The sequence below is a fragment of the Paenibacillus wynnii genome (genome assembly GCF_000757885.1).
GTDB classification, from domain to species: domain Bacteria; phylum Bacillota; class Bacilli; order Paenibacillales; family Paenibacillaceae; genus Paenibacillus_AQ; species Paenibacillus_AQ wynnii.
On record NZ_JQCR01000002.1, the window covers coordinates 1,440,216 to 1,497,753 of the forward strand.

General features: G+C 45.8%; 62 protein-coding genes (2 of these 62 only partly in view). 13 read left to right on the forward strand and 49 right to left on the reverse strand.

The window, feature by feature from the left end; translation table 11 throughout:
- Together PWYN_RS08985 and PWYN_RS08990 are read right to left on the reverse strand one after the other, a co-directional pair.
- On the reverse strand, positions 1-769 hold the 5' portion of the coding sequence (locus PWYN_RS08985) for a Ger(x)C family spore germination protein (RefSeq protein WP_036650516.1). 389 nt of this gene lie to the left of the window's left edge; 769 of the gene's 1,158 nt are visible here — the first part of the coding sequence; the start codon lies at positions 767-769; the stop codon falls past the left edge of the window.
- Positions 766-2,307: a spore germination protein gene (locus PWYN_RS08990; protein WP_036650517.1), complete on the reverse strand. Its 1,542-nt coding sequence runs from the start codon at positions 2,305-2,307 to the stop codon at positions 766-768. The genes PWYN_RS08985 and PWYN_RS08990 overlap by 4 nt, the downstream gene beginning before the upstream one ends.
- A 252-nt stretch (positions 2,308-2,559) precedes the next feature.
- Between PWYN_RS08990 and PWYN_RS08995 the strand changes: the two genes are divergently transcribed.
- Complete coding sequence (locus tag PWYN_RS08995; protein ID WP_036650518.1) at positions 2,560-2,877, forward strand: MGMT family protein; 318 nt, start codon at positions 2,560-2,562, stop codon at positions 2,875-2,877.
- Here PWYN_RS08995 and PWYN_RS09000 read toward each other — a convergent pair.
- From PWYN_RS09000 to PWYN_RS09035, 8 genes are all read right to left on the reverse strand, one after another.
- Positions 2,874-3,545, reverse strand: a complete 672-nt coding sequence (locus PWYN_RS09000) for a DUF1361 domain-containing protein (protein ID WP_036650520.1) — start codon at positions 3,543-3,545, stop codon at positions 2,874-2,876. The genes PWYN_RS08995 and PWYN_RS09000 overlap by 4 nt on opposite strands.
- Before the next feature lie 122 nt (positions 3,546-3,667).
- A complete protein-coding gene (locus PWYN_RS09005; protein WP_036650521.1) occupies positions 3,668-5,446 on the reverse strand; it encodes a SulP family inorganic anion transporter in 1,779 nt (592 codons plus the stop codon).
- 106 nt (positions 5,447-5,552) lie between these two features.
- A complete protein-coding gene (locus PWYN_RS09010) occupies positions 5,553-5,879 on the reverse strand; it encodes an ArsR/SmtB family transcription factor (protein ID WP_036650522.1) in 327 nt (108 codons plus the stop codon).
- Between the two features lie 12 nt (positions 5,880-5,891).
- A complete protein-coding gene (locus PWYN_RS09015; protein ID WP_157261118.1) occupies positions 5,892-6,293 on the reverse strand; it encodes a hypothetical protein in 402 nt (133 codons plus the stop codon).
- Between the two features lie 32 nt (positions 6,294-6,325).
- A complete protein-coding gene (locus tag PWYN_RS09020; RefSeq protein WP_157261119.1) occupies positions 6,326-6,541 on the reverse strand; it encodes a hypothetical protein in 216 nt (71 codons plus the stop codon).
- Between the two features lie 381 nt (positions 6,542-6,922).
- Positions 6,923-7,213, reverse strand: coding sequence for a putative quinol monooxygenase (locus tag PWYN_RS09025; protein WP_036650525.1), 291 nt, complete (start codon positions 7,211-7,213; stop codon positions 6,923-6,925).
- 18 nt (positions 7,214-7,231) lie between these two features.
- Positions 7,232-7,867: a nitroreductase family protein gene (locus PWYN_RS09030; protein ID WP_036650527.1), complete on the reverse strand. Its 636-nt coding sequence runs from the start codon at positions 7,865-7,867 to the stop codon at positions 7,232-7,234.
- Between the two features lie 45 nt (positions 7,868-7,912).
- Positions 7,913-8,341, reverse strand: a complete 429-nt coding sequence (locus tag PWYN_RS09035) for a MarR family winged helix-turn-helix transcriptional regulator (RefSeq protein ID WP_036650529.1) — start codon at positions 8,339-8,341, stop codon at positions 7,913-7,915.
- A 172-nt stretch (positions 8,342-8,513) separates the two neighbouring features.
- Between PWYN_RS09035 and PWYN_RS09040 the strand changes: the two genes are divergently transcribed.
- Entirely contained in the window at positions 8,514-9,293 is a 780-nt protein-coding gene (locus tag PWYN_RS09040; RefSeq protein WP_084146661.1) for a carbon-nitrogen family hydrolase, read from the forward strand.
- 533 nt (positions 9,294-9,826) lie between these two features.
- Here PWYN_RS09040 and PWYN_RS27960 read toward each other — a convergent pair.
- Both PWYN_RS27960 and PWYN_RS27965 read right to left on the reverse strand, forming a co-directional pair.
- The gene (locus PWYN_RS27960) at positions 9,827-10,756 is read right to left on the reverse strand and encodes a lipoate--protein ligase family protein (RefSeq protein WP_052087854.1); all 930 of its coding nucleotides are present in this window, start codon (positions 10,754-10,756) and stop codon (positions 9,827-9,829) included.
- A complete protein-coding gene (locus PWYN_RS27965) occupies positions 10,737-11,741 on the reverse strand; it encodes a copper amine oxidase N-terminal domain-containing protein (RefSeq protein WP_052087855.1) in 1,005 nt (334 codons plus the stop codon). The genes PWYN_RS27960 and PWYN_RS27965 overlap by 20 nt, the downstream gene beginning before the upstream one ends.
- Before the next feature lie 139 nt (positions 11,742-11,880).
- On the opposite strand from PWYN_RS27965, the gene PWYN_RS09055 reads away from it, so the two are divergent.
- Positions 11,881-12,768, forward strand: coding sequence for a CHAD domain-containing protein (locus PWYN_RS09055; protein WP_036650531.1), 888 nt, complete (start codon positions 11,881-11,883; stop codon positions 12,766-12,768).
- 60 nt (positions 12,769-12,828) lie between these two features.
- Here the strand turns inward: PWYN_RS09055 and trxA are convergent, their stop codons facing one another.
- The 7 genes from trxA to PWYN_RS09090 all read right to left on the reverse strand — a co-directional run bounded on the left by trxA (position 12,829) and on the right by PWYN_RS09090 (position 19,243).
- Positions 12,829-13,164, reverse strand: a complete 336-nt coding sequence (gene trxA / locus PWYN_RS09060) for a thioredoxin (protein WP_157261120.1) — start codon at positions 13,162-13,164, stop codon at positions 12,829-12,831.
- Complete coding sequence (locus tag PWYN_RS09065) at positions 13,161-13,526, reverse strand: MerR family transcriptional regulator (RefSeq protein WP_036650533.1); 366 nt, start codon at positions 13,524-13,526, stop codon at positions 13,161-13,163. Before PWYN_RS09065 ends, trxA begins: the two co-directional genes overlap by 4 nt.
- A 93-nt stretch (positions 13,527-13,619) precedes the next feature.
- Positions 13,620-14,816 carry a Ger(x)C family spore germination protein gene (locus tag PWYN_RS09070; protein WP_036650535.1) on the reverse strand — a complete coding sequence of 399 codons (1,197 nt, stop codon included), beginning with the start codon at positions 14,814-14,816 and terminating at the stop codon, positions 13,620-13,622.
- Complete coding sequence (locus tag PWYN_RS09075; RefSeq protein ID WP_036650537.1) at positions 14,813-15,904, reverse strand: GerAB/ArcD/ProY family transporter; 1,092 nt, start codon at positions 15,902-15,904, stop codon at positions 14,813-14,815. The genes PWYN_RS09070 and PWYN_RS09075 overlap by 4 nt, the downstream gene beginning before the upstream one ends.
- A gap of 29 nt (positions 15,905-15,933) precedes the next feature.
- The gene (locus tag PWYN_RS09080; RefSeq protein ID WP_036650539.1) at positions 15,934-17,697 is read right to left on the reverse strand and encodes a spore germination protein; all 1,764 of its coding nucleotides are present in this window, start codon (positions 17,695-17,697) and stop codon (positions 15,934-15,936) included.
- Between the two features lie 151 nt (positions 17,698-17,848).
- A complete protein-coding gene (locus PWYN_RS09085; protein ID WP_036650541.1) occupies positions 17,849-18,484 on the reverse strand; it encodes a ThuA domain-containing protein in 636 nt (211 codons plus the stop codon).
- A 36-nt stretch (positions 18,485-18,520) separates the two neighbouring features.
- Positions 18,521-19,243 carry an SDR family NAD(P)-dependent oxidoreductase gene (locus tag PWYN_RS09090; protein ID WP_036650543.1) on the reverse strand — a complete coding sequence of 241 codons (723 nt, stop codon included), beginning with the start codon at positions 19,241-19,243 and terminating at the stop codon, positions 18,521-18,523.
- A gap of 445 nt (positions 19,244-19,688) precedes the next feature.
- On the opposite strand from PWYN_RS09090, the gene PWYN_RS09095 reads away from it, so the two are divergent.
- On the forward strand, positions 19,689-20,147 hold the full coding sequence (locus tag PWYN_RS09095) for a sigma-70 RNA polymerase sigma factor region 4 domain-containing protein (RefSeq protein WP_036650545.1): 459 nt from the start codon (positions 19,689-19,691) through the stop codon (positions 20,145-20,147).
- Here PWYN_RS09095 and PWYN_RS09100 read toward each other — a convergent pair.
- Complete coding sequence (locus tag PWYN_RS09100; RefSeq protein WP_036650546.1) at positions 20,122-20,946, reverse strand: AraC family transcriptional regulator; 825 nt, start codon at positions 20,944-20,946, stop codon at positions 20,122-20,124. The genes PWYN_RS09095 and PWYN_RS09100 overlap by 26 nt on opposite strands.
- 116 nt (positions 20,947-21,062) lie before the next feature.
- On the opposite strand from PWYN_RS09100, the gene lacZ reads away from it, so the two are divergent.
- On the forward strand, positions 21,063-24,191 hold the full coding sequence (gene lacZ, locus PWYN_RS09105; protein ID WP_036650547.1) for a beta-galactosidase, LacZ type: 3,129 nt from the start codon (positions 21,063-21,065) through the stop codon (positions 24,189-24,191).
- Positions 24,192-24,312: 121 nt separating this feature from the next.
- Here lacZ and PWYN_RS28640 read toward each other — a convergent pair whose 3' ends face one another.
- The 3 genes from PWYN_RS28640 to PWYN_RS09115 form a co-directional block, all read right to left on the reverse strand.
- The gene (locus PWYN_RS28640; protein ID WP_084146663.1) at positions 24,313-24,480 is read right to left on the reverse strand and encodes an S-layer homology domain-containing protein; all 168 of its coding nucleotides are present in this window, start codon (positions 24,478-24,480) and stop codon (positions 24,313-24,315) included.
- A 54-nt stretch (positions 24,481-24,534) separates the two neighbouring features.
- Entirely contained in the window at positions 24,535-24,822 is a 288-nt protein-coding gene (locus PWYN_RS09110; RefSeq protein ID WP_036650548.1) for a hypothetical protein, read from the reverse strand.
- 302 nt (positions 24,823-25,124) lie between these two features.
- Positions 25,125-25,310, reverse strand: coding sequence for a hypothetical protein (locus PWYN_RS09115; protein ID WP_036650549.1), 186 nt, complete (start codon positions 25,308-25,310; stop codon positions 25,125-25,127).
- A gap of 773 nt (positions 25,311-26,083) precedes the next feature.
- Between PWYN_RS09115 and PWYN_RS09120 the strand changes: the two genes are divergently transcribed.
- Complete coding sequence (locus PWYN_RS09120) at positions 26,084-27,484, forward strand: N-acetylmuramoyl-L-alanine amidase family protein (protein WP_036650552.1); 1,401 nt, start codon at positions 26,084-26,086, stop codon at positions 27,482-27,484.
- Positions 27,485-27,516: 32 nt separating this feature from the next.
- Positions 27,517-28,017, forward strand: coding sequence for a GerMN domain-containing protein (locus PWYN_RS09125; RefSeq protein WP_036650554.1), 501 nt, complete (start codon positions 27,517-27,519; stop codon positions 28,015-28,017).
- Positions 28,018-28,497: 480 nt separating this feature from the next.
- Here PWYN_RS09125 and PWYN_RS09135 read toward each other — a convergent pair whose 3' ends face one another.
- From PWYN_RS09135 to PWYN_RS30290, 14 genes are all read right to left on the reverse strand, one after another.
- Positions 28,498-28,692 carry a hypothetical protein gene (locus PWYN_RS09135; RefSeq protein ID WP_036650557.1) on the reverse strand — a complete coding sequence of 65 codons (195 nt, stop codon included), beginning with the start codon at positions 28,690-28,692 and terminating at the stop codon, positions 28,498-28,500.
- Positions 28,693-28,728: 36 nt separating this feature from the next.
- Complete coding sequence (locus PWYN_RS09140; protein ID WP_036650559.1) at positions 28,729-30,018, reverse strand: ABC transporter permease; 1,290 nt, start codon at positions 30,016-30,018, stop codon at positions 28,729-28,731.
- Positions 30,011-30,916, reverse strand: coding sequence for an ABC transporter ATP-binding protein (locus PWYN_RS09145; protein ID WP_036650561.1), 906 nt, complete (start codon positions 30,914-30,916; stop codon positions 30,011-30,013). The genes PWYN_RS09140 and PWYN_RS09145 overlap by 8 nt, the downstream gene beginning before the upstream one ends.
- A gap of 3 nt (positions 30,917-30,919) precedes the next feature.
- Positions 30,920-31,849 (reverse strand): ABC transporter ATP-binding protein, encoded by a 930-nt coding sequence (locus PWYN_RS09150; RefSeq protein ID WP_036650563.1) that lies wholly within the window; start codon positions 31,847-31,849, stop codon positions 30,920-30,922.
- A gap of 16 nt (positions 31,850-31,865) precedes the next feature.
- On the reverse strand, positions 31,866-32,261 hold the full coding sequence (locus PWYN_RS09155) for a GntR family transcriptional regulator (RefSeq protein WP_036650567.1): 396 nt from the start codon (positions 32,259-32,261) through the stop codon (positions 31,866-31,868).
- A 58-nt stretch (positions 32,262-32,319) separates the two neighbouring features.
- Entirely contained in the window at positions 32,320-33,048 is a 729-nt protein-coding gene (locus PWYN_RS09160; protein ID WP_157261121.1) for a hypothetical protein, read from the reverse strand.
- 895 nt (positions 33,049-33,943) lie between these two features.
- Complete coding sequence (locus PWYN_RS09165) at positions 33,944-34,408, reverse strand: DUF420 domain-containing protein (protein ID WP_036650569.1); 465 nt, start codon at positions 34,406-34,408, stop codon at positions 33,944-33,946.
- A gap of 24 nt (positions 34,409-34,432) precedes the next feature.
- The gene (gene ctaG, locus PWYN_RS09170) at positions 34,433-35,353 is read right to left on the reverse strand and encodes a cytochrome c oxidase assembly factor CtaG (RefSeq protein ID WP_036650571.1); all 921 of its coding nucleotides are present in this window, start codon (positions 35,351-35,353) and stop codon (positions 34,433-34,435) included.
- Positions 35,354-35,488: 135 nt separating this feature from the next.
- Complete coding sequence (locus tag PWYN_RS09175; RefSeq protein WP_036650573.1) at positions 35,489-35,812, reverse strand: cytochrome C oxidase subunit IV family protein; 324 nt, start codon at positions 35,810-35,812, stop codon at positions 35,489-35,491.
- A 4-nt stretch (positions 35,813-35,816) separates the two neighbouring features.
- Positions 35,817-36,443, reverse strand: coding sequence for a cytochrome c oxidase subunit 3 (locus PWYN_RS09180; RefSeq protein WP_036650575.1), 627 nt, complete (start codon positions 36,441-36,443; stop codon positions 35,817-35,819).
- A 6-nt stretch (positions 36,444-36,449) separates the two neighbouring features.
- Complete coding sequence (ctaD, locus tag PWYN_RS09185; protein ID WP_036653600.1) at positions 36,450-38,288, reverse strand: cytochrome c oxidase subunit I; 1,839 nt, start codon at positions 38,286-38,288, stop codon at positions 36,450-36,452.
- A gap of 122 nt (positions 38,289-38,410) precedes the next feature.
- Complete coding sequence (coxB, locus tag PWYN_RS09190; RefSeq protein ID WP_036650577.1) at positions 38,411-39,454, reverse strand: cytochrome c oxidase subunit II; 1,044 nt, start codon at positions 39,452-39,454, stop codon at positions 38,411-38,413.
- Positions 39,455-39,861: 407 nt separating this feature from the next.
- Positions 39,862-40,050: a hypothetical protein gene (locus PWYN_RS09195; protein ID WP_019913840.1), complete on the reverse strand. Its 189-nt coding sequence runs from the start codon at positions 40,048-40,050 to the stop codon at positions 39,862-39,864.
- A gap of 1,363 nt (positions 40,051-41,413) precedes the next feature.
- Positions 41,414-41,542 carry a hypothetical protein gene (locus PWYN_RS30290; protein WP_276203408.1) on the reverse strand — a complete coding sequence of 43 codons (129 nt, stop codon included), beginning with the start codon at positions 41,540-41,542 and terminating at the stop codon, positions 41,414-41,416.
- 44 nt (positions 41,543-41,586) lie between these two features.
- Between PWYN_RS30290 and PWYN_RS09205 the strand changes: the two genes are divergently transcribed.
- Positions 41,587-41,925 carry a DUF4870 domain-containing protein gene (locus PWYN_RS09205; RefSeq protein ID WP_036650581.1) on the forward strand — a complete coding sequence of 113 codons (339 nt, stop codon included), beginning with the start codon at positions 41,587-41,589 and terminating at the stop codon, positions 41,923-41,925.
- 99 nt (positions 41,926-42,024) lie between these two features.
- Complete coding sequence (locus PWYN_RS09210; RefSeq protein ID WP_052087858.1) at positions 42,025-42,984, forward strand: diacylglycerol/lipid kinase family protein; 960 nt, start codon at positions 42,025-42,027, stop codon at positions 42,982-42,984.
- A gap of 110 nt (positions 42,985-43,094) precedes the next feature.
- Here PWYN_RS09210 and PWYN_RS09215 read toward each other — a convergent pair whose 3' ends face one another.
- From PWYN_RS09215 to PWYN_RS09230, 4 genes are read right to left on the reverse strand one after another with little or no spacing between them, the layout of a single operon-like run.
- Positions 43,095-43,691: a xanthine phosphoribosyltransferase gene (locus PWYN_RS09215; protein ID WP_036650583.1), complete on the reverse strand. Its 597-nt coding sequence runs from the start codon at positions 43,689-43,691 to the stop codon at positions 43,095-43,097.
- 41 nt (positions 43,692-43,732) lie between these two features.
- Entirely contained in the window at positions 43,733-44,038 is a 306-nt protein-coding gene (locus tag PWYN_RS09220) for a hypothetical protein (RefSeq protein WP_036650585.1), read from the reverse strand.
- A 40-nt stretch (positions 44,039-44,078) separates the two neighbouring features.
- The gene (locus tag PWYN_RS09225; RefSeq protein ID WP_036650587.1) at positions 44,079-44,897 is read right to left on the reverse strand and encodes a TrmB family transcriptional regulator; all 819 of its coding nucleotides are present in this window, start codon (positions 44,895-44,897) and stop codon (positions 44,079-44,081) included.
- Positions 44,898-44,930: 33 nt separating this feature from the next.
- On the reverse strand, positions 44,931-45,710 hold the full coding sequence (locus PWYN_RS09230; protein ID WP_036650589.1) for a zinc ribbon domain-containing protein: 780 nt from the start codon (positions 45,708-45,710) through the stop codon (positions 44,931-44,933).
- Positions 45,711-45,908: 198 nt separating this feature from the next.
- Here PWYN_RS09230 and PWYN_RS09235 point away from each other — a divergent pair, with 198 nt between their 5' ends.
- Positions 45,909-46,286, forward strand: a complete 378-nt coding sequence (locus PWYN_RS09235; protein WP_036650591.1) for a hypothetical protein — start codon at positions 45,909-45,911, stop codon at positions 46,284-46,286.
- A gap of 283 nt (positions 46,287-46,569) precedes the next feature.
- Positions 46,570-47,190: a GTP pyrophosphokinase gene (locus tag PWYN_RS09240; RefSeq protein WP_240479761.1), complete on the forward strand. Its 621-nt coding sequence runs from the start codon at positions 46,570-46,572 to the stop codon at positions 47,188-47,190.
- Positions 47,191-47,266: 76 nt separating this feature from the next.
- Here the strand turns inward: PWYN_RS09240 and PWYN_RS27970 are convergent, their stop codons facing one another.
- Together PWYN_RS27970 and PWYN_RS09250 are read right to left on the reverse strand one after the other, a co-directional pair.
- Positions 47,267-47,995, reverse strand: a complete 729-nt coding sequence (locus PWYN_RS27970; protein WP_052087859.1) for a hypothetical protein — start codon at positions 47,993-47,995, stop codon at positions 47,267-47,269.
- A gap of 41 nt (positions 47,996-48,036) precedes the next feature.
- On the reverse strand, positions 48,037-51,123 hold the full coding sequence (locus PWYN_RS09250; RefSeq protein WP_036650593.1) for a DEAD/DEAH box helicase: 3,087 nt from the start codon (positions 51,121-51,123) through the stop codon (positions 48,037-48,039).
- A gap of 478 nt (positions 51,124-51,601) precedes the next feature.
- Between PWYN_RS09250 and PWYN_RS09255 the strand changes: the two genes are divergently transcribed.
- Positions 51,602-52,369, forward strand: coding sequence for a tryptophan-rich sensory protein (locus tag PWYN_RS09255; RefSeq protein ID WP_036650594.1), 768 nt, complete (start codon positions 51,602-51,604; stop codon positions 52,367-52,369).
- An 85-nt stretch (positions 52,370-52,454) separates the two neighbouring features.
- Here the strand turns inward: PWYN_RS09255 and PWYN_RS09260 are convergent, their stop codons facing one another.
- The 6 genes from PWYN_RS09260 to PWYN_RS09280 form a co-directional block, all read right to left on the reverse strand.
- Positions 52,455-52,835: a RidA family protein gene (locus tag PWYN_RS09260; protein WP_036650595.1), complete on the reverse strand. Its 381-nt coding sequence runs from the start codon at positions 52,833-52,835 to the stop codon at positions 52,455-52,457.
- Between the two features lie 65 nt (positions 52,836-52,900).
- Positions 52,901-53,569, reverse strand: coding sequence for an NAD(P)H-binding protein (locus PWYN_RS09265; protein ID WP_036650597.1), 669 nt, complete (start codon positions 53,567-53,569; stop codon positions 52,901-52,903).
- Between the two features lie 28 nt (positions 53,570-53,597).
- Complete coding sequence (locus PWYN_RS09270; RefSeq protein WP_084146664.1) at positions 53,598-54,872, reverse strand: MFS transporter; 1,275 nt, start codon at positions 54,870-54,872, stop codon at positions 53,598-53,600.
- A 93-nt stretch (positions 54,873-54,965) separates the two neighbouring features.
- Entirely contained in the window at positions 54,966-55,982 is a 1,017-nt protein-coding gene (locus PWYN_RS09275) for a sensor histidine kinase (protein WP_338049180.1), read from the reverse strand.
- 140 nt (positions 55,983-56,122) lie between these two features.
- Positions 56,123-56,377, reverse strand: coding sequence for a hypothetical protein (locus PWYN_RS30430; protein ID WP_338049181.1), 255 nt, complete (start codon positions 56,375-56,377; stop codon positions 56,123-56,125).
- A 153-nt stretch (positions 56,378-56,530) separates the two neighbouring features.
- Positions 56,531-56,797 (reverse strand): hypothetical protein, encoded by a 267-nt coding sequence (locus tag PWYN_RS09280; RefSeq protein WP_036650599.1) that lies wholly within the window; start codon positions 56,795-56,797, stop codon positions 56,531-56,533.
- A 499-nt stretch (positions 56,798-57,296) separates the two neighbouring features.
- Here PWYN_RS09280 and PWYN_RS09285 point away from each other — a divergent pair, with 499 nt between their 5' ends.
- A protein-coding gene (locus tag PWYN_RS09285; RefSeq protein WP_036650601.1) for a hypothetical protein crosses the window boundary here: on the forward strand, positions 57,297-57,538 show its beginning. The gene runs 658 nt beyond the window's last position; only the first 242 of its 900 coding nucleotides appear in the window; it begins with the start codon at positions 57,297-57,299; its stop codon lies beyond the right edge, outside the window.

A 57,538-nucleotide genomic window follows, 5' to 3' on the forward strand; every position in this document is an offset into this window, starting at 1 on the left:
GGGAATAGGCAGGTTTTCCTTTCTTGTCGTTAACCGGCAGTATCCCCCCTTTGATCTTATTATTAACGAAAAGCATATATTTAGTTTCTTCCCCAGTCAGAGTCCCAACCATTTTATCTTTTGAAAAAACAGCAGACCCGCTGATTCGCTCCGTTTTTTTATTATCTCTCTCATTGATATAGACTAGCGGTGCTATCGCATGCTGCCCCGAAGATTCCAGCTTGTCAAAAAAATCCCAAATGTCCGAAACAGGAGCTGTACTCACATGCCTCTCATGTTGCATCATGTCACCAAGCTCAAAGGAAAGAATCGTATTCTTTGTTTTATTCAGATTAAGGATATCCCTGGCGTTCTTCTCTTTAGCAATAAATATATATACATCCGATCGTGTCTCCGTATCTCTGCTGTACCAATCAATAACTCTTAATACCCCTTCCTTGGCCATCTCCTCACTGATAATAATCGCCTTGGCATGGCTCCAGAACAGCTTGTTTCCTGTCATAGTAATCATGCTCCGGACAATATCAAACATCGTATCCCCCGCAAGAGAGCTAATGGTGGAGCTAGCCTGATTCTCCGGCCCTCCCCCCCCTGACGTATCAATCGTTTCCGCGGTCAACAATATTTTGCCAGTGGCTTTTTCCTTATCGATGGCTACACCGGCCACAATAGAGATCTCCTCAACCTCCGTGTAATTCCAGCAGCCTGAAATGCTGAGCAGAAGCAACAGAAAGAGCATTGCGGACAGTAATCTTTTCACTGGAGTCATGGCTTGTTCCCAGACTTTCTCTTTCGATTGCGTGCCCCGACGATTACCGGATGAACATACAAATACCACCACGGTGCTCTGAACACGGAATCCTTGATATCTTTAGGTTTGGTCGAGCCCACTTTGAGCATGTATGAAACTCCAAAGGAACGAAGGCCCATTAAGTGTATAACTAAAGCGAGCAAACCTAAAAAGTACCCATATAAACCCATAAAAAAAGCGGATAGAAGCAAAAACAATCGGATCACCAACAACGGCCCCGTAAGTCGAGGGTTAAGCAGTGATGTTATGCCTGTCACACCCACAACGATAACCATGGGAGCGCTGACGATGCGGGCATCTACCGCAGCCTGTCCTAGTACCAGCGCTCCCACGACGCTTACGGCCTGCCCAATGGCTGCTGGTATCCGTGCCCCCGCTTCACGGAGAATCTCAAATACGGTTAGCATAAGTATCGCCTCAACAATGGTGGGGAAAGGGACCGCCTTTCTCGCATTGGCAATACTGAGCAGCAGCATGGTAGGCAGCATTTCCTGGCTAAAGGATACCAATGCTAAGTAAAGAGCAGGTATACTAATGGACAGAAAAGCTCCTATTACCCTTAGCATTCGGTTAACGGAAGCAAAATAAAAATTAAGGTAATAATCCTCACTGGTCTGAAAATTCTCTACAAATACATACGGTAAGGTCAACGCAAAAGGACTGCCTTCTACTAGCAAGGCTATTCTTCCCTCCATCATTTTACCAACCACAGAATCAGGGCGTTCCGTGCTCCCTATCATCTCGAATGGCGAATAACGCTCATCCCTAAGTAACTCCGCAAGATAACCCGTATCCGAAATATGGTCCACCTTGACTTGTTCAAGCCGCTTCTGCAAGTCCTGCAGAATATCTGGGGAAGCCAGGTTTTCCATATATACCAGGCATGTTTGTGTTTTGGAGCGAATTCCTATCTCCGTAAAAATAATTTTTAAGTCGGAACTCTGTATTCTTCTCCTAATGAGTGACAAATTAACGGGCAAAGACTCTGTAAAACCCTCACGGGGTCCCCTGATACCTTTTTCTGTGGAGGGCTCTGAAATGGCTCGAGTCTCCCAGCCCTGCACATTAAGACTAAGACCTTCGGAACTTCCATCTACGAATAAGACGGATTGCCCAGCTACAATGGCACTAACTAAATCATCTGGCTGCTTAAAAAGTGTCACTTCACTAATATTTACAATTTGGGTCTGTATTTTGTCTATTAGCCCTTCAGCTGGCAAGTCCTCAATATCACCGAAGTCAAAGCTCATAAGCGGCCTTATAATAGCTTCCTGAATTAGATTCCGATCCGCCATACCGTCAATATAGATCAGGCCACAACGAATTTCCTTACTGTACGCATTGTTAATCATTCTTGTTCTGAGCGTTCCATCATTTGCAAATATTCGGCGAAATAAGGCTAGATTCTCATCCAATGAGGCACTAAGCGATAGAGACGATAATGTCTTACTTGAAGGAGACTTTTCTTGATTATTGTCTGTTTCTTGCACCGACATAGGGTCTCACTCCTGCCGCAATAGATTTTGTTAAATTATCCCCCCATATATTCACTCTTATGCATCTTTTGTTATCTCAAGAAGAAACGGCTTTGCCGTCCTTAATGGGACGGTATCCGTTTCTCGTAGAAATATAAGCAAAGTGTACTGAAAACTTATACTTTCTTATATTTCAAAAAAAAGAAGCCGCTGCCTGCGGCCTCTATCCACTCTGTTATAATTGGGTTACTACTAGGTAAAGGAGTTCTCGCAGTGACACCGTTCACGGAAAAAGTTGTCCGCATTATTCAATCTATTCCAGAAGGAAAGGTTATGACCTACGGAAGCATCGCTTTTGCTGCAGGCAGTCCGCGTGGAGCCCGACAAGTCGTTCGAATCCTTCACTCTATGAGCCGGAAGTATAATTTGCCGTGGCACCGGGTGGTTAACGCTAAGGGTATGATCTCCCTCACGGAAGATGAGTCCAACTCCATGCAGAAGCTTCAGCTGATCGGAGAGGGCGTTATTTTTGATCAGAAAAATGCGATTGACCTTAAGAGGTTTCAATTCTTTCCTGATCTGACAGACTAGCTTTTCTTACCACGCGCATTTAGGAAACTGTAGAGGGTAGCGTAGATAACAAGCAGAACAAAAGTGATGAACAGGCTGAAAAATACGGACTGCCGATTTAGACTGTCGACCATAAGCTTGTAGAGCTGATGCCGATCCGTTAATATATCCCAGCTATTAAGACGGTATACCCTGCCGAGTAGAACGCCATAGCCTCCCAGGCCACAGGCTGCAAGAACAAATATCCAGGATAAGAGCAGGTTGCTCTTGCGGTAGATAACCGACTGAATCTGATAAAGCGAGAAGAAACCGGTCATCCAAGCGCTCCAGGTAAATAACAACAGCATGGTTAGGTCATACCAGTAGCGGCTTAGTACTTCGCCCTCGACTATGTACCTTTTGTTCCTTATCGTTAAATGCAGAAGATCGGTCATGATATACGGGGCGTTCGGAAAAAACAGCAGCCATGCAGCACAAAGAGGAAGCAGGAGAAACCCTCCAATTTTCCATTTGTCCAATTGGTAAACAGTCATCGAGAACATAAAAGGAATCCAGGCTAGAAACAGATTCCAGATCAGAAAAGCATAATACGTATCTGTACGCAACGAGATTACACGGTACACGGCAAGTGTTGCTAACGACAGAGCGGCCAAAAGCATAAATACTTTGGGGTAATTTAATTCCTTCATCAGTTTAAGTTCTCCTCCGCAACAAGATTACATGTATTACCTCCAATTGTACAAATAGCCAGGGCAGACGTCTAGTTGAATTATAAAAGCCCGGACACTGAGAGTGCCCGGGCTTGTTGATTCTAAATTCCGCCGCGAAGCTCAGGTATTACCCCGGCCTTTGCGCGTCCTTTGAAGGAGTGTTGACTTAAACCTTCATCCAGGCCTGAGAGAGCACTACATTCTCTGAAAGCCGAATGTCTGCAGCCTGCACACTTACTCTTATCGATAGCGCGCAGCGCATCATTAATCGCTTCCCCGGTATGCTCGTAGAAATGTTCTGCACCGATGCTATCATACAATCCCGTCTTTCTCAGCATACTGAGCGGTTGAGGTTGAATACTCGATATCATCAGCTTACCCCCGTTGGCCTGCAACTGCTTCACTAGTCCAGCCAAATTAGCCTCTCCGGTGGTATCCATGAATGGAACCTTTGCCATCCGCAATAATATAACAGTAGACTCATCCGTACCTGAACCAGGCATCGTATGATCGAATTTATAAGCAGCCCCGAAAAATAGCGGTCCCTCTACGTTGTAAATCCCGATCTGCGGGCAGTCATGATTGTCTGTAACCATGTGTGCCGCTACCTTAACAGATGACGGATCAGGAAGTACCTTGGAGACTCCATGAACCTCGCCCATCCGTTTTACAAATAGAACTACGGCAAGAACAAGCCCCACCTCTACCGCAAGTGTCAGGTCTGCAAACACCGTCAATAGAAAAGTGATGAGCAATACCAGCGAATCACCGGTTTTGGTCTTGAGCAGGTGAAGGAACTCCTTGCGCTCGCTCATATTCCAGGCGACTACCATCAGGATAGGTGCCATAGCAGCGAGCGGTATAGCTGAAGCATATGGAGCAAACAGCAGTAGAATAAGAAAAACAACGACTCCGTGAATGACCCCGGAGATAGGCGAGGTTGCCCCGTTCTTAATATTAGTAGCTGTTCTTGCAATAGCCCCGGTCGCCGGAATCCCTCCGAACAGCGGAGCGATAATATTGGCAATCCCCTGACCGATCAGCTCGCGGTTGCTGTTATGACGTTCCCCCGTCATGCCGTCTGCCACAACGGCGGACAACAGCGATTCAATCGCACCCAGTATGGCGATTAGGAATGCCGGGCGGATTAGAGAAACCATACGGTCCCAGGTGATCACTGGAAAGTGAAAGCTTGGAAGTGTATTAGGAATAGCCCCATAGGCAGAACCAATGGTAGACACCTTGCCGCTGAAGAACAGTGCTGCAAGCACCGTAGCGAATAAAAGACCAATAAGTGATCCCGGCACCCTTGGTGCAAATCGAATAGTCAGCATCACCACAACGAGGCAAAGCGCAGCCGTTAGAATGCTGTAAACGTTAATTGTAGATATATGGACACCGATCTCCCTCATATTATCCAGGAATTTCTCGTGCCGCGTCATATCGCGCAAACCCAAGAAATTAGCAATCTGTCCGCTAAATATAATAACGGCTATGCCTGCTGTAAAACCTATCGTCACCGGCTTCGGGATAAATTTGATCAGAACTCCGAGCTTCAACAATCCCATGATGACGAGAAACACTCCTGCCATCATCCCCGCAATCAGCAGGTTCTCATATCCATACTGCATGCCTATAGCGAATAAAATGGGGATAAATGCACCTGTAGGTCCGCCAATTTGAAATTTCGATCCACCGAACAGTGAAATTAGAATACCCGCAATAATGGTTGTATAAATTCCGTACTCCGGCTTCACGCCTGAAGCAATAGCAAATGCCATCCCTAACGGGATGGCAATAATACCGACGATTGTCCCTGATATTATATCCTTACGTAAAGAAGAAAGAGTATAGCCTTGAAACCGGCCCCAGCCTGTCATGATCTAACCTTCTTTTCTCTAAATATCTGATTATTTGAATATAAGGTAAACACTACTCCTGAACGCCAAAATTGTCAACGTCCAAATAACGCTTAATATCCAAATTTCACTCGCTGCGGATGCCTTCCAGCAAGGAAATAGTATTCACAAGATGATTATCGAATATTTGCTTGGTGACAGCCAAAAGGTCTTTGATTAGGGGATCTCGAAGGGAGTAGATGACTGAGGTTCCATCCTTGACGCTGGCTACCACATTTTTGGCCCGCAACACAGCTAGTTGTTGAGACACAGCAGAGCCCTCCGAGCCTAAAATAGCCTGAAGTTCATTTACATTCTTTTCACCCTCGCTTAGCAGCTCCAATATACGAATTCGCATAGGATGCGCCAACGCCTTGAAAAACTCTGTCTTAAATTGCTGAATATCGCTGTTCATGACTTGAGCTCCTTATGGCTTTACTTCTGAATCGACTACTATCATATCATATATCCGGAGGTCAGCCGTCTTGACCTCTACAAAAGTACCCAGAGCCATAGGTTCACCCAGACACTCGAACATAATCAAGCTGTCACCCATCTGAAGAAATGCCGATCCATCCTCCTCGATGTTCTCCAGCCTGCCGGTAAAAGTAACTTGATCCTTATCCAGCGTTAGGCTGTATTCAGCTGCTGCCGCCGGCAATATATCAATCCATCTCATTAGAAGCTGGTTAATCTCGAACTCCACCTCATAGTTATGGCCCAGTGAAATCGCTGCTCCGCACCATATGCCTTTACCCTCCCCGTAGGGTGAGGTGAAGAGAATCTCGTCTTTTCTTAATCCGCGTCCGGTAATTGTTATTATCATCATAAGCTCCATCTGTAATGTTGTAGTTGAATTAATTATACATGAGGATTCTCATAGCCGTTCAAGTATAATTCCGTGTGGCGGCGTTCAAATAGGTGCTTCTCGTCTACCATCATCTCCAGACACTGGGGGCCGTTTACATAGGGAGTCACCTCATTATTCCAGGTCTTCTGGGGTGCCATAGCCTTCAGCTTAACCTGATCCAGACGAGCGGCCACAGTGGCTAGCTCTCCCAGCACTGTGTCAGTCATTCCCGGAAATTCACAAGCTGCTCAAAGCTCGCAATTACTCCTCCCAGCTCTTGCCGATACCTACGGGTCTCCCCCCATATAAACCTGCTTTTATTATAGGAGGGATATCATTATAATCCTCGGCTACGATTTGCAGAGATCCGCCTGAGAGGTGGATATTCATTACGTCTATCATGCGTCGTTGAAGGGATTCCTCATTGTAACTAGATGCTGCAGGCTTCATTTGGTCCAACAGCCGTGAGGGCTGCCGATGAACAGCTATAGATAGATACCCTATAATTTGGATGTGTAAACGTTCGGAGCTTCTCACTTGTAAATAACAAAGCGCTCGGGCAATTGGATGCCTGAGCGCTTGTTATTTAAGTTCATTTAAGTTGTTTATTATAATACATTGCCGTTATAGACCTTAACATCCAGCGGTGCAGACAGGAAGGTTCCAGCTTTTGCAGCAAATGCAGTAAAGTGTCCACTCGCATTATGTTCAGAGACGGCCTCTGAATCACGCCAGGTCTCCACCATTATAAAGTCATTTTCATTCTCTGTATGTCTGTACAATTCATAGGATTGATTGCCTTCTTCAGCAACCGAAGCAGCAATCAACGGCTTAACTTCTTCCAGAAATTGAGCCCGACGCTCTGGAAGCACATGAAAAACAGCATGAGTAATAATCATTGTCTCTTCAACCTCCTCTTATTTCCAATCCGTGATTTTGTCAATCGGAAGGCGTACCGATGCGTAGCCCTCTTCCGCTGCTTTGCCGATGGAAATAAGCATCACAGGGATGTAACGTTCCTTGTCCAAGCCATAAGCCTCGGCAATTCGATCCTTTTCATATCCGCCAATCGGGTTGGTGTCATAACCGTGAGCACGGGCTGCCAGCATAAGCTGCATAGAAACGAGGCCAGCATCAATTAGAACGGTATCCTTATTCACATCGGCAGGCAGTGTGGAGAAATGACCAGCCAATGCGGTAAGCTGTCTTTCCTTCACATCAGCAGGCATTAGTCCACGCTCAACAGCAGCGCCATAGATTTCTTCAGCATAATCGAAGTTGTTCAAATCTCCAAATACAGCAATGACAGCAGATGACGTTTCTACCTGAATCTGATTGAACTTGGCCAATGGAGCCAGCTTTGATTTTCCTTCTGCACTTTCAATAACAATAAAACGCCACGGTTGCATGTTCACCGATGAAGGGGCGAGTGTAGCTTCCGTAAGAATTTCAGTCATCTCTTCCTTACTGATTTTAACGGATGAATCATATTTACGAATGGAGCGGCGACCTGTAATTATGCTGGTAAAGTCATTGGTTTGTGTAGCGTTCATAAATTGTTTATCTCCTTTTTGTTATTAAAATATTAAAATATTGCCTTACAGCGATCCGATATTATGTTGTATGCGTGTTAGTAAATCAATCAGCGCAATGCGGTCCTGTTCGTCAAAATCAGTAAGCAACCCGTTAATAAATTGATTCTTTTCTTTGCGATAGGAAACGATTTTTTCCCGGCCTTTTTGGGTAAGAGACACAAGCGTAACCCTATTGTCAGCCGGATTATTACGACGGGTAATCACCCCGTCTTCTTCGAGGCCCTTTAAATGTCGGGTGATTGCCGCCGCATCAATATCAATGGCCTTTTGCAATGAAATCTGGCTAATCTCGTCGACTTGGAACAGCTCTTGCAGAAGACGGAGACGGGAAGGACTTATACCGGCACATCGTTCGAATTTAGGACCGATACCCTTATTTAAAGACTGCAGCAGCTCAAATATGTGATCTTCCTGGGGACGATGCTCAGTCATAATTACCCCCTCTATCCTATTATTAGTTGTGTAAAATTGTTTTGCTTAATGTTATATTACACATTATTGGTTGACCCGTCAACTAAATGGCATTCTAATGCAGATTGAAAGGTTGCTTTAGAGTTGGAGAACAGATAATCTTAATCTATCAGTCCATAGAGGAGGTTAACTGTTGAGAATATCCTTGATCCAGATGGATATAGCATTCGGCAATCCTGAGGCTAATTATTCCGCTGCGGAATTGAAAATTAGGGAAGCTGCCGCTGAAGCCCCCGACTGCCTTATTCTTCCTGAGCTGTGGACCACGGGTTATGATTTAACCCGGTTGACAGACATTGCCGACACTGATGGGGGAATCACCAAGAACTTCATCTCGTCTCTCGCAAAGGAATATGGCATTAACATTGTAGCGGGCTCTATCGCCAAAATGAATTCTGACGGTATAACTAACACTATGCTCGTATTTAACCGCAAAGGTGAACTCATTGGGGAATACAGCAAGCTGCATCTGTTCGGATTGATGGAAGAACACCTGTATTTACAGCCTGGCGAAAGCAAAGGATTATTCACATTGGATGGTGTATCGAGCGCCGGTGTAATCTGCTACGATATCCGATTCCCGGAGTGGATTCGGGCCCACATGACTCAGGGTGCTGAAGTGTTGTTCGTCAGTGCCGAGTGGCCGCTGCCAAGGCTGTCTCACTGGCGTGCGCTGTTAATTAGCCGAGCCATCGAAAATCAGTGCTATGTTGTAGCTTGCAACCGTACAGGAACGGATCCTGCCAACACCTTCGCCGGCCACTCCATGATCATTGATCCATGGGGAGAAATCGTTTGCGAAGCCTCTGAAAGTGAAGCCATCGTTAGTGGTGAGCTTGATTTGGACAAAGTGCGCTCGATTCGGCAGCAAATCCCCATTTTCCTAGACAGACGTCCGCATCTTTATATGTAGTTTAGTTGCACTTTATACACCTATTTGCCGCAAAAATCGCCTCTGTTTGACTTTAGTTGCACTTTATACATCTAAAAACCAACAAAACACGTTTCACAGCCCTAAACCGGTGAAATAACTGCATAAAGTACAATTAAACATTGGCTTATAGAAGATGGAGCAACTTTAGTTGTACTAAGTGCAGTTATTCGGATAGGTAGCGGTTGCGGGCGTTAGATAGTTAGTTAAGTACATAGATGGTGGTTTGCGGACGTGGAGTAGTTAGAGTATATTGGTCGAGGTTTGCGGACGTTAGATAGTTAGTTAAATACATAGATAGTGGTTTGTTGACGTGGAGTAGTTAGGTACATAGGTGGTGTTAGCAGACGTTGGATTTTTGCTGGTTAGTTAGTAAGTACGTGTTTGTATCAAACGCTTAGTGGAGAGTATATCCTCGTCCTTTCTGCGGAGAATCACGCAAAAGGCGCTGCAGGCTCGGTAATTTCCTCCGATCCTTGCAGCGCCTATTCAGTACGTTCAACCTTCTGCTCATGCTATGCGTAACGTTCCCGCAGGACCCGAGCGGCTTCCAGCACACGTATGTCTTCATAGTCCAAAGTATAGCCTGTCTCCTCCTCCAGGACAGCAGCCGGCTTAACTTGAATCCCGCGGTTAGCTAGCACCTGAAGTATAGCCGCAGTAAATACCTCCGTTGTTGCCGGGCCGCCAAGCTCCCCCAATCCGGCAAGGGTTTCCGGTCGTACATCAGGATAGGACAGTCCTTCTTGCCCGCAGGCAGCCTCTTCATAGAAGCGGCGAATAAGCTCCCCTCGCTCCTGTCCGGACCCGGATATAACCACAAAAGCGTGTACAAAATAGGCGTGACTCTGCCGCCGCTGGGCAATTCCGCAGAATTTACGGCCGCCAATCGCCAGATCAAAGTCACCTGGGCAATAGGAGTGAGTAATCTCTCCCGCCTCAACATTAGCCGCCGCCAACGGGTGAGAGACGGCGACAGCTTCCGTTATCAAGGAAGCCAATAGTCGGAAATCATCATGAAAGTCCAGCTTGCCGCGGCTTTTCGGCAGAATCAGGGAGATGTTAATCACCCCTTCATCAAGCGGTACAGCAGCACCTCCTGAATGTCGAACGGCTGTGCGGATACCCTGTTCCTCAAGCCTTAACATAGCTACTCCTGCACAGGGAAGTTTGCTATCCCGGAGTCCCAGTGCCACTCCCCCTTGGTGACTCCAAAGGTGTATCGACGGGAGCACCAAGCCCGCCCCAACGTCACGGCACAGCGTTTCTTCAAACGCGAACGGGATCAGCATGTCACCGGATGCAGCAGGCTTATCTGTCTCCCCAACCCGTTCACTGTTATTGTGCTCTGCAGCCTTCCGATGTACATGCTCAAACAGTCCCATCTGCTGCGGAAGCTGGCTCATCTCTGTATATTTTCCTGGATTAGATCGTCCATTGATCATGAATAATGCCCACGAGTACCCACTGACTACCCTCTTCCTCGAATACTAGCCGCAAGCTCTGCCAATCCATACCGGCATATTGCGGATCAAATCCGGCGTAATGATATTCGACTACAATAGCATTTGGATAAATATTATGCGCGTTATTAATCGTATTACCCGTACCAATAGACATATTGTAACCGATTTGCGGGGCTGCTGCGAAGTCAGAGCTGTATATAAATCGATCATAATAACCGGCAAAGTTCAACAATATAGGATCGCCAGTGCCATCAAAGGAACCCCAGAGATAGGCAGTATTGTCTAAAGGCGCAGTAGTTAAGGAGCTATGACTCAGTACACGATCACTTGCTGTGTTCACATAACCGTAAGGGGAGAAACGAACTCCCTGCTGGGAACTCAAAGCTGCCAATGCGCTCCAATCTTCATTCTTAAGTGCCGCCACTGCCGCATCTGCCGTGGTTTGAATAATCAACTTAGCTGCGGATGGGATAAGCGGCATCGCTATGGAGGCTGTCCATGTTGAAGCATTCCAGGATACCGTCCCACCCATGCTTTCAGCGGAGAAGCGCAGAGGAATATAGATTCGGCCGTTCCGAAGTTCTGCAGGGACGTCAAGAGTTACGGGATTGCCGTCTTTAAAAGCTGCAGTACTACCGGCTGTCATCCGAGCCTTATGCACGCCTCGAGCAACCGTTGCGGTCAGGGTTGCCTTATTCCAAGTCACTGCTGCACCCATACCCTCTGCCACTCCTCTAAGAGGCACCATTACTCTACCCTGCTTTAGATAAGGAGTATCAGTAAGGGATAGCTTTATGCCGTTAACTTTAACTATAGGAGTCTTAACTGTGACAGAAACAGCTGCGGCACTTATTGGGGCAGATGCAGCCTGAGCCAGAACCGGATGTTCACCCGCGTATAAACCCCCACATGAGATCAGAACGCCCAAGCCCAATACCCCTGCAAACTTACTCTTAATCGTCATCCTTAACCCTCCTGTCAAAGTTGGTTTGTAATCCGTGTTTGATAATGATAACGTTGTCTTATAGTATAAGACGCAACTCTTTTTCAAAAGGTTACGCTGCAATTTGGTATATAGCCAACAAACTTTTGGAGGGATGCACATGAATGTGGAAGAACTGTCAAGAACTGGACAGGTTAGTAAGGCGGAGCAATGGGAACAGGCACTTCATTTACTTTATATCAACTTTCAGGACTATAGTAAGGCTGCGCTTAAAAAGTTTGATGAAGAAGACATTCATCAGGCACGGGTGAACAGCCGTAAGCTTCTTACTCTGTTAGCCATTCTGGATCCAAGTCACTCTTCAGGGTTATACCCATACTTCAAAAAAGCGCAAAAGCTGCTGGGTAAGGTTAGGGACGATGACGTACTCATTGATTCTTTTAAAAAAAGACGGAAACACTCCAAAGAAGCCGAGGACACAAAAAGCGCCGAGCTTCTAAAAGCTGTAATCAACTACCAGAAGGAAAAACGCAAAAAACATCGTCAAAGGCTCGCTGATGAGCTGCCTAAGCTATTAGGAAAAAAGCTGGATGAACAATGGAACACCTTCCTAACAGCGCTATTGAAACCCCTGGTAGCGAAGAGAGATGCCAATGTTGTTATGCGAGAGCTTGAGGTTGCTTTTGAACAAAAGAAACAATCATGCAGAGCTTTATTTCGGAGACCTGAAGGAGACTCAGAGGAAGCGTATGAAGCACTGCATCAATTGCGAATTGGGGCCAAAGAGCTTCGGTACACAGCCAATGCTGCTGCCTTTGCGCTGAATCAGAAATTCCATACTCATGAGCAAATTTATTCGGAGATACAAGGACAGCTCGGACAGATTAATGATAAGCGGGTATGGCTCCAGACTTTGAACCGTATTGGACGCGAGGAGTTGGATATCAGCAAAAAAACTTGGGAAGTCTTCACTGACACTCTTAAAGCAGAGGTTCTGGATGCTTTACATCAGGAGGATATAGCTAATCTCATAGGCAAGTCCAAATAATATGGAATTAATAAACAGGCAGGGGTCCTTCATAGATACCCTACCTGTTTTTTATATTTATTAAATCGCTTTCCGATCAAGCAGTTGCTTATTCAACAGGCTTTGATAGACCGACTTTGGGCGTAAGCCTACCAGCTTCTCCATGGGTTGGCCGTCCTTGTACACTATGACTGTAGGCATGCTCATCACACCTGCTTCCGCTGCCAGTTCGGGCAATTCGTCACAGTCCACCTTAACAACAGTCACCTCGTCACCATATTCCTGATGAAGCTCCTCCAACAAAGGCAGCAGCACCTTGCAGGGAGGACACCACGCCGCACCATAGTCCACTAAGACTATTCCGCCCCGCTGTAACTCTGTATGCAGCCATTCGGCACTATTCGCTTGTATTGTCAATTCGATTCCCTCCTTTGTTCTAGCATAATTGAAGCCATACGCTCCTCCAAATTATGCTTGATCTGATTCAACTCCAATAGCTGGCGTTCAATATCTGCAAGCTTGCTCTCGTATAGAGGCATCACTTCTGCGCAGAAGGCCTCTTTGTTCCTGAGCACACAGTGCAGAAATCCAGCGATTTGTTCCGTTGACAGACCCAAATTCAAATATAGCTTAATCGTTTCAACTGTCTCCACAGCAAGTGGTGAATACTCCCTATATCCGTTGGCCTGACGGACCGGTGTAATCAATCCCTGACTTTCATAATATCGCAATGACCGAACGCTAACGCCAGTCAGTGTTGCAAGCTCACCTATTTTCATGGCAGTCTCCCCGGGTTCATGAGAAATGGTCTAAACATAGTATAAACCCTGACACCAGTGTTAAGGTCAACACTTTTCCATATCATTTTCCAACTATTCAATCATTGTTCCGGAAGCCCCATAATCCTTGATGTCGATTTTCACCTCATACGTAATCGGAGTGTGGCTAAAAGTATCATCCCAATTCTCCTTCACCTTGTTCCATACGTCCGGGTGTTGGATATGCAGGATTCTTCCAAATTCAGCAGCATCTACATGGAATTCTCCTTGCATTTTAGCCACTGTTTTTTGAATCATCTCTTTCACATGCTTCTCCAGCACTCTCTCATCTTTCTTTATACGAGACTCGTCTAATGGCTCTCCGCCGGGAACGAACATCTCAATATATCTTCCTGTTGATTCTACCTTTACCTGAAAAGAGATATCGTCACCCTTTACCTTTGCCTTGATTTTACTACCTATAGTCTTAATCTCATACGTAATAAGTTTATCATCCTCTGCATCATGCATCTTAAGCACTCCACCCTTACCCCTACCCGTAAGCCAAATCAGGCCCTCCACCCCAGACTCATCGAGAAAACCGACTAGCTTTCCTGTTTCTCCTTTAATTACGCCGGCTCCAGCAAACTTGGGCTCTTTGCCTGAACTGATAACGTTCTGCACTATAAAGCTGGTCTTCCCATGTAACGGGCCAATTAATTTAGCTAAAGATAAAGGCTCCCATATCCGGGTGTTCCGATCTCGGTTGTTATAAATGCCTTTAAGCACCAATGCAGGAATTTGATTCGGTAGTGCTTGACCCAGTACCTCGCTGGCCTTTCCTTTGCTGACCAGCACCAGTACACTTAGTCGAATATCATTATCACGGGTGAAGAAATCTATAAGCTCGGCGAGATTAGTTGTACGTGCAAGCGACTCTCCGATCACAATGGTTTTCAGGTGATGTCCAACGGGGTTACGGTTCGTACGCAGTGATAGTTCCCGGATAGTCTCGAAGATAGAGTCCCCTGTATCAGACATATTGTAGTAAATTTTAGATTGGGTCCCATCTCTCTTGGAGCCAGATGATGAGCCTTCGGGAATAATAAATTGATAGGTACAGGTTATCTTATTCCGTTTCGGATATTTACCGCCCTTTTTCTCAAATTCTTTTTCCATTCCAGTTTCATCTGCAGCGTCCAGAGCAATACCTACCTGTATATTTAAATCCTCAATGGGCGAACTACTCCAGCAACCAGAAAGCAGAATACATCCTGCCAGCAGCAAAAGGATTACTCCCCTGCGTCTCATGATCCTACCCTCCTTAAACGTGCGATGAGTAACATTGGCAAAGGCAGGAGCCCAAATAATATAATGGCCCAATTCCCATTCGCCGCCCCAAGTTTAAATAACCCATTAATATTGGGTGGAAGCTGGGAAAATATATACATTAATGGCAGGAGGGCAAATAGGACATTGTGAAATTTCCTATTTATGGTTTGAGATAAGCCTAAAGCCGCACCATAAAAGCTAATGCAGAACAAGCAGAAAATTTGCATGATCCAGATCGACATCAGCAGGGACTCAAAACGTTCAAATATAAGATAATTCACCTCAAAGCTGCGTATCAAATCAAGGAATGGCCAAGTTCGAGTGGTGACCCCATCAACGGAAAAAGCACCGATTGTCAAGACAACAGCTACAACATAAAAAACTGTTGCTATAGCCGTCCCTCCAACTATAACCTTCACAGCTTTCTTTGGCTTCTCCATAAAAGCAGTAAGAAAAAGCATAGCTTCCCCTAATGTAAAGGTAACTTCTGCTGGTTTAATTCCCTTCAATACCGGCCCTATTCCCTCACCTAGGACGGGCCGTAAATTATTAAGATCAAAAACCTCCAGACTAATTAGGCAAACTCCAAAGAAAATCGTCCATGTAATCGGAACGATCAGCCTGCACAACCGGGAAACTGCATTGATTCCTCCCCTGCATAAGTAGAGGGCAATCCACATAAATGAGGCACCTATAGCCCAGGCCGGTGTTCCCTCAAGCAGAAAGAAACCCGTTACCTCCTGTACGGTTCGCACTTCAAAACTGGCAATAGATAAAAAATACGCAACGATAACTATATTTAGACATGCTCCCAGCGGCTTGCCAATAATTTTCCTGGAAAATTGGAAGAAGCTCTCACCTGGAAACCGCTGACACAACTTGACCATTATGATCCCTGTCAACATCGAAGCTATACCACCCAAGATAACAGATATCCATACATCGGGCGTCCCCGCAGCCTCCACCATTGTGCGGGGAAGCGTTAAAATACCTGCACCCACTATATAATTGACCATAACAATCGTCGCTTGACCGGCGCTTATTTTATCACGTGGCTTAGTATACATATTCTTAACCTCCATGTTGCCCTAATTTCTTAACCCTTTCTAATAGGGTTCTTTGGTTTCAGTAGGGTCGGTCTGCGTTTCATAAATTGCAGCGGCATTCTTATAAAGAAATCTTTCCAGTCACTCATACGATAAGGTACCGACATCCCTACATAAGGCACCCCAAAACTCTTCAGTTTGATTAGATGGGCGACCAGTAGAAGAAAGAATAAAATAACCCCATACAACCCGAACATAGCTGCAGAGAACATAGCTGCGAATCTTAGCAACCGCAAGGTAATACCGGCGCTATACATGGGCATAGAGAAAGAGGAAATCGCCGTTACTGCTACAACGATTACAAGGATTGGGCTGACAATCCCTGCCTCCACCGCAGCTTGGCCAATAATGAGGCCGCCGACGATTCCCATCGCTGGGCCTATAGGTTTAGGAAGCCTCAAGCCAGCCTCTCTTAATATTTCTATAGAAATTTCCATGATCAGTGCTTCAATTAATACAGGGAATGGTACTCCCTGACGGGAACTAAGAATGGAAATAATTAGTTTGGTAGGAATAAGCCCAGGGTGGAAGGACAGGAAAGAAATGTACAAAGAAGGCCCGAACAGGGATATAAATGCCGCAAAAAAGCGGAGTAAACGAAGCATTGAGCCCGGTAACCACCTGTCATAATAGTCCTCTGGAGATTGCAGTAGCATGCTGAATGTAACGGGCATTATCAACGCAAACGGTGTTCCGTCAAGAAGTATCGCGACTCTACCCTCCAGCAGTGCGGCCATTACACGGTCTGGCCTCTCGGTATTCTGAATTTGCTGGAAGGGACTGAGATAATTGTCTTCAATCAGCTGCTCCACAAAACCTGATTCCTGAACATCATCTATATCTATGGTTCGAATTCTTCGCTCTACTTCCTCAACAAGCTCCTGATTCGCAATATCCTTCATATAAGTCATAACCAATTCTTTCTGTACCCTTTTTCCTACGGTAAAAGAAATCATAGCAAGTTCTGTAGTTTTCCCATGCCTGCGCAGCATTGACGTATTGTCACTAAGTGTCTCATTGAATCCGATCCGCGGACCGCGCAATAGCGCTTCTGAGATAGGTTCCTCTCCTCCTCTTGTTCTACCGTTGGAGGTCCCTAGTACAAATACCTCCTTCATGCCATCCACCATCAGAACTGCTGCACCAAAGAGAACTTTCTGCAGTGATTTTATTAAATGATCGGTATATTCGATCTCCGAGGCTGTAATCACTTGATTTACTATAATGTCTTTCAGAGATGCTTCCTCCGGAGCGTATGTCATCCCCTCAAAGGGGCGGTCAGCATACATTAAAGGTTTCAAAATATCGTGGTCCATTCCCTCCTTGTCCGTAAGCCCTGCCAAAAAGAAGAGTGCCGCCTTAATCTTTAAAGGACCAATGTAAAATTCCCGCACATTAACATCTGACATATCCATACTTATGTCCTTAAATTGTTGAAGATCTTCCTGAAAGCGTCCAGTAAATACCTCGGCCGAGGCCTCTTCCTCTTTGCCAAATCCAGTATTTGTTTGGACATTGTCTCTATTTTCACCGGAGGATGGAGTGCTCTTCTGTACCTTTTCTCCAGGTTTCTGTGCACTTGGAACCCCGCCACCCTTACGGCCTGCTGCTTTGATTCCTCTCTGGCTCATTTGCTCTTCCTTCAGTTCAAGCCACTTTACAGCAATGGTTATAGCAACTGGGACGACGAGGATAAACAGTCCCTGGATAAGCACTGCCCAACTTGGAAAGAAGTCCATAATCGTATTCCACACTATGATTGCCTCCTTTATATAGCTCGTTGACCTATTTTTACCAAAGCGGAGCAATTCATGCATACAAAGAGGAACAGCACAAAAAAGAGCCCAACCGCAGCTTTCGCTACAGTTGAGCTCTATATTAAACCCTTATTAATTAGTCCAAAGTCTACAACTTTGCAGCTGCCCACAAGGCACCTTGGCGGATCATTTGTCGAAAAGGTGCTACGGAGAAAGAAGGCAAATGATGACCCGGCATTAAATAGACCACACGTCCTAAACCGAACTCATGGCACCAAGCCGCCTGTCTCATCTCACCGTCATGTGGATATTCTGCAAGTACCGTTGTTTTCAGATAAGGATGTTGTTCAAAATAGTACGGCTCCTCATCTATTACGAAGTCCCCAATTCCCTGCATGATCGGATGCTCTGGTTCAGTAATGGTAACCGACAAAGCAGTATACTCCGGGTGATGCGTAAATCGTGCACCCAGCATAAGGCCAAGCTCTTGATTACTCTGCAAGGAGATGCCGTTATGGATGACCAGCAGTCCACCGCCGCCTGCCACATAGGACAACAATGCGGCAACCTGTTCCTGCGGAAGCGGGTGATCCGAAAATTCGTTATAGGATATAACGAGTGGATAAGCGCTAAGAGCTTCCTCATTAAACATAGTAAGATCTTCGGTACAAGTTACCTCTATGTCATTCTCAAGGATGTTACTTAGCTCTCCGTCCACACCTGCAAAAGGATGGTATTTCACCTCTGAATAACTACCTACAGCGAGAGCTTTTATCCTAGCCATCTGATCAACGCCTTCCCTGTTATGAGTTGGATTCACTTACCAAGGCCAAGGATTTCCATCCAGATCCAGGTAAGCCGGTTCTTGACCCAGATATTTCTGGGCATCCTGAACTATCGTCATAATCTTGCTTGCTGACTCATCTGGAGGCGTGGTAGCTTCCTCATTTTTCTGGCCGTTCATGTAGCTCTGCAACCAGCCCGGATGGAATACCATAACCTGCCCGCCCAGTTCCTTAAGATGATTATGCATCAAGGAGGATTGCATATTGAGCGCACTCTTGGACATACAGTAACCATACATATTAGTGCGTTGATTCCGACTGATACTGCCCGCCTCCGAGGAGATATTCACAATAAGCTTACGGGATCCTTGCAGCAGCAGACCCATCAGTGCATTACTAACCCGCAGAGCGCCTAAGGTATTGACGTTATAAAGGCGACTTATAACCTCATAATCCAATTCCACAAGCATCGTGGCATCATCATCCTTATGGATAATACCGGCGTTGTTTACGATGAGATCCACATGGCGGGTTTTGCCGGCAATGAGACGCGCCGCCCGTTTGACACTAACATCACTGCCGATATCCAATGGAACCAGCTCCAGCTGGTCAGGGTATGTATCCTTTAATGCCGTTAACTCTTCCGACTCCTCCATGTACTGTCCAGCGAATACCGTATAATCATGTTTCAAAAGCCACTCCGAAATATAAAATCCCAGACCCCGGTCGGCACCCGTTACACAAGCGGTTTTTTTCATTTAACGTGGACACTCCTTATCTATTAAAGACATGATCGTGTGATTGCATCTTTCTCACCTTAGCACGATGTAAGCGTTTTTTCAACGCCCCTACTGCCCATCAGCATTGCTCACTGAAGCAAAGAAAGAGCATCCTGCACCAACGAGGATCATAACCGTCAATAAATAAGGATTTAACTCATTTTTCCATTATTACCGCCTTATTTTGTGCCTATTTCAGCCAAAATGAAGTTTTTCCGTTTTTTACAAATGGCTACCCAAAGAGTATGATTCGGATTAAATCCAAACTAAATGAATATACGCCGACAGCTAACCTCGTAAGCATCATAAGAGAGAACCATGATCCGCTAGCTTATACGCGAGGTTTACGATAACTGCGCCTATAAACCGCAAGCAGAGGTCCTCCTCTGTATAGCGGTTTTTTGTGCCGAAAGGAAAGTGTAGAATGACAGCCCCCTCGCTCAGTCATAGTCGAACCAACGCCCATTTGTTTGCTGAATTTGTGCAAAAGTATACCGGCAGCGTATATTCCCTGAGTTCCATATTGACAGAATCCTCAGTGAAAGCGGAGGAAGTATCCATCCACACCTTCGCGGAGCTCCACAAATCCTTTCGGCAAGACCGATTCAACCCTCAGCTCGGTCCGATCCAGGCTTACCAAATCTGTATACGGGAATGCTATGCTTTCCTGGAAAGCTGTACATCCTCATCCGAAATTATGTTATGCCCTGCCGATAAAGTGCTGTGTGCTCTCCGGTTCGGCCTGAAGCTTCCCCTTTCAGAGATAAGTGCTGTCCTTGAAGAGACTCCACCTGCACTAAAAGCAAAGCTTAGACGTGTACGCGAAAAAATGAACGGTGAAATTAAGCACTCCTATCTCAATTCAACCCATGTAATTGTTTAAATTGTTCAGGGGACATACCGGTATAACGCTTGAATTGAGCGCTGAAGTAACTTGGATGCTCGAAGCCTGCCATTTGAGCGATTTCCTGAATCCTTTTACCGGTTTCCCTGAACATAAGCGCTTTGCTCAGATTGACTCTTTCCTGATTGACGTACATCATGGGTCTGATATTCAACCTTTTTTTGAAAAGCAAACACAAATACTGCGGCGTAATCCCTGCGATATCCGCAAGTTCCTGTAATAACAGTGGTCTGTGCATGTTCGCTTCGATATATTGAAGCACCGGAGCCAGCCGATCTGTATGGCGGTCAGGGCTCTGGGAACCCGTTAATTGCCGGCTTAGATCCAGCAAAAGGGCGTAAAGCAACTTTGAAAACTCCATTTCTTGACCCGCTTGTCTCGTTTCGGCTATGGCCAACATCCCCCAGAGATTCGATAACAGTATTTCACCATTCACTTGTCTTACCCCAGAACTATGGATACCTCCAAAGGCTAAAATCCGGGCGGCTTCCCGCCCATTAAAGGATACCCAAGCTAGCTCCCACGGATCATGGAGGGGTCTATATGTATGAGGTATGCCGGGATACAAGATAAAAGCATTCCCTGCCCCAATCTTTATTCGAGTCCCCTCAACCAATAACTCCCCCTCACCGCTAATGACTTGATGATATTGAAAATCAGGAAAACCCTCGGGACGCACCATTTCCACCTGATGATCCCAATACCCTACGGAGGATACATATAGAGGGAGTTCTTCCGTCAGCTCATCTACCTTACTGAAAACCATTTTGCTTTTCATAACGACTCCGTTTCATATTGTTATAGTCACTTGAAAATACTTGCATATAATTCAGGAAATCAGGTCTATATAATATGAATATAATATAATTCAACTATACGGCAGGAGTGCATGAAATGCGAAAAAAACTTGTCTATTCACCCCCTACCAACGGGTACCCGGAATGGAATAATAATCCCGAATGTTTTCAGATCAACCGAATGGATGCCCATGCTACATGGATACCTTTTAATACAACAGAGGATGCCTTGCTTGGAGATCCACAATCCTCGCCCAACTATTTGTCTTTGAATGGGATGTGGAAATTCGCCTATGCAGAGACTCCGGATCAACGCATACGTAACTTTTTTGAAAAAAACTATGATTGCAGTTCTTGGGCTGAACTGAACGTTCCCTCTCATTGGCAGATGCATGGATATGACTACCCTCAGTATACGAATGTACGGTATCCCTGGAGTGAACGTGAGCCGGAGCTCAAACCGCCTTTTGCTCCCACCCAATATAATCCGGTTGGGTCTTATGTACGAACCTTCTCTGTACCGGAGGACTGGAGCGGGAAGCCTGTTTTCATCAGCTTTCAAGGTGTGGAGTCTGCCTTCTATGTTTGGCTCAATGGAGAGTTGGTCGGATACAGCGAGGATACCTTCACCCCTGCGGAATTTGACTTAACTCCTTATCTAATCCCGGGAGACAATAAGCTTGCCGTTGAAGTGTATCGTTGGTGTGACGCCAGTTGGCTGGAGGATCAGGATTTCTGGAGACTTAGCGGCATATTTAGAGATGTCTATCTATATACAACACCGGAAGCCCATATTTATGATTTCTTTGTTCGAACAGAACTGGATGAGCAGTACCGGCATGCTGAATTGCAGCTGGATGTGAAGCTTATGGATTATTTTGAAAGAACCGCTGAGGCAGTTATTGTGCATGCGCAGCTTTATGATCACGATCAGAACGCTATCTTTGATCAGCCGCTTTCACAGACAGTCTACTTCAATAGCGCTTCTACCCAGACGCTCCAATTCTCTTCTTCTATTATTGACCCGTTAAAATGGAGTGCGGAACATCCGAATCTATATACGTTAGTGTTGTCTTTACATCATGTGGATGGAGAGCTCATGGAAGCCGTTAGCTGCCGTGTTGGCTTTCGTACATTCGAGCTAAAGGACGGTTTAATGAAGATTAATGGAAAACGGATCGTCTTTAAGGGCGTGAACCGCCATGAATTCTCATGCGATACCGGCAGATCAATTGATGTCGATGATATGGTACGGGACATTCTACTGATGAAAGCACACAACATCAATGCCGTTCGGACTTCGCATTATCCGAATCAGACCATATGGTATGACCTTTGTGACCAATATGGGCTGTATGTAATTGATGAGACCAATCTGGAGACACATGGTTCGTGGAGCTATGGACAGACAGACTTAGGCGGAAATACGGTACCCGGCAGTAGACCTGAATGGCGCGCGAATGTACTGGATCGGTGTAATTCAATGCTCCAAAGGGACAAAAACCACCCTTCCATCGTCATCTGGTCACTCGGTAACGAGTCCTTTGGCGGTGATAACTTTGTGGCTATGCATGATTTTCTTAAGAAAGAAGACCCCTCCCGGCTTGTCCATTATGAAGGCCTCTTTCACTATCGCGAGAGCGATGTTGCCTCGGACATTGAGAGCACCATGTACATTAGTCCGGCCGATGTGGAACAGTATGCGCTTAATGATCCAAAGAAGCCTTATATTCTATGCGAGTATAGCCATGCAATGGGCAACTCCTGCGGGGGATTGCATCTATACTGGGAAGTTTTTGAGAAATATGATATTTTACAGGGTGCCTTTATCTGGGACTGGATTGATCAAGCGATTCGACTTAAGCAAGCCGACGGATCCATGCATATGGCCTACGGCGGAGACTTCGGGGAATCCCCTCATGACGGCAACTTCTGCGGAAATGGCTTGATTTTCGCTGACCGTTCAGTATCTCCTAAGCTGTATGAGGTCAAGAAATGCTACCAGAATGTTAAATTTGAGGCTGTCGATTTAGAGCGAGGCATTTATCGGGTAACCAATCAGAATCTATTTACGGATTTGGCGGAGTACGCACTGGCTTGGGAAGTAAGCTGTAACGGCAATCCTGTGCTTAAGGGTACTGTTGATCTGGCTGTCCCTGCAGGAGAATCGGCAGAAATTTCGGTTCCCGTGGTCGATGAACCTAACCTGCAATCCGAGGGCGAGCATGTCCTCACGTTTAGCCTGCAATTGAAGAAATCCACCCTTTGGGCAGACGCAGGCCATGAAGTGGCATGGGAACAATTCCTGCTGCCTACACCTCAGTTTATGGCGGGTCAGGATCAAGACTCTGTTTTGACATCAGATCGTGGTGTGATTGTGGAGGAACAAGCAGGGCGTTTAACTGTTCAGGCGGCGGATGTCTCCCTTCAATTCAGTACTTCAAGCGGTTATCTGATCTCTATGCAAAATAAAGGCAAGGAACTGCTGCTCGAACCTGTTCGTCCGAATTTCTGGCGTGCAGTTACGGATAACGATCTAGGGAACAAACACCATGAGCGTTGCGCGGTTTGGAATACAGCGGGAGCTGGCTGTACACTAGCTTCCTTTGAATCGCATAAGAATGTAGATGGCGTAACTGTTCGTGCTAAGTACACCGTACCCACCGTACCCATTTCTTCACTGATATTGGAATATAGAATCCAAGAAAATGGCTCCATTGAAGTCTTTGAAGAGCTATCACCGGGCATGGGCTTGCCGGAGATTCCTGAAATTGGCCTCATGTTTATCGTTGAAGATCGACTCGACACCGTTTCATGGTATGGCCGCGGACCGCATGAGAATTACTGGGACCGGAAGACAGGCGCCAGACTTGGATATTTTTCGGGAAGTGTCCAGGATCAGTTCGTTCCGTATATAAGGCCTCAAGAATGCGGAAACAAAACGGATGTGCGTTTTGCCAGTATCACTGGGGGTATAAACGGCTCAGGATTCCGTGTGGATGGCGATCCTGTACTGGAACTAAATGCCTTGCCTTGGACACCCGCTGAGTTGGAAGCGAATGATCACATATATAAGCTGCCAGCCAGTAATAAAACCGTTGTGCGTGTGAACTACAAGCAAATGGGTGTAGGTGGAGACAACAGCTGGGGCGCGACGACACATCCTGAATTCACTTTGCCGGCGGATCAAACTTATGGGTTTCGGTTTACGATTCGGATGGTGTAAGTAAGAAAATATCGACAAAAAAAGAGTCTCCCATTAGCCGGTTCAAGCATGGCTTTTTGGGAAGACTCCTTTTTCTCTATATGGATATATATATCACCGTTATAGGAGTTCTACCTTCCTATCACTCACCCATCCAATTTAGAGCTTTCATCATCCGATAGACGACCTCTGCAGTTTGGGCACGATCTGTATTTACGTTAGGTTCGAACAACCCATTTACTCCGCTAAAAATATTTTTTTCTGTTAATATCGCAACAGAGTCCAGAGCGAAGGATGGAATTTCATTCATATCACTATAAACCTTTTAGAGCTCTATGCATAATAACAGCCATTTCTGCTCTTTTTATCTCGTTATCGGGCAGGAATGTTTAATCTTCATGGGTACACCCAATAATTGATTGTTAACGTCTAACAACTTTACAGCATAACCGGCAATACTGTCTTCCGATACGGCTGGTTTCCAAGTCACTTTGCCTGAAACACTCACAGTCGGATCTGCATCGATAAACGAGGGTTCCTGCGGACTTGAGGTTGAGGATGCCAAGATACGTTGAGGTGATAAGGTAATCGAGCTGAATAACACTAGAAAACTCAGAAACATTGTCCATTTTTTGTGCTTTACGGTCAACAATAATATTCCCCCTAAAAAGTAAAAATCCCAGACAAAAGCCCGCTGGGCATGCCTAGGAAAACCCTAAATCTATCGATTTAATGTCCGTTGGCAACCTGGCAATCATAATCCTGATCATTTACTTACTACAACGGACTTCGACATATATCAAACGTTGGGATATAGTTCCACTAAGGTATAACGTCAATGTGCATTCTAGTAAAATAGACCTCTACTCCATAGTGGAACATTCTGCATCGCAATAGAGACATGCAGCTAAATAATAAGCCGGGGCCTCAGCCCCGGCTTATTCTCAATCCAAATTACTTTTTCTTGCTTCCTCTACTAAAGCTCCAGATAGCCATACAGCAGCCTACCATTCCGACACCAAGCAGAACCGTCTGAACAACACCCAAGAGTGCTGAATTTTCTGGGTGAATCTGGGTACTAAGTATAATTAACAACGCAGAGGCTGCAAGTATCGCCCCTGGTTGGTTCTTCTTACTCACACATTGCCCCTCCTTTATAACGCGAATAAATCATTCATTTCCCGAACCGATACTCGATGCATACATAACCACCGTTTTATGATCAATTGCATCTGTAATACCCTTCATAGTATTAACAACACTAAGCTTTTTGTCCACCTATATCAACCCCATTAACGTTCCCTACCTTCCTTACCCATTCGATTGTCGATTTAATTGTACTTTGTGCAACTAAACTTCTCTCTTTTTACCAATTCCGACTAATAGATGTATTCAGTACAATTAAATCCATCAATTTCCGCCAAAAGCGCTTAATATCCCATTTTAGATGCATAAAGTACACTTAAATCCAAAGGATGACTTTATCCTCCTAATATAATTGCACAAAGTACACTTATTTACTTGTTGTTCCCCTATATAATAGTCAAAACAAACCCTTGTCACATTTGTCATGATGGATTTCCACTTCGGGTTTGTTTACTACATCTCTAGTAACACTATAATTTAATCCGTCCATTTGTAACAATTATATATATTTTCATAAAATTTCTCGTATTTACAGGATAAATATGTATAAATGTAGAATTATGTAATATTCAAGCATTTAGTGTTCTTGAGCTACCTTGCGGGTCGCAGGAGGTGATTGTTAATACCCCGCATACTTGATGCCTCTCTTCTAATTTAAGAAATCTTATTTGGATCGTTATTGTATTGCTTTATTGATTGGTCGATAGTTCATTTTTTTAAAAAATCTAGAGGTCATGTAAGACGTTAATTTTAAACCGAGGTGTAAAATGAAAAAATCAGTACTATTGTTTTTATTAAGCGCACTAATACTATTCTGCTTCATGCCAGTTCAGTCTCATGCAGCAACCACTCAAACAAAAATTATTTTAGATGGCCAGGAGCTAAATTTACCTAATGAAGTTGAAGTCGTAAATGTTCGCAACAATATTATGATTCCCATTCGAGTGGTAGCCGAGAACTTAGAGTTTAACGTGATTTGGGATCAAAAAACAAAGGATGTAAATATTCAACAAGGCTCTAAAACAATTACATTAACTGTTGGAAAGCAAGAGGCGTCCGTGGATAACAGTACCGTTTCGCTCAATATTGCCCCACAAATAATCAAAAATACCGTTGTCGTTCCAATTCGGTTTGTTAGTGAAGAAATGGGCTTGAGGGTAGGCTGGAATAACCAAGAAAAGATAGTTACTCTAGCAAGCACCCCTACTACCTCTCCACCATCGTCTCCAACCAACAGTAGTCAAAATGACGCGACAACCAACCTTGTTCACGAAATAAATTATGCAAACAATCAACTCGTCGTCTCGTTAGACCGTGAGGTTACTCCAGTCATTACTACACTGAAAAATCCCGACCGTATTGTAGTGGATTTCCCATCTACGGATTTCGGTAATATGATTCAACCCGTGCCAGCTGGATCCATGGGGAAGTTGAGTACTGGTGATGCTCCGAATCTTACTGAAGTGCGCTATTCTCTTTTCAAGAATGATCTAGCCCAAGTTCAAATAGTTATTGAATTAAACAATGTAAGTTCGGTTAATTATAATCAACAATATATTGACGGCAAATTCATTCTTGATCTGAATGTAAACAATCCGACATCAGCAACCCCGATTAGTGGTTCTGGCAAAAAAATTGTAGTTATTGATCCAGGGCATGGAGGAAGTGATCCAGGTACAACGAGTATTACAAACAAACATGAGAAGAACTTCAACCTTGCTTTAGCCCTTAAAGTTCAGGCGATCTTGTTACAAGAGCCCGAAATAGAAGTGGTCATGACTCGCGAAACAGATGTTTATCCTACACGTTCAGAACGGGTTAAATTAGCTAACGATCTAAATGCAGATGTGTTTGTATCCATACATGGAAACAGCGTACGCTCTTCCCCACAGACAACGGGAACCGAGACGTTTTATTACCAGCGTGCAAGTAGTGAGGAACTAGCAAACATCGTTCATAAGCATTTGGTCCAAGCAATGGGACTAAAAGATCGTGGTGTAAAAAACGGCAACTTACAGGTCGTTCGAGAAACAAAGATGCCCGCAGTTCTTCTCGAATTGGGTTTTTTAAGTAATAAGTTGGACGAAGAGGTTATGATGTCAGAGAGTGTTCAAACCAAAGCGGCTCAAGCCATCGTAGATGGGATAAAAGAGTATCTGAGGCTGTAAGACAGCAAAAAACTCAAAGAGGATGTGCTTCTATGAAAAGAGGAATTCATCTTGCTATCTTAGTATGTGCAATCAGTTTATTAGCCGTAGGTTGTGGAAATAAGGACACTTCTTCAGGCCCGGTGCAAGGTTCTAATTCTGCAAGTACTGCAGAAATTCAGGTCTATTACGTTGATGCTCAACTAACCCAACTAGAGAAGAGTACGAAGGAAATTACTTTTGAAGATAACTCCGACAAATACAGTAAGACGTTTGCAGCTCTTCAGAGTAAGGATCAAACCGAGTGGGTCTCCTTGTGGAACAAGATTGATTTACTGTCAACAAAATTCGATAAAGGAAAGTTGACATTAGATGTGCATATTCCGGATGAAGCAAGATTAGGTGCTGGGGGAGAGCTTCTAGCCCTAGATGTACTTAGAGAAACATTTTTCCAATTTGAGGAAGTTCACAGCATCGATCTGCTTGTCGATGGAGAATCACCTGAAAGTCTAATGGGCCATGCAGAATTGAATCACCCAATAAACCGTGAATAAATCTACACCAACGGTAATAGCAACTGGTGGTACTCACATCAGCCGTGTGTATATATTTTTTTCGGTTTTCTTTGGTTGGTTACCTTCTCCGCTCATAACTTTGTTTTGAACAATGATATAATCCAATCTATTAAGATACCAGCTAAGAACCAAGAGAAAAAATGTAGAGCGTAGGGAACAGCCTTCTCAATAAATTCATTCTCAAAAGTGGTCCTAGTCAACCAAGGATTAAGCCCTAATAATAATGGACTTGAGAAAAATAGTAATATGTTTTTGTCATCGTGCCCAGATAAGTTGTAAATACATATTATTAAAGAAATTAGAAGTAGCCAAAAGCTAACCTTCTTAATAAATTTCACTGAGCATTCCTCCATATAAAATAGTCAAAACCCTTGGTGCATCAATAACTCCGATGCACCAAGGGTTTTATTACTAAATATATTTCCCCCGGTATTATAGCTTCAACCGCGGATGAGCCTGTTATCGGCTTCGCTTATAATATCTACCAAAGGTTACAATGGTCAGCAACATGCCGACAATGCCCATACCCGTTAGAACCCCTTGCGTGAAATCCACCAGATTGCTCCCGTTAGACTCAATGATTCGGCTCACTGTAAGTGAGAAAATAGAGGCTACGAACAGCATTCCTAAATTTTGTTGTTGTTTTTTATCCATGACTCCCACTCCTACTATTGATTTGAGTTAACTCCCTTAAATCTTATAAGCCTTCATCGCTTTTCTGATCTCCTTGATTGTAGGGCGCTTGCCGTACATCAGTACGCCTGTGCGGTAGATCTTGGCGGCAAGCCAGCCGAAGACAAAGATCGATACCAGCAGGATTAGAAGGGATACTAGGATCTCCCAAAAGGCTACATCGCCAACCCCAATGCGCAGCAGCATACTGAGCGGGGAAGTGAATGGGATGTAGCTCGCTACCTTAACGAGCAATGTATCGGCATTCGAAATACTGAATAATGGGATGTAGAAGGTCACAAGACCCAGCATAGTTATGGGCATAACCGCCTGACCCAGATCCTCGGTACGGCTGACGATGGAACCGATAGCCGCGTAAATCAAGGCATACAGGAAGTAACCTAGAACATAGAGAACCAATCCGTAGATCAGCAGATTAACGTTAAGCTGTCCTAGATCAAGATCAAATTCCGTCAGAATCGATGCGTTATGCGGAAGCATAAGGTTAACGGCAACAGCTCCCGCTATAATTGCAATTTGAAGCATTCCGATTAAGAAGATACCGATTACCTTGCCGAACATCTGAGCAAGAGGCGATGCGCTCGTAATAAGAATTTCCATAATACGCGAGCTTTTTTCGGAGGTAACTTCAGCCGCGATCATATTCCCTGTCATCATAATGGACATGAAGAACATCATTAAGAGGGCATACACAATCACATAATTAATGATAGGAGGTGCATCCTTCTCCTCGTCTGTCACGGCAGTTCCATCCGTACTGATCTGCTTCGTATCCAATTGAACCGGTGCGTTCATGGCCCCAATCTGTTCCGGGGTCAACTTGTCACCAGCAATGAGCTGTGCGTTTGCCTGCTGAAGACCCAATTGGAGGAAGGTTTGAACCTCAGCATCCATATCTCCGTCTGGACTATAGAAGGTTACTGGCGGAAGCCCCATCTCGCTTTCTGCCCCTAATTGGATATAGCCGTCCAACTTCCCCTCATCCAAGGATGTCTTCAGTGCAGAATCTTCAGCGGATGTATACTGATCTACTGTAGCCCCGCCCTCAGTAGTAACTCCTGAAGCATAATTCTTTAACAAATCTGAAGCACGGTTGCCTTCCGCCGCCACAACAGCGACGTGGATTCCTGCACTCGCTTCATCGTCACCTTGAAATACTTTAATCAAGTATGGGATGTTCATCCCAATACTAAGCAACAGCACTAAAATTAACGTAGTAATCATAAATGACTTCGTTTTTACTTTATTTTTAAAGGTAAATCCGATTATTGTTCCCATCTTATTCATGAGAATCACCACCTACCACTTTGATAAAGATTTGGTTTAATGTTGGTTCCTTGATTTCAAAATGCTCCACTTCGCTTTGCCCTACCGCTTGCTGCAAGATCCGCTGTGCAGCGGCTATCTCACTAATTGTCAGCAGATAACCGCGTTCCTGGCGTTGAACCCCCGTAACCCCTGGCAGGGTCTCCAAACCGGATACCTCTGAAGATGTACGAAGCAGCACTTCCTCACGAGGGTACCCCTTCTTGATTTCACGGATATCTCCTTGAACGACTGTATTAGAACGATCCATAATGGTAATATGGCGGCATAGCTCTTCAACATGCTCCATCCGATGGGTCGAGAACAGGATGCTCGTACCTTGATCGCGCAATTCCCTAACCGTATCTTTCAACAGCTCCACATTAACCGGGTCCAGACCGCTGAACGCTTCATCAAGGATTAGGAGACGCGGCTTATGTACAACCGCTGCAATAAAGCCCATTTTTTGCTGATTGCCCTTGGACAGCTCTTCGACCTTCTTATTATAATAGTCCGGCACATCGAAACGATCCAGCCAGTAACGCAGGCTCTTATCCGCATCACTAGATGACATCCCGCGCAAACGGGCCAAATAGATGATCTGATCGCTAACCTTCACCTTCGGGTACAGTCCCCGCTCTTCCGGAAGATAACCCATGATTTGCTGCAGCTCACTGTTGAACGGCTTACCGCTATACAGGATCTTCCCATCATCCGGATAAATTAGACCCAGCACCATACGCATTGTTGTTGTTTTACCCGCTCCGTTAGCCCCGAGCAAGCCATAAATTTCACCGGGCTCCACACTCAGACTAATTTTGTTTACAGCGGTCTTCTCTCCAAACTGCTTCACTACACCATCCAGCTTCAAAGCTTCCATTCTTCAATCCCCTCTCTCTAGATCAACTAATTCAGGAAAATGCCCTTGAGTCCATAAGCTGAGTATTTCATCGAGCTCCAGACTACGGCTTTTAATAACATGTACGCCTAAATTCTGGATGCGTTTCTCTATTTTATAAAAATGTTCTGTAACGAATGAAGCTACTCCCGGTGTGTCCATCGTCCAGTGAAGCGTTCCGGGAAACTCAGCGGTGAGTTCCTTAAGCTCTTCTTGATCGCTAACGTTTATCCAAACTTCGTTCCAGAGCCCATATAAGCTGTCTTTCTCAGCCATTCCAAGCACCTGTCCCTGATGCATAAGCACGATATAATCAGCCAATCGGCGAACTTCTTCTACTATATGAGTTGAAATAACGATTGTGGCATTATTCTCATTCATATACCGGCGCAAGACCTCAATCATCTTCTTCCAGGCAAAAGGGTCCAAACCCGATGAAGGTTCATCCAGCAGCAGCAGACGGGGGCGTGATGCCAAGGCAGCCGCAATTTCGAACTTACGCCGCTCTCCTTTTGACATTTTGCCAAGCTTTATATTTCGGGGGACTTCAAAGGTGTCGATAAGCTCTTGGTAATACGAGTCGTCCCACCGCGGATACCAATAACTTCGAAATCTCGCAGCATCTTCTGCACTCCAGTGTTTCTCCTCTGAGAGCGATGTCTCCGGCACATAGGTTATTCTCTGTCGAAGTTCGATGGGAAGTCCTTCTGTATACATACTTTCGAACCAGTAGATTTGCCCTTCTTCCGGGTGGTTCAGCTGTAGCAGCATTTGCAGCAAAGTACTTTTACCCGAGCCGTTCTGCCCCACCAGAGCGGTGATATGTCCTTCCGGCAGCCTTAGATTGAGCGGGCCTATCGTTTTGGTGCGCCGCTGTTTGCGTACATTCCGCAGTTCAATTGCCATCTGTACCATCCAGTCATACCCCGTTTCAATGTTGTTCTTTATACTTCCGTTCTACAATCTCCTGAAAAATATCCTTCAGCTCTTCTTCACTGCTATGAACCGATCGGGCAATATCTACCGCACTCTCCAATGCCTTTGTAACCGCATCCCGCTTGTATCCCTCACGTGCACCATCTCCTACATGAGAAACAAAAGTACCTGTTCCTTGTCTCGTACGCAGCATGCCTTCCCCCTCCAAATCCTGATATACCCGGCGGACAGTAATAACACTGCAATTCAGGTCCCCGGCAAATTCACGTATAGATGGAAGCAACGTTCCTTCCGTAATTACTCCACTTATAATCAGCGCACGCAATTGGGTTTCTATCTGGTGATACAGGGGTTCGGCACTATTTTCATTGATTTGTATTGGTATCCACATCGTTACACACCGCCCTCCACTCCGTTGGTTCGGAATGCTTCCTTACCTCTTTTATTAATCATACAAGATCCCGCTTTTTCAGTCGGTTTAGCGTCCATTTAGAGAATAACTGCATAGACACAACTCCGGTAAGGAGGCTTCCCCACATTAATGGGGATAAGAATTCATAGTCTTTAGAACAGGAGATGCTGTAGAAAAGCAAATTACCTCCCGTTAACTTCACCAATAGAGAAACCCCAACACATATTCCCATGATGATAAAGGTAAACAAGCAGTACATTTTGCCGCTGAACAGAAACTCGATGAAGATATAAAGACCTGTCACAGCAAGACCATATCCAATCCAGGTTAGGGCAAACACGATATACGGAACCGGTGACATCTCCAGCCTGATCTCCTTACCGAGTCCATACATCAATCCGAAAAACAAAATACCGTTCAAGCCTAAGGTTAGAATTGCATGAATTTTTCTCTTGCATAAAATAACTGCAGCCGGTATAGGCAGACTGTGCAAGTAGGCTAACATTTTGGTATATGAATCTTCGCTAAAATACTTGAACGAACGCCGAGAGTAGGTAAAACCAAGGATGGGCACCATCGTGATCAGCATGAAGTCTACAATCGCTGTCTGTTCCTTATCACCTATGGAGCTATTCATCAGCGTTCCTGTGAAAAACACCAAGTAACCGCTCATAAAAACCGAGAACAATAAGGTGAACAGTATTGATAATTTGTCCCCGCGAAACTCACCGCGCAACATAAACCAGGAATCTCTTAATGTCCTCATGAACACTAACCTCACTTTAATGTTTAGAATTCAATCGTCATTCTCAGGTGTGCTTACCTGTACTTATCTGTGCTTACTGTATATATCTATATACACAGTATATGCCCTTAATTTTCCATCGTCAAGCTCTTTTTGACCTTTTCCACAAAAGAGTTTAGGCCACCTTTTTCGGCTCAACACTAAAATCGTGCTTGATAGGTGACGAGAAAGACAAAAATCCGTTACGCCCAATAGAGGGTTTTTCTCCCTCTATTTCTGTACCCGCAGGCGTCAGTAAATAGATGTATTTTATACACTTATTTCTAGCTTTTGGCGCTGTGATGTATGGATAGATGTACTTTGTGCAACTAAAAACACGAAAATGCCGGTTAAACCCCGGAATACCCAAAAATAAGTGTATAAAGTGCAATTAAACCCCCTTAAGTGTGCTGAGGGAGAAATATAAATGTACGTTGTGCAACTATATATATGGAAACCCATGTAGGTAGACGATTTGCCCTATTAGTCGCGGATACCTCGAGGAGATACTTCTACTCTTATACACAAACTTCTTGACGATACCCACTCGTTACCCCGTTTGGGCAATTAGAGGGGATTTCGCCCGCTAATTTTGAGGATATACCTCTTTGGGACGGTATGGGTAAGATTATAGTGGGATTTTCTCCTCTAATTCGCCGTAGGAGTGGTCCGCAACCCGGATTCGGCTACCTGTAAGACGTAGTTGCCCCAATCCCGGTGAAACATCAGACGAAGTTATATCGAGATTGCGTTGCCGGCACAGTGACGTAAACGGATATCTCAAACACTGTTTTCGAGAAAGAGCCCCATTTCGGCACAAAAAACCCGTCAGCCCTAGAGGGTTGACGGGTTTCACTGTACTGCTACGACATTTTGGTTAAGCACCTAAAATAACTTCCCACACCGGCTTTGTATGTCCGCCTGGATATAACAAATAGAGCAGAACATATACCATCACACCTGTAATGGCCGTTGCGAACCAGATCATCGATGTGATTCTACCCCACTTCCGGTGTTTGGCATACTTCGCCTTGAAGCCAAGGGTAAGTGTGGTTAGTCCGAATACTGCGGCTACCGTAGCCAGAACAATGTGGAAGATCAAGAAGACATGATAGATCGTAGTTAGTTCTTCGGGACCGCCCCATGAGGTGTTCCCCACGAATAACGTTCTGGAGGTGTACACGATGAAGAATAATAGAGCAGCTACAGCAGCAGCTATCATCGCCTTCTTGTGCGCCTCTCGTTTCCCCTTAATAATGAGTCTCCAGCCAATCGCAACCAATACTGCGCTAATCACGATGAATGCTGTACTGATCGTTGGAAACAGTGTGAAAATATCCATGATTATCCCCCTTGATAGTGCCAGCTACGCACGGGTCAAGCTGCCACTCTCCAACCCTGAGGAAGGAGGCAATTCTTCGTTGTCATCTTGCCCGTTCTCTTTTTTATACCAATGATAGAACACATAAGCAAGCATGGAGGCAAAAATAAACTCCTGAATAAACTTCATCGCTATGCCCCCTACCTGTTGATCCACTTTTGGAGACATCCACCCGAAGAATGTAGGACCCCCAAAGGCCTGCAGCAGTGCGGCAGGATCACTCGGTACACAGTACCCCATCGCAAGCGCCCAGGTATCCGGATCACTGTATGTTGCATACAACGGCTGAGTCGCAAATATAATCAACCCGCAGGCAGGAGTCAGCAGTACCATGTTCAAGAAAATAAAGCCGATCTTGCCTAATCCCGAAGCCATCCGGCGTTCCGGCAGCGGATTAATCAATGTCCACCACATCAGAGCGGAGGTAATAAATAATACGGCATAATAAATACGGTGAATGCTAAAATGCAGCATCACATAGTCGTGAATCACCGGTATATGATACAGGGAGAACAATCCGTTAAACAGCAAAGCCGCAACTACAGGTTGAGCCAAAAAGGATAAACGCCGAAACGGATTAACCTTTAGCGCCGACCGCCACACCCACTCAGGAATTCCCATCATTATGAGGGGTACGGCTACCAAATAGGATAAGGCCATACTAACCATATGGAATGAGAACATTAAATGTCCAAGCAGACTGATCGGCCCGCCTTGAGCGAGATAGAGGAAAAACATCCCGGATACGAATAAAGCTCTATGGCGAAAAAGCACCGGAGCAGAACCGAAAAAACGGTCGGATAGCGGTCCAATGAGCACGAAGTATCCCGCCGTAAGCAGCAGCATCCCCGCCAGAAAGAGCGGACTCCACAAATCAGCAAAGCTAAAATATTCTAATCCCAACATGACCACACCTCCTAACGCAGGGCACCAAAAACCTCTTTAAAACAGTTAACCAACAGGGTAACTTTTATAGAGTTAAATTTAATAGGGTTGAATTTTAAAAAAGAGGGGGCTTATCAGCCCGCCTCTCGCTATTCGCTAATCCCACCATACCCAATAAAGCGCCATTACAATGCAGGTTCCGGCTATAAAAAATCCACCGAGCATGAAGATGATTGGCAGCAGATGCCCCTTGTCTTTCAGGTGCATCCAGAAGCCCATTTGCAAGAACACCTGAAGTACAGCCATTATCAATAAAAGAACAATGGTAAAGGTGGGATTTACCCCCCCGGCTGCTACCGCAGCAAAGGCAATGAGTGTAAGAACTATGGAGAACACGAAGACAACGATATGTCTTTGCAGGCCTTCCGTCCGATGACGGTGCTTAACCCCGTTAACTCTTGATTGCTGATCAGTCGCCATGGCCTTAGCCCACCTTTCCAAGCAGGTACACAACGGTGAAGATGAACACCCACACCACATCGATAAAGTGCCAGTACATCGCTGAGACATAGATTTTAGGCGCAGTTACAACCGTCAGACCCTTGTAAGATAACTGACCAATTAATAGTGATATCCAAGCAATACCGAAAGCTACGTGGGCTCCGTGGAAACCAACCAGCGTATAGAAAGCCGAGCTGAAGGCGCTTGTAGTCATACCGAACTCTTCATGTCGAACGTACACTGAGAATTCGTATATTTCTAATCCCAAAAAGCCAAGGCCGAGTAATACCGTAAGGATTAGCCAGTTCCGAAGTTGTGCTATGTTGTTTCGGTGCATGGCTTGAATGGCGAATACACTGGTTAAACTGCTGACCAAGAGAATGAATGTCGCTGCTGCAACAAGCGGTAGATGAAATAACTCATTCGCAGATGGACCACCGTTGGTCTGATTACGCAGTGCCAGAAAGGTAGCGAAGAGGGTGCCGAAGAGCACGGCCTCACCGCCTAGAAATAACCAAAAAGCTAGAACCTTATTACGTCCCTCGGCTGTGGCTCTCTCCGGTTCGTGCGGAAGAGTACCGTTAGCAGCTTCTGCATGTGCTGTTGTCATGACTTCTCACCTTCCTTCCAGCTCTTCAGGTTCGATATGCCAGCCATGATCGTCATACAACGACCTGATCAGCATAGCTCCGAACGTAATGAGAAGTCCAATTGCGGTAACAATGTAATTATTAAAGAGGAAGCTCATTAAGGCATTCCCGAATTCATCCCGACTGAACATAAATCCAAGTCCGGCGATGAAGATACCCACTGACATTACAAAAGGAATGGCGGTTGCTGAAGGCATATGGATCGATCCAACAGGTTCAGCAGGAGTCATAGCGGTATGACCTGCTGTTTTTTCTTTCCAGAAAGCATCAATACCGCGTACAAGCGGTGTTTGCTTGAAGTTATATTCTGGCGGCGGAGATGGAATCGTCCATTCCAGTGTACGGCCGTCTTCCCAAGGATCATTTGACGCATCCGCAGGTTTTCTAGAGGTCAGATAAATATTGATAAGGAAGATAATCATCCCTACACCCATTAAAAACGCACCAATCGTGCTTACGAGATTCAGCAAATCAAATTGCTGATTCGGCAAGTAAGTAAATACGCGGCGCTGCATACCCATCAGACCCAGAAAATGCTGAACAAAGAAGGTCATATGAAATCCGATAATAAAAGTCCAGAATGTCCACTTGCCCAGAGACTCACTGAGCATACGGCCGAACATTTTGGGCCACCAGTAATGAAGACCCGCAAACAGCCCCAGTACTAGCCCCCCGACAATAACATAGTGAAAATGGGCTACGACGAAATACGTATCATGGAACTGAAAGTCCGCAGGTGCCGACGCTAGCATTACACCCGTTACGCCGCCCATCGTAAAGGTTGGGATGAATCCGGCTGCGAACAGATTCGGTGTAGTGAACCGCACTTGTCCGCCCCACATCGTGAACAGCCAGTTAAAGATTTTAATACCGGTTGGAACTGCAATAAGCATCGTAGACACGGAGAACAATGCATTCGCTACCGGTCCAAGACCGGTCGTGAACATATGATGCGCCCATACCATGAATCCTAGAAAGGCGATCAGGATCGTAGCGAAGACCATTGAGCTGTACCCGAACAGCCGCTTACGTGAGAAGGTTGGAATAACTTCTGAGATGATACCGAAAGCCGGAAGGATGAGGATGTACACTTCGGGATGCCCGAATATCCAGAAGATATGCTGCCAGAGCACCGGACTGCCGCCGCCCCCCACTTCGAAGAAATTCGCACCTAGGATCCGATCAAATGTAAGAAGTACAAGCCCTACTGTGATTGCAGGAAAAGCGAACAAAATAATAGCAGAAGTAATAAACGTTGTCCAAGCAAACATCGGCATCCGCATATAAGACATCCCAGGAGCACGCATGGTGATGATCGTTGCCAAGAAGTTAATACCGCCGATTAAGGTACCCAACCCGGCAATCTGCAGGCCAATGGTGTAAAAGTCTACCCCGTGCGTAGTACTGTAGGTTGAGCTCGAAAGCGGTGCATAGGAGGTCCAACCTGCATCGGGAGCCCCACCCATAATCCAGCTCAGGTTAAGCAAGATACCACCGAACAGAAAGGTCCAGAAGCCCAGCGCATTCAAGAAAGGGAATGCTACGTCGCGAGCACCTATCTGCAAAGGAATTACCGCATTCATAAGTGCAAAGATTACGGGCATGACGCCCAGGAAGATCATGGTTGTGCCGTGCATTGTAATTAACTCATTGAAAGTCTGGGCATCCAGGAAATCATTCATAGGCTTGATTAGTTGGATACGGATCAGAATGGCTTCAAGCCCTCCGATGCCAAAAAACAACCCTCCTGCCCACAGGTATAAAATAGCTATCTTCTTATGATCGACCGTTGTGATCCAGTCCATCAGCCCGGTATGGCGCTTAACGCCGGAACCGTGTCCTAAAGGCTTCGATGAATTCAAGGTATGTGCGTGAGCCAAGGTATTTCCCCCCTCTTCTTATATGCTGCTCGTTATGGGCTAAGTCATTAGTCCAATTTATAGTTGGCCAGGTACTCTGCGATGCTGTCAATCTCTACATCGCTCAGGCCGAGGTCTTTGGGGTTAGGCATAAGATTGCCCGGCTTCACGCTTTGCGGGTCATGTAACCAAGTTTTGAGATTCTCCTCAATCGGTGCGCCGTCTTCCCGGGTATCATCATTGATCAGAATACCGGCAATCGCCTCGCGGGAGCCAATACCCGTAAGATCTGGAGCATTTGCAATCCCCTGATCCCCTACTGCATGGCATTGAAGGCACTGATCTTTGAAAGTCTTTGCCAGGGCGGGATCTTCAGGGAGAACCGCAGGCGCTTTCCTAGACTCGATCCACTTTTCAAACTCCTCATTGCTCACAGCCTTTACCTTGAATTCCATAAAGCCGTGTGAAGGTCCGCATAATTCCGCACATTTCCCCCGGTAAACACCCTCCTTCTGTGCACTGAAGCTGAAGCGGTTAATGGTTCCTGCAGGGTTAGTGTCTATTTTACCGGAGAGCGAAGGTACCCAGAACGAATGAAGAACATCCTTGGTGATCAGTTCAAAAGCGATATCCTTTCCGGTAGGAATAACTAAATCTTGCGCTGTAATTACACCATAGTCGCCATACTCAAATTCCCACCAGTATTGATGACCCGTGACTTTTACTTTAATCGCATTCTTGTCATTTGAATGATCATTCCCTGCCGCGAAGACCTGCTTGACAGTTGGAATAGCCAGAACTACCACCAGAATCAGAGGAATAACCGTCCAGAGAATTTCCAACTTGAAGTTGCCTTCAACCTGCTCAGGGATCTCCGTTTGATTCGGTTTTCTACGGAACTTAATCATTACATAAGCTGCAATAGCAAATACAATTAACAGCACAACGATCATGATCATGATCGACAGCTTAATCAATCCTAAAGAGCTTTCCGCTACGGGCCCTTGCGGTCTAAGAACCGATAAGTCTTCGCGGCCGCAACCTGCAAGAATGAGTGCGAATACTGACATCATGGGAAGGAGTCGCTTTACAGCCTGCCACGTTTTCATCATTGATCTACCCCGCTTCGTCCCGATTTCTAAGATTATTTCGTTTGTTCTGTCAATTATAACAATCACTATTAATATAAGATTAAGGGGGTGTTTTGTCAATCGTTCACAACTAGTTCACAAAGTGTTCTAAATTGAAAAAAAGGCTTGTCACGCCTCATTTTGCAATCGCTTTCAGAAAACGTAAACAACATTTTTTCCTTTCCTAAATCCTTCTGAACTCCTAATTCTACTACTATTCTATTTGACAATTTTGTGATATTTGAATCAATGTCTATAGATTTACATACAAAAAAAACCGATCCCTGGGCAGCTAGCTACCCAGGTACGGTTTATGAGAATCCTCATGGATGAAATACCTAAAATGATCTCGTCAAAAGAAGGCGCAGGCAATAGGCAACTCCTTAACATCAGGAGACGGATGAATTCATCCTTACCAGTTCATGCTCAACGACCATGGTCAGCTCTTCTTCATAGCCTCCCGTTATCCGATATTTACGGACGTATTCTTTTACGAATTTCTTGGGATCTTTCGGGCGGAAAATGCGTGTCATTTCCCGTAGACTTTCCTTGACTTCGTTATGACCTTTACTTGCCATGATCAGTTCCCTCCCAAAACATTGAAAATGAATGCTCCGTTGTAGAGAATGCATGATGAAAAGTGCGCCGTAACTTCGAAATGCAAGTAAGTACCATTAACACATACGTATCTTGCACTATCCGTCTAAGACAAAACCCTAAGCTGAAAACTTGGGGAACGCCATAAGTCGGTGAAGCAGGTTCGTCGTGATTTGGGCTGAAAGTTTAAGATGTCCTTAAAAGGTCACCTTGACACTATAGTTACCCTAAGAGCCAAAAATTGAATCACTCCTTTGGGGCCTTATCGTTATATTGTATCATATTCCAACCCAACTTCCACCTTTCCTTGTAAATTGTGCTCAAGGAAAATATATTTTTTATTTTCTAAGTACAACGGAGAATGTTCGGAAATCAAAATGACACCAAAGTACAACAATCCCTCTCCGGAAGCACCGTCTGCGCTCGAAATCCTGCACTAAGTACAACAATCCCTCTCCGGAAGCACCATTTGTCTCGAAATCCTGCACTAAGTACAACAATCCCTCTCCGGAAGCACCATTTGTCTCGAAATCCTGCACTAAGTACAACAATCCTACTCCGGAAGTACCATTTGCGCTCGAAATCCTGCACTAAGTACAACAATCCCGCATCGGAAGCACCGTTTGCGCTCGAAATCCTGCACTAAGTACAACAATCCTACTCCGGAAGTACCATTTGCGCTCGAAATCCTGCACTAAGTACAACAATCCCGCATCGGAAGCACCGTTTGCGCTCGAAATCCTGCACTAAGTACAACAATCCCTCTCCGGAAGCACCATTTGTCTCGAAATCCTGCACTAAGTACAACAATCCTACTCCGGAAGCACCATTTGCGCTCGAAATCCTGCACTAAGTACAACAATCCCTCTCCGGAAGCACCGTTTGCGCTCGAAATCCTGCACTAAGTACAACAATCCCTCTCCGGAAGCACCGTCTGTGCTCGAAATCCTGCACATAATGCAGGCGTGTTGCTTTACCAAAAAGAAGGAACAAAAAAAGACCGCCATTTCGGGTAATGGAAAGTACACAAACCAAACTAAACCAAAATGAGGCGACCTCATAAATGAAATACCCCCTTTTATGCAGTGTTCAAACAAGTTCTAACAAGAGAAGATGTGGAAAAACTGACCGGGCAGACGGATTATGAGGACACAGGAACTAAGTTCACAGTATTCGCATTCGCATTCGCATTCGCATTGCTGCATTATTTCGATACGTCGGTCACTGCACCCAAATCTCAATTGCCCTCGGCTTCCTACAAAAAATTGTCCCATGCTCAGCATCGCCCTGCTCAGGAGAAAAACAAGTCATTGTTGCAAACTTATTGTTCCATAATACGGATAATTAAAACATCTGGGAAATCAGCAGTTCTTTTACACTAACCACCCACAGGCACAGATCATCACATACTTTGTCCCTATGAAACATAGGCTCTAATGAGGAGATGGGCACTCCGATATAACCGCTCCGCATACCCGGTGTCCCCCTCTTGTCCAAGCCATAAGGAGAGTGAGTCTATGTCCCCTTTTAGATCATCCACCGGATTACCAGACAATATTGCAGGTGCACTATGTTACTTCTTCCCTTTTATCGGAGGTATCGTCTTTCTCGCCTTGGAGAAGCGGAGCCGTTTTGTTTTGTTCCACGCTCTACAATCGCTGATTGTCTTCGGGATTCTGATGATCATTCATGTTCTGGGCTCATTATTCCCTTTACTGGGTCCCTTGCTGTCAGCCCTGATTTTTCTGTGCAGCTTTGCTGTATGGCTGTTGATGATATACCATGCCCTGCGTGGAAAGTGGTATAAGCTCCCTTGGGTAGGTCAGATCGCAGAACAGCAGCTTCGGCATTTGTAATTCCCTATATGCAGACACACGGAAAATGATTCCCTTTTGCCCATCCACTCCTTACAATGGAATTAAGACAACACTGGACTTTTAGGAGCTGGAAAGAGCATGTATTTATTCATTATAAATTCACGCTCCGGCGGAGGCGCCGGGAGACGGACATGGCATATTGTAGAGGGGTTACTGCGGGATCGCCAGGTCCTCTACGAGACCTTGTTTACACTTAGCGCAGATGAAGCAGAGCAAAGTGTATTGCAAGCGCTGCAGAAGCATGAAGAGTGGAGCGCCGCTGTTGTTATTGGGGGTGACGGAACCCTGCACAGTATTCTTGGAGCCCTTGGACACCGAGGCATTCTTCTGGCTGTGATCCCTGCCGGTTCGGGTAACGATACCGCTCGGGGCTTCGGTATTCCGCTGGAGCCGGAGGCTGCGCTTGAAGTTGCCCTGAGCAGCCGCTTTCTTGAAGCTGATCTGTTATCCTCCGCGGACGGATTAACACTAACCGCGGTTGCCAGCGGATTCGACGCCCAGGTGGCGGAGAATGTGAATGCCAGCCGCTACAAGCGTCTGTGCAACGCGATTGGCGCGGGTCAGCTGGCTTATATCATCGGCATATTACATACGCTGATCACTTTTAAGCCGTGCCAGGTGAAAGTAGCCTGCGACGGTACGGAGCACGTCTATGACAAGGCCTGGCTCGTCTCGGTCTGCAACCTGCCGAGCTATGGCGGCGGGCTGCTGATCTGCCCGCAGGCGAAGGCCGATGACGGCCTGCTCGACGTCTGCGTCGTTCATGGGTGCAGCCGCGGGCAATTGCTGCGGCTGTTCCCGACGGTGTTGAAGGGCAACCATGTATCGCTGCCCTTCGTATCTATGCTGCGCGGACGGAGCGTAGCCGTCCACTTCGCAGAGCCTCGGCATGCCATCGGCGACGGCGAGAGCCTCGGTGTAGAGGCCCTGGCCGTGCGCTGTGAGCCTGGAGCGCTGCGAGTGCTGTCACCGCTAGCTTCAAGGGTTGAGCTCGCGGAAACGGGCTCAGCGCCCTCCAGCCAGGTTAGCGGAGGCTAAGCCTTGATCTGTTGACTCCATACCAAAACAAGCCGGAAACGGGGACGTTATGCCCTTCGTTTCCGGCTTGTTTAATTAGGAGTAGGAATATCCGCTTTGCAGCTCATCCCTTATTCAGGCAATACTTCGCCTTCCGCTTCTACAAAAGAAATTACGCCGTCCTCCAAGGAGGCAATGCGAACGAGCGACTCCAGTCGGTAACCCGCTTCTTGAAGCAGGCGATTTCCGGGCTGGAATGACTTTTCGATCACAATTCCTATTCCGACAACACTGGCACCCGCTTGCTCCACGATGCGCGCCAGGCCAAAGGCCGCCTCACCGTTAGCTAGAAAATCATCAACAATGAGAACACGTTCTCCCGGGGCAATGAATTTTTTGGAGACGGTAATTTCGTTACTCTCTTTTTTGGTGAAGGAATACACCTTCTCCACATAAATATCCTCAGTCAGAGTGAGAGACTTCTGCTTGCGGGCAAAAATGAGCGGAACATTTAGCTCCAGTGCGGTCATGATTCCCGGAGCAATACCGGAGGATTCAATCGTCAGCACCTTTGTAATTCCTTCTCCCGTAAACCGGCGTGAAAACTCACGGCCAACCTCGCGCATCAGAACAGGGTCCATCTGATGATTCAAGAAAGAATCCACCTTGAGTACTCCCTGACCAAGTACAATACCTTCGTTGATTACCTTTTGTTTCAGTAACAGCATATGTACTCCTCCTCTCCCCAAAATGGACCCATTGACCCTTTTTAAATACCAGTAGGCTTCCGTGGAAGCAAGTTGCCGATGATAGACTTCAACTCTCTATCTTCTTTAACCTCTTCGTCCCCCATGTCAAATTCGGTCACTCTAATCTCAGAGTAATCTTCCCGAGGGTTTACCGGTTTAAAGATCAGCTTCTCCCGATTACCCATGTTCACATCAAATTTCATGTCTTTGAACATCTCAATCAACTGACTTTCACTGGGCTTTGATCCCTTATCCAGAAACAGTAGACCGCGTAGCTGTTTGGGACCCTCCGAATGTTGCACTTCAAAATGGACGATACATTCCATCCTCTTTTCACCTCCCGTTATAGTCGATAAGCTAATTCTCTTATTCTGCATTCTCCTCAGGATTCTCATCCAGATCATGCATTACATATTTACGATAGATATTGCCGTAACGTTCCCCATATCTTCGCTCCAGTTCAGGGCCCATATCCTGCTCCAATTCAAACAACACCATTTCTTGCGTAAAATGATTCAGCAGCAGTTCTACAAGAACCGGATGCTCCGTTACGACCGCCTGAACGGACCCATCCTCATAACGCATACCTAACATGCACCAGCTTCGGTCGATGACGAACGAGAACTTGCGCCCGTCCTTTCGCGCTGCACTCCCATTAAGCGGCGGCCAAGCCGGATAAGGAATAGGACCGGCGTTGCCGCCGTCGAATGCCCAAAGCAGCTTCACACCGCGCAGTTCGGCCTGTTCCAGCTCGTTGCGCAAGAGGGAAGCTTCTTCCCTCCACACATCCACAACAATTTCACGCTTGGCGGTATTTAGCTGCCGTACAAGAGTACCCAGCACATTCCGCTCTCCTTCCAAATTATAAAAGGAAGGGCTAACCGGTCCGCCGCGCGGCATTTCACTTTCCACAAAGTGAAGCGAGGCTTGCACACGACCGGAGATCATCAACGCTAATTCGTCCGGATTCAGCACACTATAACGGGCAGGTTCCCCTTCACCGCAACGGACATACCCCTGTTGAGTCAACCGTTGAAGTGCCGCATATACATTGGATCTTGATACTCCGAGCTGCTTGGCAACCTCATAACCTGAGGCCTGGCCCTTGGCGGCAAGCTCCACCATAATTTTGGATTCCATTTCCGTGAATCCCAGATTGCGCAGATGAAGCAGCAACTGTTCCATACTTGTTGTCCCCCTAAGATGACTGACTGTTCCCTAGATTTGTTCCGATCCGCAGCGCGGACACCACATCGAGCCTTTTGGTAAATCTACGCGGCAAATTTGGCATTTGACCATATCTTTTGCATTCATACTCTCAGCATCTGATTCCACGAATTCACTAGCTTTCCAATCCCGAATCCGTTGATCCAGTTCAAGCTGTCTCTCCCGCTCACGCTCCAGTTCATCTGCATGTTGGAGTTCCCGCTTCGAATCCTGGGCATTAACAACGTAATCCTCCAGTGCCAAAGGCAGTTCTTCCTCATGATCCAGAACCTCTTCATAATTAAATGGATGTTCATGCTCAAGCTCAGGTTCAGTCTCTTTAAGGGAATCTTCCTGTACCGAATAGACTTGAGTCTCTTCCGGGTCCACTCTCCGGGGTGTATATTGTCCGGATGCTGGCGCTGCATTGCCCTTGGCTTCCGCCTCCAATTTACGACCGCAGCTCGGACAGAAATTGGCATCAAGTGCAACTATATGTCCACATTTACATAACCGTTCATTTTTTAATTCAGCAATATGTGATCGCACAACGTCTATTTCCTCCTGAAGCTTCGAGCAGTTCCGTGAAAGCTCCAGCATTTTACCTTCAGCAAGCGACATATCCCTCGAACGGTATCCCTCATAGAAGATTTTTCCCATTTTCGTAAATTCAATGTCCATCTCATGTTCAATATCCGAGATCCGGCTGTTCAGCTTGCCGATTTCAACAGAACTTTGCGCTTTCTCGGTAACCCGGCTGGCACCGTCTTTTATGCGCTGTAATAAATTCATTGTAGTTCCTCCTTCTCCACAGTGAGAATAGGTAAAATATATTCATGTGATAACACGAATTAACCTTTTGCGATCTGGGCAATGCCGGAATCGTGACTCTATCATACCAAATGTATCGAACAGATTCATTATTTGTCGTACTGTGTATAATAGTTAAAATGATTTTGGCGAACCTTATCGGAAGAAGGAGGGATCACCTTGGCAGCAAATGAGGATAAAAAACAGTATTTCGTATCCGTAAACCATGGGCTTATTCAAGATGTTCGAAATGAGACCGGCGAGTATGAGGTTTGGCTCACTGCTGAAGAATTGACAGATCTGCAAGACCGCTTGAAAGCACTGGAACAGAATGACGAATACAGCTTCCGCCGCGCTTTTGTTCCTTATAAATCAGCCGATCATGATGATGCCATCGACCAGTTTGACGAGAAGACCGTGAGGTTATATGAGAATCTACGTCAGCATGGGACAAAAGAGACCCAAAAAGTAATTGACGAATTGGGCGTCATACCCAAACTTGAAAATACAGGATATCAGGATAAAGGGTATGGAGACGGTTCCCCTACGAATAAATAAAAAAAGATAATCCAACTAATATTAAGCCTGAGATCCGGATGATCACCGGAACTTAAGGCTGTTTATCATTCCTTCATAGAGACCCCCGCCTATTTAAAGTTTTGCTTCTAGGACTGTCCATCGGTTAAAATAGAAGAAGTCACAAATACGTTAAATCGGGAGAGTAACTGTGAAAGAAGAACACGAAAGCAGACATCTTACATTAAATAAGTTACAGCTACATGTCCAAGATCTTCGGCAGTGGGAGAAAGAGAACGGATTCCCCAGACAGATTGATGAGTTAATGCAGCTGCCAGCACTTTATCGTCTAGCCCTCAATGAACTTCAGAATAAAATCGATGTCATTAAGACCGAATGGCAAATTCGTGACGGCTTCAGCCCTATAGAGCATATCAAGTCCCGCATAAAGGAACCTAAGAGTATTCTGCAAAAAATGGAGCGCAAGGGCTACGAACTAAGCTCCGAGAATATGGAGCAGTACATCCATGATATCGCAGGTATGCGAATCGTATGCGCCTTTGTTAAAGACATTTATCGACTTGTGGATCATTTATGCATTCGTGAGGATATTCGCGTTCTTGAGATCAAGGATTATATTGCCCATCCCAAACCTAATGGATATCAGAGCCTGCATCTAATTGTCTCTATTCCCCTAATTCTGTTGGAAGGTACACGCTGGGTGAAGGCAGAAATCCAACTGCGAACCCTTGCCATGGATTTCTGGGCCAGCATGGAGCATATTCTATACTATAAATTCGACAAGAAGCTTCCTCCCCATGTGGCAGAGGAACTTAAGGAAGCGGCCCGTGCCGCCGATGAGCTCGATCAGAAAATGCTTCGCCTGCGAACGGAGATTTTAGAACTTTCAGACGGTGCCGGCAATACTGAGGAGCCGCAAAGCTAAAAATACGGAGGGGGTGTTCCCAAAAGCCATGCAAATGGCTAGTGGGACACCCCCTTTCTTTTGAGAAATCCGTAAATTATAGTTTACTATTGCCCCTCGCCCGCTCCGCAGCAGCCTCGGCTACCCGGCGCATGACAAGAGTCAGCCCGTCATGTACCTTAGGGGTTTGAGGCAGCAAACTTTGCCAATCCTCATTAGCCGTAGCTACGACCGGATTCTTCGGGAAGGGACGGTCACCCACTTCATGAAATAAGGTTCCCGGCTGGTGGAGCGAGCCTTCAGCAGCCGCCTCAGCCAGCCACTCCCCTGAGGAGATTGCTGGCCCCTTACGCTCCAGCCGGGCCAGCTCTGCTGTAAGAACGGTTGTTGGATTGATCCCGCTGTTCTCCCTCTCCGCATCAGCCGCAGTTTCAGCCCAGTACGCAAATACAGCCTCCAACAGCTCCTCTTTAGGGAATCCCCTTAGCTTTAATGCCAGTAGGGGTTGATCGGAAAGGCCCTTTTCAATTTGCTTCAGCATCTCATCGTTCTTGATTTCCAGGTCTTTTCCGTCCGCACTGGAAGACTGCTCCAGGTTAGCCGGGAGAATTTCCAGTCCATTGAACCAATGGGGCGCTCGGCCTTGTAACAGAGCGTACATCTCATTGGGGCACAATGCCAAGCGCTTAACCAGTTCTTTCCGTGTGGAAGGTGACCACAAAGGAACCTTGATGGACAACTCCGATGTACTCCCAGGCAGCACAACCTGAGCTGCCTTCAATACTCCAGGGACAGCCTCAAGCTGTAATTCTAAACTCCCATTCATTTGATCCGATCCCCTCCACCGTGTAATTATTTGGCTGTACTCTACATCCAATCCTGTCCCTGCAGCTCAATGAGCTCCTTCAACTCATGGTTGGACATTTCCGTCAACCACGTTTCGCCGGAGCCCACAACTTGCTCAGACAGGCTTTTTTTACGTTCGATAAGCTCATCTATACGTTCTTCCAAAGTTCCTTGGCAGATCAGTTTATGCACCTGAACATTTTTATGCTGACCAATTCTGAAGGCTCGGTCTGTAGCTTGATTCTCTACAGCCGGGTTCCACCAACGGTCATAATGAAGCACATGATTAGCCCGTGTAAGATTCAGCCCCACACCTCCAGCCTTCAGTGAGAGGACAAAGAAAGCCGTTCCCTCTCCCTCCTGAAAAGCTCGAACCATCTCATCACGTTCCCGCTTCGGAACACCGCCATGGAGGAATAACGGAGTTTTACCGTAACGCCGGGTCAACCGGTTCACCAGCAATTCACCCATAGCGACATACTGAGTAAAGATCAGCGCAGATTCCCCAAGCTCTGCTATACTGTCCAGCACCTCGAACATAACATCCATTTTACCCGAATGATCATGCCTTGAGCTGCGTCCCTCCTCCTTACGAAAAAGTCCAGGATGATTACAAATCTGCTTCAGCTTCGTAAGGGAGGACAACACAAGCCCTCTTCTGGCCATTCCCGACCGTTCCCCTATCACACCCAGCATTTCATCCACAACCCCCTGATAAAGCGCCGCCTGAGTTTCCGAGAGAGGGCAGTAGGATTTGAGTTCCAGCTTTTCAGGAAGATCCTTAGAAATGTCGGGGTCACTTTTCAGTCTACGCAGTAAGAAGGGAGAGACCAAACGATGCAGCTCCCGAAGCCGATCGCCGCCTTCGCCTGATCCATAACGCTGTCGGAAGGAGTGGTAGGTTCCCAGATATCCCGGATTCAAAAAATGAAAAATGGACCACAGTTCCCCCAAACGGTTCTCTACCGGAGTTCCCGTCATGGCTATACGGTGCGGTGCGGAGAGCTTCATTACGCTTTGGGCCTGCTTGGTACGGTGATTCTTGATATATTGAGCTTCATCCAGCACTACAGTAGACCATTTAACTCCTGCCAAATCCTCACTGTCGCGACCGGCTAAATGATAAGTCGTCAACACAATATCATGACTGGCAACCAGAGACAGGAAACTCTCACCTCGAACCCTTCGCCCTCCATGATGAATATGAACGGTTAACGAGGGGGCAAAACGCTGAAGCTCCCGCTGCCAGTTCCCTAGAAGCGATGTCGGACATAAGATCAGTATCGGACCCCGTTGCTGATCTGCCGGGTGATTCAAGGCACGATCCAAGAGGCATGTAATGACCTGGACAGTCTTACCCAGACCCATATCATCGGCTAGACACACGCCAAAGCCCAGTCCACTCAAGGCAGACAGCCATTGAAATCCCCGCTCCTGATAAGGACGGAGGGTTCCATGGAGACCTTCGGGTATTTGCCGCTCCGGTAAATTACGGAGCATATCACCCCGCATAAGAGAGGACAACAGCCCCGTAGTCTCCATGCCTGTGACTGACATGCCTTTCCACAATCTGTCCTCTTCATCCTCGGCTTCAAGCCTCATCCAATCCGCCGCGGACATTTCCCCGTGTTCATGCCGTTTCATATATTTAAGAACCTGTCGGATCTCTTTAGGATCTATTTCAATCCATTCCCCGCGAAAACGAACAAAAGGCACGCCAGCCTCCATTAACTCCGTGAGTTCCTCTGCACTGATGGACGCTTCACCCAGAGATGCCTCAATCCGAAAGGAGATCAGCTCCTCCATACCCAGGGCAACAGGTGCCGGTCCAACGGCCTCATTGGAGAGTTGCTGCATTTTCATCTTCATTCCAATACGACGGCGTCCTTCTCGACTCCATCGTGAAGGCATTTGGACGGTTATTCCGCGCGTGGTCAGCTGAGGCACAGTCTCTTTCAAAAAAAAGTAAAGACGCTGAGGCTCCAGGTCCACTCCCGTCGGAGCAGGTGAGCTCAGTCCCCGTTCAATATCCGGTGATATCTTCGCTGCCCGTCCCAAGAGTGTAAGAAGTTGCTCCTGAATATTCCGGTAACGTTTTCCCCACAAGGTGAATCCCCGCTCAGCACTGGCCCAGATTGAGCTTGCAGGCAACCAAAACTCACTTTCTTCGCGGCTTTCCGCCCAAAAGGAGAGTCGCCACACTCCATCTTCATCGGCGGGAGGCTCCAAACGCAGTCCAAGTCCCAGCTGTCCGTGACGCGCCTCTTCTTTCTCTGTATGAGGCACTTCCGTTCCGGCGGTATCAGACACAACGGCGAGGAGCTCAGTCACCTCAGCAGGAGTACCCTGTACGGGTATATCCCGGCTGCCCGTAAGCAGACTGTTCCACCATAGCTCCGTCAGAGGAGAATAGCCCCGGCGATAATTGGCTTTGTATGGAGATAGTTCACTCTCTATGCGAGAGATAACCCCCTTAACCTCAGTACTCATCACAGACTGTAAGAAAGAATAGAGCACATGCGCCCCAGCCTCCTCACGAGTGGATAAGTCACCGGCTTCAGCCGAAGGACTGCCCAGTCCAAGCACAGGCATGGATGCAGAGAGCTGTAGAAATATCTTGGTGTACTCCTCATTCCGAAACGCAGGGACCCAGCAAGCTGTAGCTGCCTGTTCCCCTCCACGGCGGCGGGAGCCGACTGGACGCGGCGGCAGGGCTCCTGGCGTAAATCCACCTGTACCCAAAAGTTCCAAGCCAAAGCGCGCGGCAGCAGCCCAGTATCTCATCTCTCCCCCAGGCTCGACACCCTGACTTAGACATAGAGATTCGTCCCAGGCTAAGAGCAGCTCAAAGGCCTCTTTAGGTGTAAGCGCAAGGCCCTCCAGGGTACGACCGGGCATTTGCCGTCGCACAGCCTTCCCTTCAACCGGAGCGGTCGGATATTTCACTTCAGCCAGACGCAGCGCGGCACCCGCAAAAGGACGCAAACCACCCTGCAGCTCCAGCCGTTTGACCACTCGGGTCCAGGCATCTACCTTCGGTTCCGAAGTTTCGCCGGAGAAGCAAAATAAAACGTCCCCTAACCATATTGCATACAGATGCTTAGTCATCGTGATCTCCTGTCTTGTAAGCAAGCAGAAAGGGTACCTCCGTCCAGATCAGAACGGCAGCATCCTCTTCTACGAGAAATATATTTCGAACTATTTAAAGGAACAGTGAATATAACGAGCGTTCCCCTATGTATGACGTCAGCCCTAACACAACAAAAAAAGGTTTTACCTTCATCTTATACGAAAAGGCTCGGATTTAAAAACGTTTCCGCATATTTCCCTAAAGTTTGCAGGGACATTTATTAGGTAAGCGCATACGAGCAGCCGTATATATGTTATTAGTGAGATAATTTTACATTATTTTTTGATATCCGTATTTATTGCCAGTCTCGCCTTCTTTAATCATGCACTCAGCCTAAGACCATATGACCGGAAGGTCATTTATTTTCGAAATCGCGTCTTAAGCAAACCTAATCCGGGTATATTCTATTAAGGACTAAGGACAATCAAACCACTTTTACTCTGGGAGGAACTTCTTATGGATCGTAAGCATCCTTATACTTGGTGGAATGCACTATTCTTTCTAGGCGTCATAGCCGTTAATGTCCTGTCGGTGACACTGCCTATTGCCGGGAATACCACGGGTGAAATTTCAGATAGATATCAAACGTTTTTGACACCTGCAGGTTATGCTTTTTCAATCTGGTCGGTGATCTACCTGCTTCTCGGGGGCTTCGTCATCTATGGATTCCGCTCAGCTCCTTCCTCCGTCCATTCCGTGCAAGCAGCAGGCATATGGTTTATCCTAAGTTGCATCGCTAATATGGGGTGGCTTATCTTATGGCACTATTTATACATCGAGTTATCTCTTGCGGCCATGGTGTTTTTGCTGGCAACTCTAATTGTCATTTACCGCAAAACCCGCAACATCGATAAGCCTACCTCTGGACAAAGGTGGTTCGTCAAGCTTCCTTTCAGTATTTATCTGGGCTGGATCTCAGTAGCAACCCTAGTAAACGTAAGCATAGTTCTGCACAAGAATAATTGGGATGGCTTCAATATCAGTGAATCTACCTGGGCTGTAATCATGCTCTGCGTGGGTATGCTTCTGGCTATTATGGTTAGCTATCCTAACCGGGATCGGGTTTATCCTTTGGTATTCGTCTGGGCGTACATCGCCATTGCGCTGGAGCATAAAGATACAGACAATGTTTTTATAACCGGATGGGTTACTGCGGGGCTGCTGCTTCTTTACAGTATATGGCTGCTTCTTACACCGGGACACAAGCGTTACTTGAGTGAGTGATTTGCGCATCCTAAAGAAAAAAGCCTTTTACTGCACAGCCTGCGACTGACGCAGTTGCAATAAAGGGCCTTTTTCATCTCAATCATTATTTTTTACGGGCAACCGCTTCGATCTCTACTAATCCGTCCTTAGGTAAACGGGCAACTTCAACTGCACTGCGAGCGGGATAGGGTTCTGTAAAAAAAGTGCTGTAAATTTCATTAACCGCCGCGAAATCATTCATGTCCTTTAGGAAGACCGTAGTCTTCACCACATGCTCGAGAGAAGCCCCTGCTTCCTCCAGAATAGCCTTCACATTGTTAAGTGCCTGACGGGCCTGCTCCTGCACACCCTCTGCCAAATCTCCTGTTTCTGGATTCATGCCTAGCTGCCCGGAGGTGTATACCCAATTCCCCGCTGCAATAGCTTGGCTGTAGGGGCCGATCGCACCTGGTGCATTTGTTGTGGCAATCTGTTTTTTACTCATTTACGTTACTCCTCCCAGCAATTTTATTCCCTTATTGTAAGTCCTGATCTTTAGTTAATGCAAACCTATCGTTCTATACCTAGAACGTGAATAACCTCGTTATTGTATACATGCATGCCTCGTGTTCCGACATTTGCGATGTTGATCATTGCCTGAGCCACAGTTCCGGCTTGGATTGCCCGGTATTGAGCAGCCTTGCCGACCAGGAGGAAACCAAATACCCTCATGAGCTTTGCAGCTACTTGCTCTCCCAGCCTGAACTCTTGCCGCTGACCCAGCAGGAGCGACGGACGGAATATATGGAGACCTTGAAACTCCAAAGCACCCAGTTCTTCCTCCATACGCCCTTTGGTTCGGCTGTAAAAATTACGGGATTTCGAGCTTGATCCCATGGAAGAGACAACCAAGAATTGCTTGACTTGATGTTTCTTGGCAAGAGCCGCTGCCTGCAGTGGATAATGAAGATCCACACGTTCGAAATTGCTCCGAGATCCTGCCTTCTTGATCGTTGTTCCCAGACAACAAAAGATAGCCGACACCTCGGTAAACAGGTTCTCATGCCGATCCAGCTCATCCCAATTAATAACGAATTGCTTCAGGTGGGGATGATTCTGATCCAGGGGATGACGAACCAACACTCTGACCTCGTCCCAGATCCCGCTTCTTAATAAACTCTCCGTAACCTGGGTACCCACGAGTCCGGTTGCCCCCAGTACCATTGCAATTCTTGTCATTAGAACGGTCTCTCCTTCAGTCTAGGTTCTATTCATCCTTCAGGATGCGTCTTCCCAGCAGTAAAGCCAACGCAAGCATCAGTACTCCGACGATTATCTGCATCCCATACACTTGGGTCCAATGCGGCCAATTCTCGATCCAGCCATAAATCTGACCTCCAATAAGAGGCCCGAAGAACGATGATAGACCTGTGAGGGCCGCAAACATCGCCATATACATCGGCCGTTCCTTCTTAGGCGTATCACCGATAATAAAGTTGAAGGCCAACTGATTAAAGCCGCCAATACCTACGCCAAACACAATATGCGCAGTAAACAATACTAATAACATCGGCAGGACAGATAGCAGTCCCCATATCAGAGAAGAAGCAGCTATTATGGGCAGGGTCCAGAGCAGCAGACGCTTGTTGCTATACCTCGCATTCAGATTACCCCATACATAGAAGCTTCCCATCATAAATATTGTCTGGGATACATTTAGCAATGATAAAGTCTGATAGTTAATATGCAGCAATTGCAGCATGACATACGAATAGAGAGGTACTGTCAAATTCTGCAGCAAAAGCCATGCAGCAAGAAACAGTGTGGACTTCATAAATAACGTATCGTGGAGCGGTTTCTTAAACATCGGCAGGAACTTATTTTCTTCCGACTTCTCGAAATGAGTATCGGGATAAAAGAACAGCACTACAATATTGGTTGCGGCAAAAATCCATACAACTACATACAAAATGAAAAAGCCATGACCTCCGGGGTATCGATCTAGAACAATACCGCCAGCATATAAGACGGCACTACCCAGCGCATTCAGAACCGTATTTCGAATCCCAAAATAACGACCCCGGACACGGGCCGGAACAAGGTCGCTGATAACAGAACTCCAAAGCACAGCTCCGGCTGTATTTGCTATGAAGGCGACGGTGTATAACCCAATAAAAGTAACCACCCATAGATCTTTTGGCAGTATAAAGGGTATCAGTCCTGTAGAGGTCCAAAGTATCCTGTGTACAGCTACACAGGTAACCATAGCCCATTTGCGGCTTGGTAATTTTTGAATTAAAAAGGCAACGCCAATCTGCGCTATATTAACCAGAGTAGTTAAAGCCAACACAAAACCGATTTGGCTTGAAGATGCTCCTAAATATAGAAGAAATCCTGTCAGAAACTGCCCTTGCAGTAGCACCTGAAAGATCGTCGCGGGAACACCTTCCCACGTAGCTACATACAAATTTTTGCGTTGCTTTGAGAATTTACGTAAAGACTTCTGACGGCTGATCAGCGGCCTGCTTCTCATGATGTTCATTAAGGTGATACACTCCTTTGATGCGGCTTTGGCTTCATTCTACTCCGCATCATGCTTATGTCAATATGACATAATAATAAATTTGCTAGGAGTTTATTGGACATTCTCACTTAGGGGTAAATATAACGAGAATAGGCTCCCTTTTCCTTCACTGCTGTTCAAAATGATAAAGCCGCCTAGAAGCCTGGCCAGATCGCGGCTAATGGATAGACCCAGTCCAGTGCCTCCATACTGTCGACTTATTGTCCCATCCGCTTGTTGAAAGGCTTCAAAGATGATCAAGTGCTTATCCTTGGCAATGCCAATCCCGCTATCCTGAACGTCAAATACGATCCAGCGTTTGGGATGCTTGCCTTCATTTCTGATTTCATCCCGTATGTTGAGTGATACCCTACCTGTTTCGGTAAATTTGAAAGCATTAGATAATAAATTTCGCAGAATCTGTTGTACCCGCTGGGGATCAGAACTAAATGATTCCGGTATTTCATCACTCATTGTCACTGAGAACTCCAGGCCCTTCTGACGGGCAACCACACTGAATTGCAAAGAAAGAAGTTCAGGGATTTCACTCACATTGACTTCTTCACTGCTAATTTCTAAGTGCCCCGCTTCTACTTTGGATAAATCCAAAATATCATTAATAAGCTTCATAAGATCATCGCCTGAACGATGAATTATACTTCCATAAAGGATCATTTCATCTCTGCCAAGAGAAGCATCATCTTCTTCTATTAACTGCGACAGATTGATAATGCTATTCAGGGGAGTTCTAAGCTCATGTGACATATTGGCTAAAAACTCTGATTTAAATTGGGATGCCAGCATGAGCTGTTTGGCCCTTTCCTCCAGGACAATCTTGTTCTTATGCAATTCTTCCGTCTGAGTAGAAAGAAGATTGTTAGCCCGTTGGATTTGTAAAGTACGTTGCTGTTCCAAATGAAAGTCCCTGATAATCAATGCGAACAACATACTAAGAATTAATCCGGACGGAAAAGTCACTGGCATAATTTCAGTTATGTACTTCTGAACGGGTATGACTCCAAACAACGTAATATTAATAGAGTTGAACAAATTCACCACGAGAATAATGGTCAATCCCTTACTTATCATAGAATAGGAAGAGCGCCTTACCCAGAAGCTAAGACCAGCACAGACAAAACCCAGTATGAATAAATTAAGCACACCCGCAAATGCGGCCGGATTCACGCCAAGGGTTAGACGCATAAGTCCTGTACCGGCACCAATAAGAATTAGAATAAAGGGCTGCGGGAGGCCAGGGTCGAAATGATTAAGGGCACAAATCTAAGGTCAAAGATAGCATCTTCACCTAGTCTAAAACCGAAGAAAGAGCTGATCCAACCCGCAAATATTGCGAGTATTACCCAGCACACCTGCTTAACCTGTACTGAAGCATATGAAATCGTATGTTTATAAAATAAATTCGCTAAATAAGCCAATGTTATGAGTAATGCGGTATTCACAAAAAATATTTTCAAATAGTCCATAGGTTCACTCCTGCTATGAATACTGAACTCTTTTCTATCTTCATTACCCTATATACTACCATATGGGTACAGGATGGTCATAGCTCTTAAGTTCCACTTTTTGGATGGGAGTAATTATAAATTCTATCTTATTAAAGAGAAGAAAAGCGCAAATCAGATGCGATTTGCGCTTTTCTTCTGCAATATAAACCAAGGTCTCAGCGGAATCCAACCCCTTCGACTGGGATCCTCACTTCTATTTATATCGTTATCAGTAAATAGTGAGGTGTCTACCTCGAGTTCAACCTCTATCTCTGCTTCTATGGGCGGCAGCATATAATACCGGGAATGATAAGTGCAGATAGCGTCTCCTTGCTGGGTAAGTATCCTGTCTCCCTGAATCTCAATAACTCTACCGGTTACCACATGGGACTTGTACATCGACATCGCCTCTCCTTACAATGTAATTTAGCCTACGCGGATATAGCGTCCCTGAGGTTATTTCACTGCCTATTAATCTTTTTAAGCGATCGTATCTTCTATAGTTATATTTACCCGTAGATATAAGACATGAATCCTACTTCAAAACTTGAAACAAAGTCGGATTTTGTCACATATTAGTCTTTAAAATATCTATCTATATATTTTAAAATTTGATATGATTCATATGTTAATAAAATAATAGTTGCGCAAGTGATTGTTTTCACATGAAACCGTGATTATGTATGCTAAAATGCCATGGGATCTGAAAGCTGATGTTTAAAATTTTTAATACCAGATACCCAAAAAAGTCATACACCGTCTACATTGAGGTAAATTGACCTAGATTAAAAGTGACAAATGTCATTTATAAAGTGATTTTTATCACTTCCATTTACTATTAAAATGTTTTACATTTTAATATATATATTTTAAACTAATTTCTTGGAGGTCATACTTAATGAAAAAAGCATCTGTAATCTTGACGAGCGCACTAGCTCTTGGTTTGCTCGCGGGCTGCGGGAACAACACTAACAACGCTCCTGCTGCTACTAACGCTCCTGCAGAAACAAAGGCTCCTGCTGCTAACGCAACTAACGCCGGTACTGAGACTGCTAAATACCAAGATGGAACATACTATGGTACTGCAGAAGCTGATGCAAAGACTGGCTGGCAATCATTCGCAATCTTGACTGTTGAAGG

Coding starts and splice junctions, on each gene's coding strand:
- PWYN_RS08990 (WP_036650517.1), bottom strand. CDS start 2,307: ATGTCGGTGCAAGAAACAGACAATAATCAAGAAAAGTCTCCTTCAAGT.
- PWYN_RS09000 (WP_036650520.1), bottom strand. CDS start 3,545: ATGAAGGAATTAAATTACCCCAAAGTATTTATGCTTTTGGCCGCTCTG.
- PWYN_RS09005 (WP_036650521.1), bottom strand. CDS start 5,446: ATGACAGGCTGGGGCCGGTTTCAAGGCTATACTCTTTCTTCTTTACGT.
- PWYN_RS09010 (WP_036650522.1), bottom strand. CDS start 5,879: ATGAACAGCGATATTCAGCAATTTAAGACAGAGTTTTTCAAGGCGTTG.
- PWYN_RS09015 (WP_157261118.1), bottom strand. CDS start 6,293: ATGATGATAATAACAATTACCGGACGCGGATTAAGAAAAGACGAGATT.
- PWYN_RS09020 (WP_157261119.1), bottom strand. CDS start 6,541: ATGACTGACACAGTGCTGGGAGAGCTAGCCACTGTGGCCGCTCGTCTG.
- PWYN_RS09025 (WP_036650525.1), bottom strand. CDS start 7,213: ATGATTATTACTCATGCTGTTTTTCATGTGCTTCCAGAGCGTCGGGCT.
- PWYN_RS09030 (WP_036650527.1), bottom strand. CDS start 7,867: ATGAACGCTACACAAACCAATGACTTTACCAGCATAATTACAGGTCGC.
- PWYN_RS09035 (WP_036650529.1), bottom strand. CDS start 8,341: ATGACTGAGCATCGTCCCCAGGAAGATCACATATTTGAGCTGCTGCAG.
- PWYN_RS27960 (WP_052087854.1), bottom strand. CDS start 10,756: ATGATCAATGGACGATCTAATCCAGGAAAATATACAGAGATGAGCCAG.
- PWYN_RS27965 (WP_052087855.1), bottom strand. CDS start 11,741: ATGACGATTAAGAGTAAGTTTGCAGGGGTATTGGGCTTGGGCGTTCTG.
- PWYN_RS09055 (WP_036650531.1), top strand. CDS start 11,881: ATGAATGTGGAAGAACTGTCAAGAACTGGACAGGTTAGTAAGGCGGAG.
- PWYN_RS09065 (WP_036650533.1), bottom strand. CDS start 13,526: ATGAAAATAGGTGAGCTTGCAACACTGACTGGCGTTAGCGTTCGGTCA.
- PWYN_RS09070 (WP_036650535.1), bottom strand. CDS start 14,816: ATGAGACGCAGGGGAGTAATCCTTTTGCTGCTGGCAGGATGTATTCTG.
- PWYN_RS09075 (WP_036650537.1), bottom strand. CDS start 15,904: ATGTATACTAAGCCACGTGATAAAATAAGCGCCGGTCAAGCGACGATT.
- PWYN_RS09085 (WP_036650541.1), bottom strand. CDS start 18,484: ATGGCTAGGATAAAAGCTCTCGCTGTAGGTAGTTATTCAGAGGTGAAA.
- PWYN_RS09090 (WP_036650543.1), bottom strand. CDS start 19,243: ATGAAAAAAACCGCTTGTGTAACGGGTGCCGACCGGGGTCTGGGATTT.
- PWYN_RS09095 (WP_036650545.1), top strand. CDS start 19,689: ATGACAGCCCCCTCGCTCAGTCATAGTCGAACCAACGCCCATTTGTTT.
- PWYN_RS09100 (WP_036650546.1), bottom strand. CDS start 20,946: ATGAAAAGCAAAATGGTTTTCAGTAAGGTAGATGAGCTGACGGAAGAA.
- lacZ (WP_036650547.1), top strand. CDS start 21,063: ATGCGAAAAAAACTTGTCTATTCACCCCCTACCAACGGGTACCCGGAA.
- PWYN_RS28640 (WP_084146663.1), bottom strand. CDS start 24,480: ATGAATGAAATTCCATCCTTCGCTCTGGACTCTGTTGCGATATTAACA.
- PWYN_RS09120 (WP_036650552.1), top strand. CDS start 26,084: ATGAAAAAATCAGTACTATTGTTTTTATTAAGCGCACTAATACTATTC.
- PWYN_RS09125 (WP_036650554.1), top strand. CDS start 27,517: ATGAAAAGAGGAATTCATCTTGCTATCTTAGTATGTGCAATCAGTTTA.
- PWYN_RS09135 (WP_036650557.1), bottom strand. CDS start 28,692: ATGGATAAAAAACAACAACAAAATTTAGGAATGCTGTTCGTAGCCTCT.
- PWYN_RS09140 (WP_036650559.1), bottom strand. CDS start 30,018: ATGAATAAGATGGGAACAATAATCGGATTTACCTTTAAAAATAAAGTA.
- PWYN_RS09145 (WP_036650561.1), bottom strand. CDS start 30,916: ATGGAAGCTTTGAAGCTGGATGGTGTAGTGAAGCAGTTTGGAGAGAAG.
- PWYN_RS09150 (WP_036650563.1), bottom strand. CDS start 31,849: ATGGTACAGATGGCAATTGAACTGCGGAATGTACGCAAACAGCGGCGC.
- PWYN_RS09155 (WP_036650567.1), bottom strand. CDS start 32,261: ATGTGGATACCAATACAAATCAATGAAAATAGTGCCGAACCCCTGTAT.
- PWYN_RS09160 (WP_157261121.1), bottom strand. CDS start 33,048: ATGAGGACATTAAGAGATTCCTGGTTTATGTTGCGCGGTGAGTTTCGC.
- PWYN_RS09165 (WP_036650569.1), bottom strand. CDS start 34,408: ATGGATATTTTCACACTGTTTCCAACGATCAGTACAGCATTCATCGTG.
- ctaG (WP_036650571.1), bottom strand. CDS start 35,353: ATGTTGGGATTAGAATATTTTAGCTTTGCTGATTTGTGGAGTCCGCTC.
- PWYN_RS09175 (WP_036650573.1), bottom strand. CDS start 35,812: ATGGCGACTGATCAGCAATCAAGAGTTAACGGGGTTAAGCACCGTCAT.
- PWYN_RS09180 (WP_036650575.1), bottom strand. CDS start 36,443: ATGACAACAGCACATGCAGAAGCTGCTAACGGTACTCTTCCGCACGAA.
- ctaD (WP_036653600.1), bottom strand. CDS start 38,288: ATGGACTGGATCACAACGGTCGATCATAAGAAGATAGCTATTTTATAC.
- coxB (WP_036650577.1), bottom strand. CDS start 39,454: ATGATGAAAACGTGGCAGGCTGTAAAGCGACTCCTTCCCATGATGTCA.
- PWYN_RS09195 (WP_019913840.1), bottom strand. CDS start 40,050: ATGGCAAGTAAAGGTCATAACGAAGTCAAGGAAAGTCTACGGGAAATG.
- PWYN_RS30290 (WP_276203408.1), bottom strand. CDS start 41,542: ATGCGGAGCGGTTATATCGGAGTGCCCATCTCCTCATTAGAGCCTATG.
- PWYN_RS09205 (WP_036650581.1), top strand. CDS start 41,587: ATGTCCCCTTTTAGATCATCCACCGGATTACCAGACAATATTGCAGGT.
- PWYN_RS09210 (WP_052087858.1), top strand. CDS start 42,025: ATGTATTTATTCATTATAAATTCACGCTCCGGCGGAGGCGCCGGGAGA.
- PWYN_RS09215 (WP_036650583.1), bottom strand. CDS start 43,691: ATGCTGTTACTGAAACAAAAGGTAATCAACGAAGGTATTGTACTTGGT.
- PWYN_RS09220 (WP_036650585.1), bottom strand. CDS start 44,038: ATGGAATGTATCGTCCATTTTGAAGTGCAACATTCGGAGGGTCCCAAA.
- PWYN_RS09225 (WP_036650587.1), bottom strand. CDS start 44,897: ATGGAACAGTTGCTGCTTCATCTGCGCAATCTGGGATTCACGGAAATG.
- PWYN_RS09230 (WP_036650589.1), bottom strand. CDS start 45,710: ATGAATTTATTACAGCGCATAAAAGACGGTGCCAGCCGGGTTACCGAG.
- PWYN_RS09240 (WP_240479761.1), top strand. CDS start 46,570: ATGCAGCTGCCAGCACTTTATCGTCTAGCCCTCAATGAACTTCAGAAT.
- PWYN_RS27970 (WP_052087859.1), bottom strand. CDS start 47,995: ATGAATGGGAGTTTAGAATTACAGCTTGAGGCTGTCCCTGGAGTATTG.
- PWYN_RS09250 (WP_036650593.1), bottom strand. CDS start 51,123: ATGACTAAGCATCTGTATGCAATATGGTTAGGGGACGTTTTATTTTGC.
- PWYN_RS09255 (WP_036650594.1), top strand. CDS start 51,602: ATGGATCGTAAGCATCCTTATACTTGGTGGAATGCACTATTCTTTCTA.
- PWYN_RS09260 (WP_036650595.1), bottom strand. CDS start 52,835: ATGAGTAAAAAACAGATTGCCACAACAAATGCACCAGGTGCGATCGGC.
- PWYN_RS09265 (WP_036650597.1), bottom strand. CDS start 53,569: ATGACAAGAATTGCAATGGTACTGGGGGCAACCGGACTCGTGGGTACC.
- PWYN_RS09270 (WP_084146664.1), bottom strand. CDS start 54,872: ATGAACATCATGAGAAGCAGGCCGCTGATCAGCCGTCAGAAGTCTTTA.
- PWYN_RS09275 (WP_338049180.1), bottom strand. CDS start 55,982: ATGATAAGTAAGGGATTGACCATTATTCTCGTGGTGAATTTGTTCAAC.
- PWYN_RS30430 (WP_338049181.1), bottom strand. CDS start 56,377: ATGGACTATTTGAAAATATTTTTTGTGAATACCGCATTACTCATAACA.
- PWYN_RS09280 (WP_036650599.1), bottom strand. CDS start 56,797: ATGTACAAGTCCCATGTGGTAACCGGTAGAGTTATTGAGATTCAGGGA.